Consider the following 57,448-nt stretch of genomic DNA (forward strand, 5'->3'; position numbering starts at 1 on the left):
ATATGGTACCATGGGTCATTAGTAAAGATCCTTCAGATTTTCATAAAATGGTGCAGTTTCTAATAGACTCAGAGAAAGGTGTAAATCTCCCTAAAGGTTGGGTACCTGATTCTACTTATTGGTTAATTACCGAACAGAAAATAGTGGTTGGTGCTGTAAATATACGCCATCAATTAACAGAAAAATTATTACATTGCGGCGGGCATATCGGTTATGGCATTCGCCCTTCTGAAAGACAGAAAGGATATGCTACTATTCTTTTAAAATTAGCATTAGAAAAAGCGAAAGAACTAGGCATTCAAAAAGCACTTGTGGTCTGTGACGAGAGTAATATCGGTTCTGAAAAAACGATTATTAAAAATGGCGGTATACATGATTCAAATTACATTGAAGAAGATGGAAATGTCGTAAAAAGATATTTGATTGAACTATAACGCATGATGTAACGATACATCTATACAAAATTCTTTAATTAAGGAGGAATTCATTTGTCTACATTAGTATCTCAACTAGAAAATATAATTTCTAATATCCCAAAACAATTTAGCGCTCTTTCAGATATAGAGCATAAATCTCATCCATCTAAATGGTCAAAAAAAGAAATATTGGGTCATCTATGTGATTCTGGAAGTGTAAATCATAAGCGTTTTGTTGATATTCTCATTTCAAATCAACCCATAACAATACATAGCTATAACCAAGATTTATGGGTAGAAGTCCATAATTATCAACATACATTTTCAACTGAAGAAATACTACATTTATGGATTTCACTAAACAAACGAATCGTAAACCTTTTATCTAATGTTACAGAAAAACAGTGGCTGCTCCCATGTAAAACGGAGGATCAAGACATTGTAACATTGGAGTGGCTATTTACTGATTATATTGACCATATGAACCATCATTTCAAACAAATATTCGGCGAATAAACGGTGTAAAATAATATGTATGAACAGGAAAAAGATTGCCTCGGCGTCATTTTGGATTTGAACTACACAAAACTTAAATAAAGTAGACTGTTAATACAAAAAGGTGCTTTCATAAGAAGCACCTTTTTACATTTATCATTATTTATCTATTTAGAAGTTCCCTAAAAAAATGCAATGCCTACGCCTATACACCACGTACCTCTGCCACTAATTTCTGACCATCTAAGTACATGACAAGCTTTACTGGGTTCTCACTTGCATTCTCAAATACTAAATCTAAATATGGATATGCAATCGTCGCATCTCTGCCTTTAGGTACATAACCTACTTCTTTAGAATGTGTTGATCTCTCTACCATTTTTAATCCAGCTTGATCTGCAGCATTAAACAATGTGGAAGAAGTTTGACATACTCCTCCGCCATATCCATCTACTAATTTACCATCTACAATCTCTTTCCCTAATTGATAGCCCTTGTCAGGAGTTGTATCTCCTATTAAAGCGTTAAAGGAAAATCGATCTCCTTTACCTAATACAACTCCATTGACAGTGCTTGCAGACAAACGAATATTTTCTATTCTACCACCAGTAGAACCACCTAGATTCGTTTCATATCTCCCTATTACTGGTCCATTACCATTTCCAGCTTCTGCTGTAGCAACAGGCTTTTTCTCTACAATTGGCAACTGATAAGTAGAATCCCACATCCCAACATTCGTCAACTTATCTACTAACTCTTTTTCCATTAATTCGTAAGCAGGTTTGCCTTCTACCCATGTACCATCCTTCATACGAGAAGGAACCATCTTTGTATCTACACTCTTTGCAATCTCGCTAACTACCTTAGAGACTTCCTTTTTAAATGTTTTTTCATCTTCAAAATAACCTAAACTCGCTAAATCGATCTTTTTTACTTCTTTTCCATTTCTACCATCTACTAAACTAATACTTTTATTTACCTCAGCTTTTGCTTCTACAGCTTTTTCACCCACACCACTCACTAATGCAACTTCACTAGCTTTCGTACCGCAACCACTGACTACACCTAAGCAGAGTGCTCCTACGACTAAAATTCGAACCTTACGCAACAAATTACTCTCTCCTTTATTCTCAATCTTTTTCCATTTCAAACAATTCTATGTATGTATAATAACATTACCTTTCAACATAACTTTTATGTATTACTAGCATATTTACACCATATCCTAAGTTACTCTTTTCTTCCCTAAAAGTCTACATATATTTCCTTAAACATTCTTAATCGCTTTAAAAATCCAATCCCCTTCATCACCCAGTATATACCAAAAAATACATAGTGACAATTTTTATACATTCGATATTTTATTATACCAATATTGCTTAAAAATGTAATAAAAATTGACTCTAAAAAAAAAATAAAATGTATTATCCAAAAATGCCCATCACCCACACGAATGAAAACACCACTGTTAGTAAATTGACGAATGTTTTCTCCATCTCTATACTGAAAAGAGTTAACGAAATGAAACAAGGTGATAATCATGGATTTTGAAATAAATTTTCTTTCCTTTTACGTCGTACAAGTAGACGGCCAAGGTGAACAAGCAGACAAGCGTTATAAACATTTTCAAACATTAGATACTGAAGAATACGAAGATAGTCCATTAAAAGACTTTCTAGACGGTGAATTATTAAAAATTTCGAAACGAAAAGTAGACCGTCACCCAAAAAGTGAACAAGTCCCGACAAAAATTGGCCGATTCATTGTTGAAGTTGGGCACGAATTTGATTCAAACCCGAACTACAACCTTTTTAATCGTATTCGTTTTGCAGAAACGAAAGAAACATTTAAAGATACAAATGAACCACTCGTCTATACCTATATTGATACAAGCGCTGTACGCGGCGGTGTATTTCTCGTTGTCCAAGCAAAACTTCGTAAATACTTCGACGATCCGTTCGTCTTTGTAATGAAATGTGACTTCGAGCCAAAGGTTGCTTCTATTTCTGATGAGGCAACGCTAATTCGAAATGTTGAAATGGCCATCACAACGAAAAATATGAAGTCGATTCAATACCCCTATATGCCAGAAGAAGGCATCGTGGAAGTTGGCGAACTAAAAATCCACCAAGCATCACATGCCCGCTACTTCGAAGACTTCTTAAAATTCGTAGAATACGAGCGTTCCATGCCAGAAATTATGAAAACACAAGTTATGGATATGGTATACGACCAAATCGAAGACGTCTTTGAAGAAGGTACAGAAGAACGAGAACAATTTGACCAAGCGATGGAAGTATGGGCTGCGAGTCCAAAGCGTGAAATTATGGAACATTTCACAACGGAAGAGGTTATGGAAGCTACAGCGCAAATTGTGGAGCATACCCCTGAGATAGAGTTAAAGTTAAAGGCAGACCATATTGGAATCAAGAGTTTATTATCTGACTTCGGTGAATCGGTACACATCGCTAAAGTTAATGGTCGTTACATTTTAATGATAGAAGCCGATACCTTAACTTTCGAACAAGGTTTTTCACCGATAGAATTCCTAAAACCAGACGATTTACATGAAGTAGTTGATAAGATTATGAAAAAGGGTTCAAGCCCTTATCAGGACTAGCATATCCTGGATAAAAGTGACTTATAATTAAAGTGACAAATTTAGTACCGTCTTATTATATAATTCACATTTACGATATTGTATAAAAGTCAACAACTAATCAATTAACAAACGGTTCCTCTTAGTTATTATGAGCGCTTTTAGTGAGCGCTCCTTTTATTTAAGGATTTCTTGGTAGGGAATATACAGATACCAAATCGCCTTATTTTTCGACACTTACATCGCTGACCGGTCAAAATCCCCTCTACTTTCTTCTATGTAAACTTCTTGTTTGTCATACGGACACCCTTGCAGACCATAAAAGAACTTAACTAAATTAGATCCATTTCATATAACAATACTAAATCTAATCGTAAAATTTTTAATCAGAACTTTCAAACAAACACTTACATAACCTAAAGGGAATCAAGTTAACAAAGAGGTGATTTATTTTGTATTGGCAATCAAATGGACAATACCAATATAATCCTTATCATCATCAATATAATTACCCGTATATGTTAGATAAACAACCTTTTCCTATGGATAGTCGTCAAGGTTGTGCACTTACGTTTGACACTAGGATCAGGGATATGGGTCAACACACCCTTGCAGACCATAAAAGAGCTATAGTGGACAAATTGAGGCAAAAAGGTTTCTCCGGTGTAGTGCTTACGAGATCAGAAGTTGCAGGAAACAAAGGTGGATGTAGAGTATCAATTACCCATCTTCAAAGAACAGGAGCGCAATATTGGGAAGTGGTAATGTGCTCTTGTCCTACTTCTAATCAAGCAAATATAACGCTGAAAGAAACTTTAACTGCGATTCATTCCATCGTGTTTTTTGATTAACTTACAAAGTTCCAAGCTGGGCTGAGCCACAACAGTAGCAAAGTAACGAAAAATCGTCCGGCATCATCTATAGACCCCCTTTTCCGTGAAGCAAACTAGGGGACTTTAGAGCAAAATAAGTAAACAAAATCTAACCTTCCCCTAGTGGCCAAAATAAGTTCTTTATCTTGTAACAGGATTCCCCTGTTAATAAAAAATGAGTGCATGTCATAAATACACGCACTCTTTCCTCATAATGTTTCTAGTTCCAAATCAACTTCTGGTTCTATACGCGGATAGATGCTCTTGTCCTACTAAAAAAAGCAGATTTTCTGTCATTTTTTGATTTTTAAATTATAAAAGCATTCTATATAGGTTCTACATATTATTCATAAAAGAGTAATATACTCTTTCAATCTTTGAAACCATTACATCCTGAGTTAAATGTTGCTGTGAATAATTCTGTGCCTCTTTTCCCAATTGCTCACGAAGACTCTTATTCGTTAACAGCAATTTAATAGCCTCAGAAAGTTGTTGAACGTTGCCCGGTTCACAAATGATCCCTGTTTTTCCGTTTTGAATCATTTCTGGTATTCCACCGCAATTTGTTGTAATAATAGCTTGACTAGAAAGCATAGCTTCAATAATGGAAATTGGAAAGTTATCGTTAATGGTAGGTAAAACATAGATTGAGGAAGAAGAAAGAATTTTTGGTATATCTGTTCTTCTTCCCCAAAATTTAATCCTGTCAAGACCAAGCTGTATCACTTGATTTTCAAGCCTTTCTCTCATAACACCATCTCCAACAATCCATACCTCTACATTTGATAAATCTTGTTGAATTTGTGAAAGTGCTTTTAAAAAAATGTCATGACCTTTTCTAGGAGAAAGGCGGGAAATGCAGGAAATTACTAGATTATTATTACAATCCTGTTTAGGTATAAAATCTTGCTGAAAGTGTATACCTGTATGAACAGTAATCAATTGTTCTGTCTTTGCCCCATATTCTTTTAAAGGAGTATGAAAGGAATTGCTGATTGTTATGATTTGATCAGCCGCTCTTATTCCCTGTTTTTCAATTTCACTAAAATACGCTTCTTCAATCGATCCTTTTTTTATTTTATCAAATTTCAATCGACTTTTTGTAAAATGCCCATGTGGTGTAAAAAAAAGTGGTTTCTTATATTCTAGGTTTAGTTGTCCTAATAAAAAAGCAGCGAATAAATCTTGTGCATGAAAGATATCATATTGCTCTAGGCTTTTTTCTCTTAAATAAGACTTAAAAACATTCAAAAAACTCGTGTTTTTAATAATTTTTTCATTTACTATACCATAACGTTGTAACATAAAATCTCTTGTGTATTTCGCAGCCTTCGGAACTTCTTGCTCTATATGAACTGCGGTCATTTGAGTAGGAGAGATGACATCTACATCATGACCATACTTTTCAAAGCCTGTTTTTAACGAAGTAATATAGTTTGATAATCCCCCTGTATTAGGGTATTTCAAAAATGTTACATAAAGAATTTTTAATTTTTTTGTTTTACTTAACGTGCTATCATTTTTGATTCCAAACGTTTGAAACGGTTCGATTATATGATCCTTTTGATTTTCTATTTGGTAGTATTCATCCATGATTTTTAGTAGGCTCGTATGGAAAGGATAATTACATTCACTTCGTCTCTCCTTTGCTGTATTCAGAAGCATCTCCTCCTAACTCAGCTAATGATAAAAATAGCATATATACTATAAACCTAGTTCACTTCCCCAGGTAGAAATTTTTTCAAGGTGATATGGCAATAATTCACCGCCACGGTTATCAAATATTCTTCGCAGCTGAGTATGCAACCCTTTTTCTAATGTTCTCTGCAAATACGCCATCTTATAAAGGTCAATTGGCTTTGTTTTAAAGTTTATGCCATTCTTCTGCATTTCTTTTGCATAGACTTCCACACAATGTGTACGAATTTCTTCGGCTCTGTTCTGCCAATCTTTCCTAAATCCCATTAAGATTTCAACTAGAACAACCATATCAAACCAGACAGGTGCATATTTAGTTGACTCCCAATCGATAAACTGGATATTCCACGGTGCATGTAGTGTCACATTATTACTGCAAATGTTTTGCAAATGAAGATCTCCATGCGTGATCGATGAACCATTTTGAAATAATTCCGGAAAAAAATCCGGTCCCTTATTACATAGTTTTATAAGTGATTTATAATAAGGCTTAATAATCCCGCTTATCCGATCGTCTTTCATTCCGTCATTGAGAAAATCAATCGTCTTTTCAATTTGTTTCGTCCGATCATTTCTCATGCGGCTCGATTCATAAATAGGTAACCAAGATTTCCAAACATCTTTATGTTTTTTACTATTGTCTTCAAATGTACGCGCATGAAGTTTAGCAACAGCGGGAATAATATAGTCAAAATGTTTAGGGAGAAAAGTTATCTGACCGCGTATTTGGCGTACAAACTCCATAAATATCCAGGTCTCGTCTCCATTTTTTTCAATATGATATATTTCAGGAAGAAATTCTTTCAATACAGGATAAGCTGTATCGTATATATTAATTTCTACTTCATTTTTGTAATCTGTTGAATTATATACTTTTAAAACAATCGGAACATTATTAGCTCCTGATGTAATAAATAATTTGTAAATGCTACTTCTTCTTGTAGATTTTAAACATTCTATTTTACCGTAATCAATTGCAACTCTCTTATTCATTGAATAAGAGAGTTTTTCTGTAATTCTTAACTTTTCAATTAAACGGGATAATGTTTTTACTTCGTACAATGTGTTCATTCCTTTCGTTTTCGTTTCCAGGCGTTTATCAAGTGAGAGTATGCGCTTCTAATGAACGGCATTGGGTCATCCCATGCAAACAAAGCATATTCTTTTTTACCGCGTAACCCTTTATAAAAATCTTTCCACGTCATTTCTGCCCTTTTTTTCTTAGTGCAGAATGTTAAATAATATCGCACAAGATAAATCCATTTGATACCGTCTACTTGTTTAAGTCTTGGAGTTGGATTTTGCCTCGTTAAATATAAATAATACATGTAAGCAAAATCAATATCAGCAGCTCCTGTCAGACTGTGAGTTAACCAAAAACGAGGGTTTATTTCAATAAACTTATAAACGCCATCTCGAGGATCCTTTTTAAACTCTGCCATAGCAATACCTTTAAGCTTAATCTTCTCAAAAAAAGGTAGACATATATCTACTAATTCTGGAACTTCTTTACTAACAATGTGAGCTCCTGTTCCAAATTCAGCTGGGAACTGATGATTCTTTTGTAAAGAAAATAATGCCAATAAATTCATGTTATCATCATAAAATGTGGCAACTTTATAAAAACATTGATTATCACCAGGAATGATTTCCTGAAGAATTAGCTTCCCGTGCTGTCGATACGATTTATACTCATTTCTAAGTTGATCTGGATTTTGTATAAGAATTGCCTTTTGGTTTATCTTTTTTCGAAACTCATGTCCTAAAACCGGCTTTAATATACACGGGAAATCTAGGTTCGATATCGCTTCTTCCAATTGTTTATTTGTCTTAATCTCATACGTTTTAGGACATGGAATATTATGCTTTGTTGCCAGCTCATGCATTTTTTGCTTATTTAATGTTTCTTCAATCAACGAATGTTCAGGAAATAAAAACAAATAATATTTAGACAGTTCCGTTCGATATTTTGAAATGAATATTACATAGTCATCAGCACCTGTACACAAAACAGGTTTCAAATTTAACTTTTTAGCGAAGTCAATTAGAAAAACTAGTAATAATTTTTCTTCAGATAAAGGACTTGGGCATATTCCGCATGAAGCAAGGCGTGACTTCCCTATTTTATATGGTTTCTCTACATCAAATGCATAAACACGAATTCCTTTTCTCGCTAAACTTCTAATAATCCCAATCCCATTGGCACTTAAATCCAACACGACCGCTGCATGTTCATGATTCATAGAATCCTTCCTTATCAAAACGCTCTCTGTAGATTTGTTCGATATTCGCTATCATTGTCTCTCTAGTTAAATACTTTTTAGCGAATATTCTTGCATTTTTCCCTAATTGCTCTCGTTCCTGTTTATTTACAATGACATATTTTAATGCCCGTGCCAGTTCTATTGCATCTCCTCCCTCAACAAGAATACCTGTCTTAGAATGGCGAACAAGTTCAGGTATACCTCCCGATGGCGTAGAAATGACACAAACTCCACTATGCATTGCCTCTATAATAGAAATAGGTAGGCTATCGTTTAAAGTTGGAAGTACAAAAATATCAGTTTTACTTAAAATATCTGGAACATCATTTCTTTGCCCTAAAAACTCTACCATGGAAAGATTCAAATGATTAACTTGATCCTCTAACGAATGCCTCATCTCACCGTCTCCGACAATGAGAACTTTTACATTATCTGTGTATTTCTTTCCGATTTGTGAAAGAGCATCAAGTAATATGTTATGGCCTTTTCTTGGACCTAATCTAGCTACACATGTAATGACGATTTTCTTATGTGATGATGATGTATTTTCAGTATGATACTTATGGGGATAATCAATGCCAGTTAATACAGTTGTCATATTCTGTTGTTTTGCCCCTAACTTCATTAATGGACGGCGAAATGAATCGCTGAGAATAATAATATGATCTGCATTATCAATTGCCTTTTTTTCTAAGACCATATGATAAAACTCTTCTAGCGAACCCTTTTTAAATATGCCGAACTTTATACGATTAAAAGTAAACATACCATGAGGTGTGAATATTAATCTTTTTCCATACTGTTCATTGATTCTTCCTAATATATTAGCTGTAAATATATCTTGCGCATGAAAGATATCATATTTTTTAAAGTTAATATTTTCGAGCAGCATTCTTTCGTAAATATACATATTTTTTTGATTTCTAATAATTGTGCTATTAGAACTTCCATATCGTGTATTAAAAAAACTTTTTAATTCCGGAACAACCGCTTGACGCATCTTTTCGGCTCTACTTTTAGAAAATTGATTAGGAGATACGATGTCTACGTGATGGCCTTGTTTTCTTAACCCTTCACTAAGTGCCGTAATATAATTTGATAACCCCCCAATATGAGGATAATCCCAAAATGTAGCAATTAATATTGAGAGCTTTTTCTTTTTATAAGTCTTTGACTCTCTATTTATATTACGCTCTTCCACTGTATCCTTCTTTTTTTGCATCGAGTATGCATGAACTCCATAATACTTATCTAATGTTTTAATTACATAAGAATAAGGAAACTCAAATCTCTTTTTCACTTCCAAACCCTCCTTATCACTTCGAATGCCTCGGCATATGGTACACCGACCGTCATTCCCCTTACTCTTCCTAAATATTGAACCCCTTCGTATGAACGAGGATGCGGAAAATCTCTCATTTCTACATCGTAATGTTTAAGCGCAGCAATTTTCGAATCTATTTGATCGGTAATGTTCACAAAATAATTGGGTTTGAAAGATTTATCATTCGTGTGGATATTCCACTCGCTTGAGGAAACGGTTTCAAATGTAATCAATTCGATTGGTTGTTGGTTTGATAGGGGACGTGTCGCAGTCAAAACCGCTTGAAAAGTAACGTAGTGATCTTTATTGAGGTCTCCATAATGATGGGTAAAGATTTTGCTTGGTTTATAGATATTTATTAATTGTTCAATTTCTTTCGTTAATTGGTGCAGTGGAATTAGTTCCAACTCTAAATTACTGTGCTCGAGGAATATCACCTCTTCAATACCAATCTCCTTGTTTGCACACCTGCCTAATTGCTGTATGTGATGAGCTTGCTCTTTTCTTCCTAGAGCAGTAATGATTGAAATTACTTGATGGCCTTCTTCTACTAATCTTTTTAAAGTCCCGCCAGATCCTAATAACTCATCGTCGGGATGTGCGCCAATGACTAATATACACTCTTTCATTAGTATTTTCACTCCTTGTACTACCTAATTTATGATTAGTACCACAAAAAGAAACTGTCATTAGCGGAAAACTTGTTTTTATTTATTACTAATAACCAATGGTTCAGCTATATAAATACATGTGTATTTCTCCCTATGAGATAAAGAGCACCTTTTATCACCAATGTGAATATCTTAGCAATTAGCTATACACAAACAGGTATCGGCCGTATATTTTAGAAAAGCAAGAATCAAAAACCAGAAATGGCTTTCATATTAAAGTGATAACCCCCTGACAATTCGTTTTTTATTAGTACTTCATCCATGAATTGTATACGGAAGGATGTGCTTTCTTCACACCTCTTAAAAATTCCTGATCCAGCCCAAATTTTTGAAATCCTTTTAATAACTTAGTAGGCACTTTACTATTTGAAGTAAAGGCTCTTTTATGATCAATGACTTTTAGCTGTCCTTCTTCATTTATTAAAACGTGTCTCACTTCCGTATCCCATCTAGTAAATCCTAATTTTTTCAATTCGCCCAACATTAGTATTATTTTTCCAGTTAATTCTTCTGTAAATTTTTTTTCTCTTTTCAAATGACGTGCAAGTGATATTCCCTGTACATACTCCATAACAATATAATTGTCTCCATATTCATACAGTCGTGGAATAATAGGTGATGATTGTCCAACTTTAAGAGCTTCCAACTCTTGTTTTTGCGTTTTTTCTAGAAAAAATACTTTCACACATTTATTATGGGATATTTGATATACTTCCCCATCCTTCCCATCTCCAATGAGCTTATATTTTTCTATATCTCCTCTACTTACTCTTCTTGTATTAAAGTATGATTTCATTTCATTTCTCCTTAATCTAGATTTCATATTTTTGTAATCGCTTCATCTCATATTCTATGATTCTTCACTCGCAAATGTACCCTAGATTAATATATATTTTTATAATTTAATTCAATTGAAAAATGATTAGTAGTTGATACGTGATGGAATGCCTCTGTTTTAACAAGCGGGGTACTATTAACTATTTTTATTATATTCTTATAATTAAACTAGGTAATAGTGTTTTATCAAACGTAAAATAGAAAAAAATCATTCTATTCATTCTTTCTAGTATTGGAATATTCATAGAAAGGTTTCGTCGTTTTCATTCCATTCACTTATTGACTAAATCATTTTCAGTGGTTATTTGCTACGTTCAATAAAGTGAAACTTCCATCAGTGGGGATCTTACTGCTCACGTATAGCAGGATAAACGGGGATTCGTTGATATTTATTGAAAAATGAATAAGAAAAAACCACCTTTAAAACACGCAGGGCATAGCCCAGTTTAAGGTGGGGATGAATTGCCATCACATTCGTAAAAGTATTTTCGCACCTAGGCGAATGTATGTTCTTTTTAGTATTTTGTAGTATCATAAAGGAAAGAAGGAGGTGAAAATGATGAAGAAAGAATATGCAGCCTATCAAATTGAGATCAAAAGAGGTGATAAATTATACCCTTACTTCCTAGAAATATGTCAAAACGCAAAAAATCTCTACAATACAACAAACTCTATATTCGCCAAGTGTATACAGCTACTCAATAACAAGAAGTTCTCTACACATTACAAGTACATATTGAAATCATGAATGAAAATCAACTTTATACGTACCAAAAACACGTGCACAAACAGAAAGGAAAACTTCATCTCGAAACATTCGCTTTTCTTATCGCATCTATTTTGTTTTATTTTCTTGGTTATTCATTGCTGCTAATACTTGAAGTTGCTGTTTAGCTTTCTTTAAAGCAGTATGAAAATAATTTTGCAACAGACGTAAGGTCGGATTATCAAAATGATATTGTTCTAACACATTCTCCCATGTCTTACTCTTCATGAATGTATTCCATGTCAAGCGGCAATGTCCACTTCTCTTTACCTCTTTAAATACCCATCTCTTCATTTTCTTTCTACCCTTATCAGTCAAAGAGCCACTTTTCACAAGGACTAGCTCCACATTTCTCTTATAACGTTTACGAATGTCTTTTTGTTTAACTGCTGTAAGAAAAATATTTGCCGTGTTCTTGGCATCGTCAAAGGCGCGATGTTGTTTTCCTTCCCATTCTAAAGCCAATTGTGCTACTGCAAGTTTCAAACTAGGTGGATTTACAAATAATTCTTTATATGCATGAAATACAAATCTCTGTAAATCAAATCTTCTTTCTTTCTCAAGATTAGGACATTTCACATTATATCGTGCACAATCTTCTGTTAGAAATCCATAATCCTCTTTTCCCCACGTTACAAACATGTAATCTTCTTCCAAAAACTTACGAAAGCGCTCAATTACTTTCGGGAATTTTTCTGCACCTTTTACATCTTGTTTTGTAATTCCTGTTAATTTTGTTGTATGACGAGATAGGGATGCCGTTGGTTTCACTAATGACGAAAAAACTTCGATGATGCTCATTGTACTTGCTTCAATCTTGACGGCTCCGATATCAACTATTTCCGTCGGAGCATCTGATTGATAAGGTCTAAAATTCCGCTCAATATCAAATACAATATAATATTTTGGTTCATACATACCACATACCTCTTCCTTATCACTTCTTAACAGTATATCCCTTATTTCCAATATGTATTAACAATTACTCATATTTAAGGTATTAAAAAAGAGAAGGGAGTTCCCTTCTCTTTCACTTCAATTATTTTTTTGTTACGTTAGTAGCTTGTGGTCCACGGTTACCTTGTTCAACTTCGAAAGTAACTTCTTGACCTTCTTCTAAAGTTTTGAAGCCGTCGCCTTGGATAGCTGAGAAGTGAACAAATACGTCTTCTCCACCTTCAACTTCGATGAAACCGAAACCTTTGTCAGCGTTAAACCATTTTACTTTACCGTTTTGCATGAAAAAATCCTCCTAAAATATGTACCTTAATGTACATGTCCATTTTCTACCATTTTACAAATAATCATCAGATAAAAAAACTGTAACCAAGAGAAGATTTAACATTGCTATCCCCTCTGAAGTTACAGCTTATTTAAATCTCTATGGTATTAAAAGTAAAATGGTTTAACCTCACTATACACCTTTATTAACATAAATGCAAATTTTTATTTTTAAAATTTATGTAAAGTGTACCTTAACACCCTTTACTTCATATAGCCCATGACTTGAACGAATCACAAACTTTGTTTTATTGTTTTCCTCTATTTTGTCTATTTCTTTCTAAATGAGATTCACTTATTTTTCCTATCATTATGAATCTGACCGTTTTTATTGTGATTTAACAATACACCTTCATATTTTTCTCTTGCCAAATTATTCATACCATCTTATTGTATAGGAATCTACGCTATAAAAAAGCAGTGATTGCACCAAAAACCATATATGTCTATTTGGTTTTTTCGACATCTTTGTCTAGCTCTGACCGTTTCTATGCATGGCCAGATGCTCTCATCTCACTAAAAAAAAGGGGTTTTATGTCGGGTTTTTAATTGGTATATAAAAGTTGAATTATATAAGAGGAGTTTTCAGAATGAAAAAGTATCTAAAAAAAGCAATAAAAATATCCTCCATTTTATTACTTGTTTTCATTGTAATTGGTGCTGGTGTTTTGTTTGGTACTCCGTATGGACATAAATTACGTGTAATTGCTGCGGAAAGTATTCTAACTTCACAACATCGTGATTTGGCAAAATTCACTTTTTTATCACAACAAGAACTGGAGGATATCTCGAATTCAATTAATAATCCAAAATGGAAAAATAGCCAATCCGGTGGTCTTCAAAAACTTACAAAACAACAATTAGAAGCGAAAAAACATATGCCCCTTCATGTGAAAATCGAAACCGTTCAAAAAAAGTATGCGGATCATTATTTTGAAGGCAAACTCATGACAATTAGTAATCCTTTTAATGTAAAGCTTGTAACACAGCAAGGTACACAAGGTAACGATGTTGGTGAAAAAATTTACGTGATGGCGAAGCGGAATCATGCACTTGCTGCGGTAAATGCAAGTGGGTTTTCGGATGAAACAGGACATGGTGGCGGTAAAGTTGGTCTAGGCATTGTGATTGAAAACGGACAAGTTATTCATACACCTCAAAATGATAATACACCAGCTATTATCACGGGTTTAACAAAATATGGGCAAATGATAACAGGCGACTACTCTGCACAACAATTGTTGAATAAAAATGTTGTTTCTGCAGCTGGTTTTATGCCCCAACTTATCGTAAATGGTGAAAAAATGCTTACGAATGACGGTGGCTGGGGATATGGCCCGCGAAGCATCATGGCTCAAAAAAAAGATGGCTCAATTATGTTTCTTATCGTAGATGGTAGACAACCTCACAGTATTGGCGCTTCTTTAAAAGATTGTCAGGACCTTTTATATGACAAGGGCGCTGACAACGCGATGGCTATGGATGGCGGCTCTTCTGCAACTATGTATGCCTTAGGAGATATATTAAATATCCCTTCTACTTTATCTCATAAGTCTCGCTATCTTCCAAACTGTTGGGTTGTAACTACTAATAAAGATCAAAAAGTGGATGTTACAATTGACGGTCACCCGGCAGAAACTTCGAAGCTTGCGGAAGTTACAGGAACATCTGCTGTTGCTTCTAACAAAACAAAGAGCAGCTAAGTATCTCACAGATACGTAGCTGCTCTTTTCTATTTCATTCATACTGCTATATTTTATTTTTTGAAGATACCGAATGGCTTACCAACCGGTAATACAATGTTTCCGAAATGTGTATTTAATACTGCAGCTGCTGATCCGTAGAATGAAAGCAGTGAAATAAGCAGTTCAGAAATTGCTGCTAATTTATGCATTGCATGTGGCATAACACCTAAAGTACTAAATGAAAGGCCTATAAATAAGAAATCAATAAGTACAAAAATCGTAAATAATACTTTATGTGTTTCCATTGCGCCAATTGTCATAAACAAGCTAAAAATTAAGTAACCAACAAATGCTACTCCAAGTTGTTTTGGATCCACACTTGCTGCTAATTTTCCACCAAAGACGCCAAGCTGAATTAGCCATGAAGTACCAACACCAAACCAAAATAATGCGAATCCACCAAACGCTGTTGTACCGAATGTATTATTGTGCTTTGCATCGTTAATGCAAGCAAATAATTGAGCAAAACCTCCTAAGAAGATCGCCCATGGCAATACAAATGAAATACCACTTGTTAAGCCAAGTTTTTGTGAGGACGCAACAAGTGTAACCATTGCAAGTCCAAATAAACCTAGTGCAGACGGATCTGCTGTTGTCATTTTCACATGATGTGTAGTTTGCTTTTCCATAATACCCTCCTGATTTAAACACATACTTGAATACAATACTGAAATCAGAAGGTACTGTCAATCTTTTTTAATACATTCACACAAATTACATATTTCCATATAAACGATATACATACTCCCCGACTTCTAACGGTTTAATGTTTATGTTTAGTACATCCTTTATCGGTACCCATATCGGAATGTATTCGCCTCGGTCCCTGCCATTTTGTATATATTCCTCACCCTTTCCATTACCAAACGTACCACCTACAATGATTGCTTCATAAAAATATTGTGTCCCATTGTAGCTCACCTTCTTGGCAAGTCGCGTAATTTGTATATGTATCCCAAGTTCCTCATATACTTCTCTAACTGTTGCTTCTTCTGAGGTTTCTCCTTCCTCAATACCACCGCCTGGAAACACATAGTAAACATCTTTACCTCGAATCCTTTTTATAAGAGCTAGTTTTCCTTCTTGTGTAATAATTGCTGCGCCTCGATCTCGCATTCTTATAACATCTCCTCATAATATTATTTTTTCTATTTCTACCTCTTTCAACAACTTCATTCATTGATAAAGTAAAACTTCCATTAGTGGGTCCAATCTTAAGATAATGATTTTACTGCCCTCGAATAGTTGACATAAAAAAACTAGACAACCTCGTCTAGTTTTAGGATAAGGAAGATCGTAAAAAACCAAAACGTATAGCATGCTCTATTTCATCTGTCATCGCTCGAAAAAAAACATCTCGAACTGCTAAGTTTTGCGTTAGCAAATAGGCATTCCGATAATCTTCATACGCTTCTAATTCATCTTCATACGCACGTTCTAATCCCTCTTTATAAGAAGAATATTGCGTTTGTACTACTTGATACGTTGGCTGTTGCCCCGTTAATGTTGTAAACAATTGTATAAACTGCTGTAAATGAACTTTTTCATCTTCTAATGCATGTGAAATATCTTTCTTATGTTTCGCATTTGGCGCTTCGTTTACGAGTCGGCTATAAAAATCAATTGCGGCAGCTTCGCCTTGGATCGCCTCTAAAATCGCTTGCGATACTTGTTTATTAGTGCCTTCATTTACTCGATAAAATTGATAATACGAATTAGGATTTACATAGTACATATCTATTCCCCCTCAAAACAATGCATTACTTTATTGTATGTAGGGGTAATTATTTCGTTCAGTTTCGTTTCGCTTATAAAGTGAAACTTCAATCATGGTTATATTATACGTATTAATGAACATTAGAAAAAACTCGTTATTAACGAGTTTTTTCTAATGTTTGGATTCTAAAAATAATAGAACCGACTCCATTATTAATTCACAACCAATTTCTTTATATATTTTATTCGATGTAGGATTGGCTAAATCAGTGTATAATGAAGTCATTTCATATCCATTGTCCAACATACGTTGGCTCAGTGCCGATACAGAATTCTCATCTTTTTCTAAAGGTGCAGAATTTGTGACAATAACTTGTCGCTTATGTGTTTGAAGCATGACGAACACAAGCTTTTCCTCTTTTATAGCTGTTGCCATGAATAATGGAAGCTGAGAGGATCGTAACACACCCAGTATTAAATTATTCTCTTGCTCATATGTTTCTAAAAAAGGAAGAACATCATTTGTAAACTACCCACCACTTAACGACCTTACGATCTGTTTGAAGTGGGGGCTTCAAAAGTCAAAAGACCTTCTCTTTTATTGCTAATTCATCCATAAGCCTAGCGGCTCATGTCCAAAGCCTTGAATTCGCGGCGTCCCTACCGCTAATAAAATCGATACAAACTACGCGATTAGATTTTGTTCGCGCAGAACACGAATGCCATAATATTTTAGATTACGACCCGCATTGTAATCTCTATCGATTTTCGTGCCACAATGATCGCACGTATAGATTCTTTCAGATAATTTCAACTTATCTTTTTTGTGATTACACTCACTGCATAATTTACTCGATGCAAAATACTGATCCGCAATGATGTAATGTTTGCCTTTTTTCTTAGATTTGTACTGTAACATCGTTCGAAAAATACCAAATCCATTATCATGCAGCTTTTTCCCTAAACTCAGACATTGGGCAAGGTTACTTAAGTTCAAATCTTCTACAACAATGGCGTGATAATCATTGGTTATCTGATTACTTTTCTTGTGTAGAAAATCTTTTCTTTGTTTTTTTGCTTTTGTTGTTACTTTTTGATATTCTTTCACTTGCTTTTCATAATTTTTACTATATACGATATTTCCTGTTTCATCTGTTTTTGCATTGTTCTTCTTGCGAGCTAAGGATTTATTTATTCTTTGCTGCCTTTTTTCTATGATTTTGTTATACCGACTGTACTGAGCTGTTCGTCCTTCGCTGTCTACATACAATTCGCTTTGACTGTAATCTAGTCCAATTACTTCGTCAGCATTCACTAATTCTACTTGTTTTTCATTTGGACAAAAATAATCAACAGAAAGAGAAACAACATATTTTGTTCCTTCTCGTTTAATTGTTGCTTTTTTTATGGTTCCATCAATCGGTAATTCTCGATGTAGATGAATAGAAATACCTTCTTGAAACTTTGGAATACATAAAAAATACGAACCGTTTTCTTTTGTGATTTTTATGTTTCCGTTGGTCTGATTGGTAGTATAGCTTAATTTCCCCTGTTTTTTACTATGGAATTTAGGCATACCTTTTATGTCTTTTAACGTAGGAACATACCCTATTGTTTGCATCTTTTTACGAACTGACTTTTTATATTGGATAGGTTGTTTCGCGTAGGTTTCATTATATTTTTTAATGGCTGCCTGGAATCTCATTTTTGCGTCATTATAAACAAAAGAATCATTACTTTTATCTAAGTAATCATATCTGGTTGTAATCGCTGTATAATTCGGAATTTTATAATGAATAAATCCACCTTCAAAACCCATAGATTCTAAATATTCATACAAACCAGATACATATTCGTTATACACTTTTCGTTCACACCCAAACGATTTTTCTAATTTCGTTACTTGTTCAGATGTGGGAAAAATAGCGTATCGAAATGCATAGGTAGACCATCCATCCGGTAACGACTTTTTTGTTCCTTTTATATGTACACCCTCTTTTGTGGTTGCCATATACATTCTCCTTTCTTTCGTATTTTCATATTTATTATATCGCATAGTCTCAAAAGTACATACAAAGAACATATGTAGGCGATCTCATCCCCCGCCTACTCGCTGGGCTACGCCCCTCTCGCTCCTTGAGGAAGGGGACTTCTTTTCGGAAAGTTGTTAAATTGGGTAAAGTTTGTATATATATGGAGTCGTATCACTATAATCTCTTCTCTCTTTCCTAAATATATAGTGATATATTGGCGATTTAAAAGAGAAATCCTTCTTTATCCCGCATTAACGGGCAGTAATACTCCCGCCTCAAAATACAGCACAAGCAAAGAAGTTAGGCGGGAGATAAACTGCCCGTAAAAGCCCGATTGGTTCAACTAATAATCAGTGGGGGATAAAGACCCCCCACTGATTAAAGTTTCACTTTATTTTATGAGTTTACAATCGTTCTAACAATTGCATTCACTTGTGTTTCAGCTTCGCTAAGCCGCTTTTTCACATCTTCTAACGTTTGTTTTTGGTTTGCGACATTCACTTTTCTTTCTCTAATCATCCGTTGCATTTGTTCGCGGCTCGGTCCTCCATATACGTTTCTCTTTGCAACAAAAGAATGAGGTGAAATCATTTCTTTCCACTCATCTTCTGCTAGTACAACATGCAGTTCTTTTTGTAAATACACATTAATATCAGCAAAGTTTAGTTCATGCAAATCCTTTTTCTGTTCTTCTGAAAATTTTGCTATATAACTAGCTGCTTGATGAGCACGGCGAAATGGAACATCATACTTCCGAGTTAATGAATCAGCTAATTCAGTTATCGTAATTGCATGCCTATTGGCGCGACTTTGTAAAATCCCCTTTTCAACTGTCATTGTACGTACGACCGCATTCATTACAGAAACAACTCGAATAGCTTTCTCAAACCCTTCATATAAATGAGGCTGTAAATCATCTTCTGTATCGACTATATCTCCAAACGGGGTATTATGAATCATTTGAAAAACTGTAAACGCTTCTCCCCAAATACTACTCGCGAGAGATCTAGCATGTTCAATAGATACTGGATTTCGTTTTTGCGGCATAATACTACTAATTTGCACATAAGGATCTGCAACTGTAATGCCGCTATATTCTTTCGTAGCCAATAATAAAAAGTCTTGGAGCCATCTACTTGTATTTGTCATCATTATCATAAGTGCGCTACTTGTTTCTAATAAATAATCAGTACTTGCAATTGCATCATATGAATTTTCAATTACCTTCGAAAAGCCAAGAAGATCCGCAACGCGCTTTCGGTTAATTGGAAAACTCGTTGTAGCAAGCGCCGCTGCCCCTAAAGGAGATTGATTTACAGCACGATACGCGCTCCATAAACGCTCCGTATCACGCCCCATCATATCATAGATGGCAAGTAAATAATGTCCAAACGTTGTTGGCTGTGCTGGCTGTGTATGCGTATATGCTGGCATAATCGTTTCCATATGCTCATCGGCCTGCTCTAGAATACCATCTTGCAGTAACATAAAATGTTCGATGTATCGGAGTAAATAACGTCGTAAGCTCATCCGATACATCGCCACTCCCATGTCATTTCGACTTCTCCCAATATGCATATTGCTAATACAATCACTGTCTGCTTCTTCTTGAATCAGATGCTCAACTAAAAAAAAGAGGTCTTCATGCTCTTTACTATATACAAGCTTGTCTAATGGGATCGCTTTTACTTTTTCTACTGCCATTACAATTTTTTTAGCATCTTGTTTTTTTAACAAACCTTCTCCTTCCAACATAATGACATGTGCATGATGTATACGAAACATGTCATTTAACAAATAATTTCTCTGAAAATAGAATATGTTTTGCAGTATACAATCTGCATATGTCTTACCAGGAAAGACTACTCCTTCCCGTTGCAAAAGCTTCTCTCTCCCCTCCTGCATTTCAAATAGCTCCCCTCGTCTATTGATTATTAATCATCATACCCAGCTACTTAAAATAATGTGTTTATCCAAAGAAAAAAAACCGATGCATACACATCGGTTTTACTTAATAATAGTTGCTTTATATTTGTCGCTTTGTAATATCTGAAAATGCAAATTAAGTAAATGTTTACGTAATTCAGCACTGTCGTCTTCATTTACATCATTTGCCAAAAAGACAATTTCTGTACAGTTCCCCTGTTTATCTGTAGCATATACAGCTTTAGATAATGCCCATGGTGTATAGCCGTTTTTTTGACCAGCATGTCGAAAAACTTGGCGATACTTTTTCCCTTGCATATCTGATTCTACAAGTTGTGCCCATTCTTTCTCTTCTTCTTTTGTAAGATTCCTCTTATGATTTGCTTTCTCTAATAAAATCATATAGTCATTCGCAGAAGCGGCCGGAAATCTATCTGACCATATTTTTTCATACTTTTCTCCTAAGAAAAGTGGAATTTCATTTTCCAACTGCGAGCCTTTTTTCTTTAAACGCTCATGCATTAACATCGCATATTTACGATATTCTTCTTGCGACATATTTTTCAACTTACTTTCTAGTTGCTGTTTCGGAACATGCAATTCCTTGTGTAAATATCCCGGAATATACAAAGATGCAACGATTGGAAATAATGGCTGATGTGATGGCAATCCTAGTTTATTTATATTTGCATTAATATTGTCAATACCAAGACGATCCATTAAATACTCTGTATTTGCATTTGAGCTAAATTTCATCATTCCTCTTGCAATTTCTTCTAGCGTAACAGCATTTTCCTCTATAAGACCTTTTTTCATTAAAACTTTCTGCCATCTTTCATGGGCACCGCCGTCTGTCTTTGGTATATAATAATGATTTACATCAGCCAATGATACAAGCTCATTTGGATCAATTTTTCCTTCTCCAACTTGTTTTGTAAATTCTAATGCTACAATAAGCTTCATCGTACTCGCTACAGGTAATACAACATTAGAATTTACAGAATACACCAATTTATCATTTCGTTTTACTAACAATGCGCTGTTTTTTTGCTCTTTATTTTCTTCTACAAATGACGCAACATACTGTGCATCATCATAATTTGAACTCCATACTTTTTTTGTTAAAAAATTACCCGAGATAATAAATGCGAATAAACCAATTATCCCCACACACAATCCAATTGTTCTCAAATGGAATTCCTCTCCTAAATTTTCTCTTTTAATCTATTATATAATTCATATTCAAAACAATAGAGGCAATCTGTAGATTGCCTCTATTGTAACTTGTAAACTTGCTCATTGTCTATGTCATTATCCGAATAAAATCTTCAAGAAATTTCTTATAGTGTAACTTCCAGCCGATTCTCACCCAATTTTTCATCGCCTCTGCACTTGGCTTCGGTCTAAAATCAGCAATACTTTCCCCTTTTGCAAGACCATCTACGTCAACTTGAACACGACGATATACATATTCCATCAAAGAAGGATTCGCAACAGCCATCATTGTGACAACATCATGAATCGGACTTCCTCCTATTTTAGGATTTAATTTTTTATAAGCAGCGTAATAATAATTAAAAATGGGTTCAATCAATTCATTAAAATTTGTTTTTGTCTTCTTTGCGATATATATAACAGTATTAGGCGTAATGATTGCTTCATTCGTTACATTTAGCGGGATTAACGTAACATGTTCAGCATATTGCATTACTAAATTTGAAGCAATCGCATCTCCGTGAAAATTTGCTTCTGCAACAGGAGTAACATTGCCTGGGACAAGAAACCCTCCCCCCATTATGTAATACTCTTTTACACTTTTCATCAGTTCTTTTTCTAAAATAAAAGCCGTTGCTAAACTTGTTGAGCGCCCTGCATCAACGATAATTAGCTCCCCTTTGTATCTTTTAATAATCTCAAATATTTCACAAAACGGCCTCACATTCGCTTTAACCGTTTCAGGTGGCCGAATAGGACCTAATCCTTCTTTCCCATGTATTTCTGGATAATATGTTATAAATTCTCCTGATAAAGGAATCTTTGCTCCATTAATAATTGGAATATCTTCTCTTCCAGCTATTTGTAATAAATATGCTGCATTATTTGTGGCTTGTTCTTGTGTAACGTTTCCATATCCTGTCACAATGCCAACAATATCAATATCAGGATGTAATAAACCGTAAATGATTGCCAATGAATCATCAATACCTGGATCTCCAAGAAACAGTACTTTTTTCAAGGCATTCAACTCCATCCTATCAATTGCTATTACTATATGAACAAAGAAAAGTATGCAGAAGTAAATTATGAGCATTTTTAATTTCATACATAAAACATTATAAATAAAAGGTAATCCGCCAAAGACGCTTTGGGAACAATCATTTTGTAGAGTACTACGATAAAGTGAAACTTTATTTCATGTCGAATCGCCGATATATTGCAAAGAACGGTCGAAAACGAAAAAAAGACTGGCTTCAAAAGGCATTTATGTGCCTTTCTAGACAGCCTCTAAGACCGTTGAAAAAGCTTCAGTTGCTTCATGTAATCAATAGCCTTCGTTTTATTCTTTTGTTCAGAAACATATATTGCTTCGTTTTTAACTCTAAAATAGTTATTAAAGCTTTCCACTGAGAAAACGCCTTCAGAAATCGCTTTTTTAACTGCACAGCCAGGCTCTGTTGTATGAGTGCAATTAGAAAACTTACATTTCATGGATAACTCTAATATATCTTCAAATCCATCATCTAAGTTTTCTACAGAATCTATTATTTCAAATACCTTTTTATTCAACTTCATTTTCCAACCCCCACCACTTTTTAATATTTCATAATTATCATTTTATTCTATCATATTGCATACAATTGCAAAACATCCATTTACCTTATATAAACCCATTCAATTAAAGCACGCATTAGTTGAAAAAGCTTTGTTTGTCAATCCTAATACGTTCCTTTAATATTTTATACATCATAGACTACCTTTCTAAACACTGAATATGCACTAAATAATATAAAAAGAAGAGGCACTATGCCCTCATATTTGACATAGTAGCCTCTTCTTTCTATAGTACGTTTCATAATATTCTCTTTTTATCAAATTTGTTGCAACTTACGTGAAAACAACATGCTTCCTATAATATATGCAATAAGTGCTAAACAGACCGGAAATACGACCGTGTGAATACCAAAAGGATTAGGGAGAAGCAAATGAAATCCCATATAAGAACCTACTCCAACAATAATAGAAGCAAGTGCCCCGGCAGCATTTCCTTTTTTCCAATACAATCCAAGTACAAGTGGCCAAATAAATGCTGCTTCTAAACCACCAAAGGAAAATAAATTTAACCAAATTAAAAAATCAGGCGGTTTAATCGCTGCAGCATAAACAAGTAGGCCAACAATTGCTGTAATCCAGAGTGTTCCACGTTTTACTGTTTGATCCGCAGCATTTTCGTTTATATAATTTACATAAATATCTTTAATAATGGAAGAACTCACAAGTAACAATAATGAGTTCACTGTCGACATAATAGCTGCCATTGGAGCTGCTAAGAAAATACCAGCGAGCCATGGCGGCAATACTTTCATCGCAAGCAACGGCATTACTTTATCCGGTACATCCACTCCTGGCAAAACGACACGAGCGAATACACCTGTTAAATGCATGCCAATCATAATTGTACCAACAACAACAGTACCGATAATTAAAGCTTGATGCATCGCTTTTGAATTTTTATAAGACATAGCACGCACACTAATTTGCGGCAAGCCAACTACTCCAACACCAATTAAAATCCAAAATGATGACACATACACTTTTGTTAAACTACCATCTGCTCCAAATGGCGTTAAAAGATTTGGATTAATTTGTACAAGCTCTTGCATGATATTTGAAATACCACCGCCTGCAACAATTGTACCAATTAAAATAATTGTCGTACCAACTAACATAATAAGACCGAGTATTGTATCTGAAAGCGCAACAGCACGAAAACCACCCATTAAAACATAGACAAGTACAAAAAACGTAAATAGAAATAAGGACGTTGTATATGACATACCTGTTAATGACTCAATTAATCTTCCGCCGCCAACCCACTGCGCAACAGTTGCTGAAAACAAAAAAATAATAATACATAGTGCTGATAAAATAACAACAACTTTATTATTATATCTTCCTTTCAAGTAATCAATTAACGTAATAGCTTCCATTTTCCTTGCAATAATCGCAAATTTCTTTCCAAGTACAATTAAAACAATATAACCCGTTACAACTTGAATAGACGCCAATAATACCCAACCAAGACCCATATTGTAGGCAATGCCAGGTCCACCGATAAAGCTACTTGCACTTCCGTAAGTGGCAATCATCGTCATTGCTAATAATAATCCGCCTAGTTCGCGGCCACCAAGAAAATACTCTTGCAAAAATTTGTTATGCGCAGTTGCTTGCACACGTCTCGATGCATATACACCAATTAAAAATACAACGATAAAAGATAACATCATTGGAATAATTACATACCAGTTCATTTTCATTCCTCACTCTTTTCTTCCTCATCAAACGAAACATCTTGAAATACGAAACGAACAACAAAGATAATAAGTAAAACCATTACAACAAATCCTACTATACAACTATAAAAGAACCAGGCTGGAAATCCTAATACATATGTATACTCTTTTGGATTACCGCTACCTAATCCATATGCAAATCCGTACCATAACAGAAAGTTGATAACAGCAAGTCCAATTCCAATCCAAGCTTCACGATGTGCAATACGAAAACGTGGATCATCATGATGTCGATTCATTTCTTTCCCCTCCTTCCACGGTGTATTATTATAACATTCTTTGTATAGTTTTTCCTACAAAAAAACAAAATGAACACCTTTTCCGAAAAACATTTTACTTACTTTTGGTTTATCACCAAAAGACAGGGTGACATACAAGATGTTCACTCCACTCCGAGTGGACGCTTTCCGCGGGAGTCGCCACTCTCCGTTCCGTTTTTCAATAAATCACCTCCATGTTACGGGGATGAACCTCACATCAAAAATTTTACATATTTTTAACAATTTCAACGTAAATAAAGATTGAAATTTCTGATTTTTTAAGTTACGATTGAAATTAGATGTCATTCACCTAGTTTATCTGACACCTCCTCTTTTATTTGGAATAAACGTAGTATTTTGCTGCGTTTACATTATATATTTTTAAGGGGGTTATACAATGAGTCAACTAGCTGTGAACCTTCATGAAAAAGTAGAGAATTTTTTGCAAGGAACAAAAAAGTTATATGTAAATGGAGCTTTTATCGAAAGCGCTTCAGGGAAAACATTTAAAACACCAAATCCAGCAACTGGAGATACGTTAGCGATTGTATACGAAGGTGGCCGTGAAGATATTCATAAAGCCGTCTTAGCAGCACGCCTCGCATTTGATGAAGGTCCATGGTCACGTATGAGCGGTGCTGATCGCAGCCGTCTCATGTACAAGCTTGCCGATTTAATGGAAAAACATAAAGACGAGCTTGCACAGCTTGAAACTTTAGATAATGGAAAACCGATTCAAGAAACAACAACTGCAGATATTCCTCTTGCAATTGAACATATGCGTTATTATGCTGGCTGGGCAACAAAATTAGTTGGTCAAACGATCCCTGTTTCAGGAGATTACTTCAATTATACACGCCATGAACCAGTGGGTGTCGTTGGTCAAATTATCCCTTGGAACTTCCCTCTTTTAATGGCGATGTGGAAACTAGGTGCAGCACTAGCTACTGGATGTACTGTTGTACTAAAACCAGCCGAACAAACTCCCCTTTCCGCACTCTATTTAGCTGAACTAATTGAAGAAGCTGGATTTCCAAAAGGTGTAATTAACATTGTACCTGGATACGGAGAAACAGCTGGTCAAGCTCTTGTCAGTCACCCTCTCGTCGATAAAATTGCATTCACAGGCTCAACTGATGTTGGAAAACACATTATGAAAGAAGCATCTCAATCTTTAAAACGTGTAACATTAGAACTTGGTGGTAAATCGCCAAATATTATTTTACCTGATGCTGATTTGTCTCGCGCAATCCCAGCTGCACTTTCGGGCGTTATGTTTAATCAAGGGCAAGTATGTTGCGCTGGATCTCGCCTATTTATTCCAAAGAAAATGTATGATAATGTTGTCGCAGATCTTGCTTTGTATTCCAAAAGTTTAGTACAGGGTGCTGGATTAGATCCGCAAACAACAATTGGTCCCCTTGTATCAGAAGAACAACAAAACCGAGTGATGAGCTATATCGAAAAAGGAAAAAATGAAGGCGCAGAAGTATTAGTTGGCGGAACGAAACCTTTCGAAAATGGTTATTACATTTCTCCAACAATTTTCGCAGCTGTACAAGATGAAATGACGATTGCAAAAGAAGAAATTTTCGGCCCTGTCGTTGCTGCAATGCCATTTGATGACATTGACGAAGTGATTGAACGTGCTAATAAATCAGCATATGGATTAGCAGCTGGGTTGTGGACAGAAAACATGAAAAATGCGCATTATGTCGCAAATAAATTGCGAGCTGGAACGGTATGGGTAAACTGTTATAACGTCTTTGATGCAGCATCTCCGTTTGGAGGTTATAAACAATCAGGTCTAGGACGCGAAATGGGTTCTTATGCGTTAAATAACTATACAGAAGTAAAAAGCGTTTGGATTAACTTAAACTAGAAGAAAGGTCTTGCCAATTGGCAAGACCTTCTTCATTTAATAAGATTGGTGAGCGGCTTCTACAAACCGCTCACCAATCTTTATACTTGCAATCCCCCGCTTACATTTAACACTTCTCCAGTAATATAGGAAGCAAAGTCTGACGCTAGAAAGGCAGCTGCATGTGCAATGTCATGCGGCGTTCCAATTCGCCCTGCTGGAATTGCGGCAATCATCTTTTCTTTTACTTTGTCCGGTATAGCTTTCGTCATATCGGTATCCATGAATCCCGGACAAATTGCATTACATGTAACACCAAATCCAGCTGCTTCTTTTGATGCTGTTTTTGTTAATCCAATTACACCCGCTTTCGCAGCAGCGTAGTTTGCTTGGCCAATATTTCCCTGCCAACTAATCGAAGAAATATTAATAATGCGTCCATATTCTTGTTTACGCATATGTAAAAGCGCTGGTTGCATACAATTAAATACCCCTGTTACATTTACTTGCAGCACTTGTTCCCATGCTGTTTTTTCCATTTTATGCAGCATTGCATCTCGTGTAATCCCTGCATTATTTACTAAAATATGTAACTCACCGTATGTTTGAATGGCATACTCAATTAATGATTTTGCATCTGTATGACTGCTTACATCACAAACATACGCCCTTACATCATATCCTTCCTGTAACAATTCAGATGTTGCACTATTTAGACCTTCTTGATTCATATCACTTAGTAATACTTTTGCTCCTAAAGTGCAAAATACACGTGCAATTTCTTTTCCAATTCCTTGCGCCGCACCAGTGACAACAGCTGTCTTCCCCTCTAAAAAGTTCATTCTTCTCCCCTACTTTCCAATATATTTTCTATATATTTCGTCTTTTGTATTTCATTTTCCTTTTTGTATAAAAAAGTCTATTTGTGTCACACTATAATTGCAACTTAGCAAAGCACAAGGAGATTGTGTGAAATGAAAAATAAGAATGTACAGCAAAACAAAGTATCTGACGGTATTGATGTTGCATTTTCTCGAGAACTTGCTGATCAAGATGACTTAGAAGCACAAGCGCGTGCAGATGCTGCAGATGCGCGTCAAAAAGGTCACTCAAACAAAAAATAAACCGAGAATATGTCTCGGTTTATTTTTTGTATTTTTTCACATAATGTGCAAAGGTCAGTAAAGGAAATAAACGATGATAACTATGATAACGAATATAAAACTCTCCGGGAAGTCCTACTCCAGTCGGATATTCAATATTATGAAAGGCGTTTTCTAACAAATAATTGATTCCGTTTTGAATAGATGGTGTTTCCATATCACATACAGCAATTAGCGCATCTAGAGCCCATGCAGTTTGAGAAGGTGTACTAAAAGACGTTGAAATAAATCGTTTCTCCTTACTACTTTTGCACGATTCCCCCCAGCCTCCATCACGATGTTGAATCATCTCTAACCACCGTACTGCTTTTTCTATTGCTGGATGATTATTTGGTAAACCATTTGCCCGCAGACCTGTTACAGCAGCCCATGTACCATATATGTAACAAACTCCCCATTTTCCATACCAAGAACCATTTTGTTCTTGATTACGTAAAAGCCACTGCATTGCACGGTGTAAATCATAACTGTTTATTTCATCCGGTGCATACGTTCCAAAAAATTCAAGTACCCTTCCTGTTAAATCTGCTGTAGACGGATCGAGAATCATATCTTCTGCGCTATCGAGAGGAATATGCATAAACATATGCTTATCAACATTCTTCTCAAATGCTCCCCAACCCCCATCTTTATTTTGCATTCCAAGAATCCAATGTATCCCTTCATTCCAAGCTCGTTTCACTTTCTTATCTTTCTTTGTGATAGAAGTAAGTGAACGCAGGGCTGCTATTGTATCATCACAATCTGGTACAATCGTATTCGTATCAGTAAACCCCCATCCGCCAGGAGGTAAAGAAGGTGCATGAACATGCCAATCTCCGTAAGAGGTATGCTGCTTCCTTAATAAATAACGATTTGCTCGTTCAATCATCGCATCCTCTTCTGACACATTTGCTTCTTGCAAAGCGTAACTTAAAAGAGCAGTATCCCACACGGTTGAAGGTGAGTTTTGTAAATGGGCACCATTTTTTGTATTCCATATGTACGACTGTATCCCTAATACAGCTTTCTCGATAATAGGAGAATGTATAGAATGACCGAGAGCAAGGAGGGCATAAATCATATAAAAAGTAGCGCTCGCATAAGTGTAAAGTGTTCCATTTCCTTCTATACGTTCTAACATAAAACGTTCCGCTGCTTTATACCCTTTTTGATGAAGTGTATACGGATACGAAATTAGCTTTTTTCCTTCAGATAAAATGGTTTGCCAAACTGACGAACGCTGAGAATGAAACCAATTTGATTTATTTGCACCCACTATATGATTCAAATCAGGAACGTCAATTTCTCCTACTACAAATTTCTTATTCATACAAATAATCGTAGGCACGAAATGAATGCGAGCAGTATTACTCACCTCATACATACTGAACGGGGAATGATCCGGTAGAAAGAAAAAAGGCATAGGGAAGTGAAACAATGGAGGATAATTGTATTGTCCATGCAATGCTAACATCAACTTCGTCATAAAGTGAGCATTTGTAATTCCACCTTGTTCGCGAATAAATTGTTCTGCACGGCGCATAATTCTGTCTTCTTTCTTATATTCTCTAGAAGCTAACAATGCAACATAAGCTTGAATGGTAGCAGAAAGATTCCCATTTGGCTCATCTTCATACAACTTCCACATTCCTTCATTTGCTTGCAAAGAAGTAAGCCTTGCTACAAATGGTTCGATTTCTTTTTCTTTTCTTAACAAACGTAACAAGAAAATCATCGCGCAATCCGTAAGCGGGGCTCCTTCAAAACAAAAGCGCCATGTTCCATCTCTTTGCTGCATCGTACGTAACGCTGTAACCTGGCGCTCCATTTCGTATTTTACTTTGTCATACAATTGCATAGATATCCCCCCTTCTTCACTGAATCCATATACGATATTCAAAAACATACGTAAATATGCGCAAAACAAAAAGCAAAGTAAGGTTCATTCCTTACTTTGCTTATGAACAATAACAAATCGCAACAACAATTCCTAAAAGCGCCCCGATAACGACTTGGTATGGCGTATGTCCGACAAGTTCATTCAATTTTTTATAATCCGTTTGTCTTCCATGGAAAAAATCATTTAAAATTTTTGCTTGTTTACTAACAGCAAGTCTCACTCCAGATGCATCATACATGACAATAATCGCAAAAATCGTTGCAATCGCAAATAGAGAGCTCGACATTCCTTCTTCAATTCCGATTGCCATTGCTAATGCTGTGACGGTGGAAGAATGAGAACTCGGCATTCCGCCAGATGCAAAAAACTTCGCAAAATCAAATTCTCTGTTTTTTACTAAGTTGATGATCACTTTTGTAAATTGCGCTAAAAACCATGCAATCACTGCAGACATTAATGGGTTGTTATGTAAAATTGTTTCCATAATTCGCACCTCACCGCTTATAATGGAATACCCTTACTTTCATTATAAAGAAAACGGCATACATAATACTATGCCGTTTTACGAAACTTTTGCAGATTTATTTTTTATAAATTTCGGCTGCTTATTTAACATAAATTTCGTTTTTGCTATCGAAAAGACAAATAACGCAATCCATATAAAGAAAAATGCGATCATGTGTGCATTGGTAAAATGTTCATGAAAGACGAAAATTCCTAATACAAGGCTAATTGTCGGTGCAATATATTGCAAAAATCCGACCATTGATAACGAAATAAGCTTTGTACCTTTTGCAAAATATAAAAGCGGCAGTGCAGTAACAATACCAGCCCCTGCTAGAAGTAATGTCGATGTAATCGATACTGTCCCAAATGAACTAATCCCCTTTGCACCAAGCATTCCTAAATATACAAGAGCTATCGGTGTTACAATCATCGTTGTGATTGTCATTAATAACTAGTTATACTTTTAAATATCAAATGTATATTTAATTTGCATTCTTTTGTCTTTGTATAAGGATATTTTTTTCACTAAAATTTTAAGCGTCTCATGAAGATCTTGTTCTTCCTGTAAAAGCGCGAATGCCTTTTTTACTTCTTTTTGTTCGTTAGATTGCGCTTTTACATCACTTAACTTAATTAATTGTAACTCTTTTTCTTTAATTTCACCTTCAAACTTTTTATCACGCTGTACAAAAGCTTCTTTACCTATAAGACCTTCGATATACAATTCTATCAGCTTGTCCTTTTTCATTTTTAATTGTTGTATTTCTTTCTTAACTTTCTGCATTTTCTCTTTGTGTTTCTTCTCATTTTGTGGACTAAATTGTATATTTAATTCTTTTTCCTTATCTTTTAACATTGAAAGAATGACTTCTCGTAGTTCATGATATTGAATTGGCACATGATTAACGCACGTACCATATCTCTTGTAACGAGCACATTTCATATATACCCATTCTTTCTTTTCTCCTCTACTATACCTGCCGCTATATACTGCTCTAATAGCTGAATCACAATGAGCACAATATACAATTCCGCGAAATTCGTTTTTTTTATCAACTTTTGTTCTTGTCCGCTTCTCATCTCCTAAATTATTTACATGATCCCATTGTTCTTTAGGAATTATCGCTGGATGATGATCTTCAAAAATAGTCCATTTTTCTTTAGGATTTATTATCCGTTTTTTTCTACCATCAACTTTTACATAACCATATTGATTCATAATATATTCACCTTTATAAAGCGAATTTGTTAAAATGTGTTTTATCGTTGTGCCAGACCAATTATTCCCTGCTTTAGTTCTTATACCTTTTTCATTTAAATATTTACTAATTGTTTTATATCCGATTTGCTTTTCTTGTAATTCAAAGATTTCCCTTACAATTTTGGCTTCTTCTTCGTTAATAACAAGTTTTTTATCTACCCTATCATATCCAAATGGAATTATCCCTGTATGTTCGCCTCTTCTAATTTTAGCAGTCAATGCAGCAGAAACCGATACTGACAGAGTCTTAGGCAGTTGCGAAGCGAACATTGCATACATTTCAAACTTCATATCATTTTTACCTTCATATAAGCTATCATAATTCTCTTCAATAGTAACCATTCGAATACCGTGACCAATTAGAATTTCTTTTATCGCAAGAGCATCTTTTAAGTCTCTGGCTAATCGGTGGATAGACTTAAATACCACTGTATCCAGTTCTTTTTTTCTGGCTTTTTCTAAAATAAGTTGCATAGCATGTCGTTCTAACCATGCTGTACCAGATATACCATCATCAAAATACACTGCACTATCGTCCCATTCATATCCGTTCTTTTCTAACCAATACCTACAAATATCTATTTGATTCTCTACAGAAGACACTTGCTCATCCTTATCAGTAGATACACGAACGTATACCGCATAATTCAATTTAATCACCAACTTCATGTATAGTATAATGATTAAATTATAAATTAAATTTTCCCCTTGGGCAATTTTTATTTACTCATTTAACCAATCAAATAATTTTCCACGGCATTCTTTTCTGCGTTCTAAAACAAATTTTTCTGCTACTATGCTATAAAAATATCCCTCAAATGTACTACGTATTCGTTTTGCTTTTTCGGCAAATACAGTTTCCCTAAATGCTTGAATTGCATGCTCTATTACTTCCACAATCGGTTTATCTAATTTAGATCGTTTGTATGCAGTTAATACCCGGCCATACAATTTGTATATCTTTTCCGCTGATTTAAAGAATGGAGTAACTGCATTTTTAAATTGTTGTGGCACATTTTCTGGTGTGAATGTTTCGTCTAAGTCTTCAAGTTTAATTTCTTCATAATCACTTGTGGACTGTTCTCTTACGTTTAATTCGTTTTTTAAATCTTCTAGAGGGTGTGATTCAACAAGCTCAGCTTCCACTTCCACTTTCGGCTCTGTAGCCATTGATTCTGTAGGTGTTTCATTGTCTTGCCGCTGTGACATTTCCGGTAGGACATCCGGTAGGACACTATTATTTTTTTGAATAACATATACGTTGTGACCATTACCGCCTTTTAATTTCCCCTCTGTTCTAACTGTTTTGTAGCGTATTACAATCATGTATTCTTCTAAGATTTTCAGTACACGTCTTACTGTTCGGTCACTGATTTCTAGCGCTGCTGCAATCGTTGAAACTTTTAAGAAAGATACACCTGGTATTTTACATGAATGCCTTGCTAAGAATTTCAATACTTTTATAACTGAGTCTGATAACTCATGTGTATGCTTGTACAAAAAGTAACGAATCGTTTCATTCATGTCTTCCACAGATGAGAATGACTGCAGCTTTTTGTACTGTGAATAGTTTGCTGTACTTAACATTGTGACTATCTCCTTCCTTATAAAATGTAGGCAATAAACATGTCTATTAGAAATAAAATTGTTGCTACTGAGAAGAAACCATAAAACCATATACAATCTGACTTACTTGCTAATCCAAAGTAATCATTTAATTGTTGCATTTACGCTCCTCCTTTAACTTTTAATGTTCAACTATTTAAGTTGAATTATACAACCTAAAAAGTTCAACGTCAATAGTTGAACAAAAATAGTTTCATTTATTCAAAAAATGGTGTACAATACAAAATAAGATAATCGGTATATCGGAGGAATTAATATGGAGTTTACACTTGGTAAGTCTTTAGAAGATCTAGGGATATCCAAAAATAAATTATCCGTAGAAGCTAAAGTACGATCAAATACAGTTGGGGACTTAGTTAATGGTGATGCGAGTTCTATACGTTTTGAAACTCTGGAAGCAATACTTGACACATTAAATAGAATAGCTAAAGAAAAAGGCATCGATAAAACTTATGTAATCGATGATGTAGTGAAGTACATAAAAAAGAGCTGAACATGAATCCAGCTCTTTTTTCTTTATTGAAATTCTGGTACAACATATGTTTTCACATATACACCGTATTTCATTGCAAATTGTTCTAATGTTTTCTTCCTATATTCTGTTACTGTGAAAAAATGAATAATAGGTACCTTGCCGTTGTATCTATTTTTGTAATACGTAGTAAGTTCTCCGTATTTATTCATCTTCTCGCTGTTTATATTCATCATTTGTGTGCGATCTATTTCAACAGCGTTTAATATGCCATCTTCACCTTTAAACTTAACATCAGGAATAATTGTTTTCTTTTTATCATTTATTTTATAGCGAATAGGTTCTTCTATTCTCCAATCGTCAGGACAGAATAGATAGAGCCACGCTTCATTTCTCATAAGGCTGTGAGCTAATCGACTTGTCGGTACAATTTTTTCTGTATCGTCAAAAAGCTCACGGCCCTTTTTATTTAGGTAATATACATACTCTTTTTTATAAATTGTGTAGTTCACATATTGACTCATATCTTTTAAAATACGATTTGCATTACGAATTCCACCCATATCATGAATAGACATCAAATGCCTTCTTGTAGCAAATTTTAATTTTCTAATCAAGGTCAGAATCGTCATCTGACGGTTGAATTTGATATGTGTCTGGATGTTCATACTTCTCCACCTCGTATTGTTTTAAGTGTTCCCACATAGTTTTATCAGAGATATATGGAACTTGAATTTCTGTTAATCTATCCGTTTTGAAAAGCGCACGACCAGGGATGCTTTGTATCGATTCTAAACCAGGCTCATCGATAACAACGCTAGATGCAACCTGTGTGGGTAAACGAAAGCCTAGTTTTGCATCTGCATTTTGTTTCACTTGACGTGGTAATGTGTCACCGGTTGGATATTGTGTACAGAAAATTAACCTAAATCCAAGCGCTCCTCCTATACGTGCAATATGAGAAAGCATGTACTGGCAAGCGCCTAATAATTTCTGCTCATTTTTACTCATGTTCTTGTCTGGACAAAGTTCCGCACCTTCATCAACTATTATGAAATGACGTTCCTTTATAGGAGTTTCCACAACGTTTGTAAATCTTTTCTTTTTCATGTACTGCATCTTTTCTTCCATCTTAGCTAGAATAATCTGCAATACTTCAAGTGTTTCATAGGGTGTTTCTGCTACATGTTCAACTTGTTTTAAGTTCCTATAAGGACCGAATTCTAAGCCGCCTTTTAAATCAATAATGTGTAAGTGTATATTTTTGGGTTGCGCGGTAATAAGTGACGTAACCACATTCTTGAGGAAAACTGTTTTACCCATTCGTGTAAGTCCACCAAGCGTCATATGTGGTGTTTTATCAAAATCATGATACACAAGCTTTTCTAAACTTTGACCAATAGGTACATGCCATTTACCACTTCGTATTAATTCAGTGGACCAATCCCATTTTTCTGGTATCTCTCTAGCGAATACACGAATTTTTAATTTATGATTATCGTATTGAATTCGGACTGGCTTATTTAATCCTTCACTTACCACATCCTCAACTTTTTGAATAACCTTTGAAGGCATACCAACTGGCAAATTATAAATGTATGTTATGCTACGATCATCATCAATCTGTTTTTCAAACTCCGGATAATGTAATTTATCATCTTTTTTTATTGCAATCCCACTGACCTCAAAGAACACTTGAATCTTCTTTCGATCATCATTTTTACTTTTTAACTTATCACTAACTAATGCATAGCTCAGCGAAACTGCAGGTATTAATAACAATTCAAGCATGGTGAGTTCACTCCTTATATATCCTTTAGGATATAGTTGCACTTTTCTAGAATACTTCAGGACAAGCAATCTACTTAGTGTAATGCATTGTCTCACTCTTCCACATTCTTTTCCTTCATAGAAACATAACGAGAACATAATGTAGAAGATATAAAAACGAGCCTGTGAGTGTAGTGTACAAAGTCAATTTTGGAAGCCAATGTGGAACACTCTGACCCAATTTTTCAGCTGCCTTCATCGTGATAACAGACAAGCCTGTCGCCGTCCATACAACTACCGCTTCACCAACAAGTGTCATAACTATTCCTCCTCATCCTTTTCACGAAATTTTATTCCTGACTTAGTAGCAACAATTTCATAACGCTCCATAAGATCTTGCCAATCAAGAATATCTTCTTCTTCGCCGTACAGATCTTCTTCAATCACCTGAGATAAACTAAAGTACCCTCTGTATTCTTTTTGATTAAATACTTTATGGTTTTGCATGTGATTTAAAATTGATTCAGTTTCTCCTCTTGATCTCGACTGATTATACATTTGACGTAGTTCTTTTGATGAATATAGATACGGCGTATCATTTAAATGATCATATTGCCAGCGCATTATTCATCCCCCCCCATTGTCTACAGTGAGCTAGATACGCATCAATCCGCCTTTGAATCCCAGCTTCATTATATGGACCATACGGTTCTTCTCCTAACAGCTCCACTACATCTACATAATCAGGATGCTGTATTGCATTGTTGTTTAATATGTGGCTATAAACTGCTTCTATCTCGTTTTCATCGTCTGCATCAGCATACATATTGTATAAAGTTTGTGATGGATACAATGGCATTTTAGATAGGTACTTAAATCCATTACGCATATAACCATCTCCATTCCTGATGTCCTAACTTCTTTGTAGTCTTCTTTGTGGAAGTAATATAGGTATATGACCTAGAAAGAAGGATTTTGCCTGTCCATAGAAAATTATTTATAAAGACAAACTAAAATATATAAGTGGATGTGAAGATATGAGAAGTGAATTAAAGAATATTTTAGATAAGAAAGGAATTAAGTACACCCATGTCGCAAAACAAGCTGGAATTAGTAATTCTGCAATGACAAACTTGCTTAAAGGTGGTTTGCCTACCTTACCTGTGGCATATCGTATAGCAAGAGCGTTAGAAATGAAGTTAGAGGATATTTGGATTGAAGATAATATAGAATAGACCTCACTTGGGAATACTCATACTGAGGTGAAATTTATGATTTGGTCTATTTTGTTGTTAGTAATTGTTTTTATAATCGGTTCAATAACGAAAACTCCTGAAGTTTCTACCGAAGAGATTCGCGCTAACCGAATCAAAATGGAAGCAAACCGAAAAAATTTAGAAGAGATGGATCCACGAGATTTTGAATATTTTGTTGCTGACTTCTTTCGCTCTCTTGGATACAAAGCACAAGTAACATCAGCATCTAATGACGGTGGAAAAGACATCATTTTACACAAAGGAAAAGAAATGAAATTTGTTGAGGTAAAACGCCATACAAAGGGAACAATCGGAAGAACATTCATTCAAAAACTTCACAGTGCTATCGTAGACGCCGATGCTGTTGGAGGATACTTTGTAACACTTAGTAATTTTAATAAAAACGCACGAAAATATGCTGCTAATAAAAATATAGAATTAATCGATGGAGATTCGTTAATCAGTATGATGCAAAAGTAAAAAGCCCACTCATAAGAGCGGGCTTTCGTGTCATTCACTTTGATTCTGTTGCGCTTTAATCAGCGTTTTCGTCTGCTTCTTAATCCGCTTATCTTGTCTCTTGTCACTCACAACCATCCAAGCGTGTATAATGCCTGGAATCCAGAAAAATAGGCATAAAACCAAATTAATTAGTGCTTGAATGGGTCTTCCACATAACAATACAGCAACAGGTGGTAAAAACAGAACAAGCAAGTAAATCATATAGCTATGCCTCCTTCTACATTTATGTAACTATATTGTACATGGATATATAAGGTTCGTATACCATATTTTTAAAAAATAGTCTTCTACAAAAAAAGCAAACCAGCTCTATAAAAGAGCTGGTTTTTATTAATTTATAGCTGGTAAATTCATATTTGTGAACGTGTTTTTATCATCTAGTACGAAGTTTTTGATATGTGTAGCATTCTTATAGAAAACTAAATTTAGCGAACCTGTTCCGCTATAAGAAATTTCATTATCACGTAACAATAACTCATTTGATTGATTAGCTGAACCTGAATTTAATACATAAGCGAATGAAGAGTTAGTGATATTTATCTTACATTTTTCAGCAATATATGTCGCTACCGAAGTTGATCTGTTGCAATCAGAAACGAATAAATGTTTTATTCCACTAGAATTAATGTTGATTTGACAATTATAAAGTTTCGTGTATGGATTTATATTATCAACATTCGTAATGCCAACTTCTAAAAATGTATCAGTTAATTTTCCATCAATTATATCAATTGAGTTAGGCGCTCCGAAAGTATGATTACGAATTTCACAATATACAAACGTAGGATTAATAACTTTAATTTTAGTAGGTACTTTTACATTTTGAGTTTCGAAACGTAACCGTAAATTTTCGAATGAACAGTTTTCTAATTCTAATACTTTCATTGTTAATTCGCGCATGATAACAGCTTGAGACGATTTAAATGAACAGTTTTTTAATTTATTAGCAACAACTACTGCTCCGTTTAGTGTTTCTGTGTATGTTATATGCGAATCCGACATCGTACAACCTTCAGATACTACAATTGACATAGGATTTATGAACTGATTATGTTTTAATTCTACTTTATATGCTGTCGTATTAAGATTTAAACTTCCGTTAACAAATGTATTCCCTTCAACCAAGACATAAGGAGAATAAAATGTTGAAGTCATTAATCCTATATTGTTAAGGTTGTTATAGAAGTAGTTATCTCTTATTTTAGCCATTGATATAGAATATAAATTTACAGCCCAATAATCTATATCATGAATGTGGTTACTTATTACTTCGACATCGAAACAACCAACCAATATGCCATGATACGAATCGTAGATATCATTGTTGCGAATTACACATTTCGAACCGTATGAATCTTCCATATTAATTGCGTATCTAGTTGGATCATTAAAGATAGGCTTCTTATCTAAAAATCTTGCTAAACCTTTACCATTTCCTCGTATAACATTATTCTCGACAATATTATGACTACCACCTAAAGTAATTCCTCCGCGATGGCCATCATGAATGTCACAATTTTTAATAACGTTATGAGAAGGTATATAACCGAACCAAACCGTTATAGCGTGTTGTCTTATTACTGATTCATCCAAGAATTGCATACGATATTTAGTAGCACCATTAGGAATCGTGATGTCGCTGTATATTCTTCGTTTTCTAGCAGCGCCTATAAATTCATCATTCTTATCATAAAAGAAAACATCAAAGAACTTATTATACAATCCTGTTAAACGTGCATATCCTAAACCACCAACGTACATTGACTTAACTTTCTTATCTTTATCAAATTGAATATTTAACATCTTTGTAACTACCGTTTTAGGACTAGTGACAGGTATAGGTTGTCCTGTTGAATAATCTAATGAATTAATTGTGCAACCTTCATCAAATTCTGCATAACCAATTAATGCTGAAGATAAGAACGAAACGTTATCGCCCATATAATCGTGAATATCAACTCCATCTAATTCACAGAACCTAGAACCTTCACGGAAAGCAACTCCATAACTATGCTCAACAGCAACTTCTCTATCATTCAAGAAACTACGATCAGAACGACAACCTTCAATTTCTCCGTTTTTAACGGTAGCACGCTCAGCTTTTGCAAATGATAATGTGATACCTACAAAATTATGATAATCAATTCCTGTTCTGTTATCGAACGGACTCTTTCTATCTGAATCATAAATTACTTTTAACTTAGAACTATTCAAGTCTAACGTTAAGTTGCTTAACATTTGAATTTGTCTAGGATAACAAACAGTGTATTCGCCCCTCGGTAATGTAAGACTAGAATACTCATTGTCGTGTGCATATTGTATTGCGTTGTTCAACCCCTGAATATTTAAATCTGCTTGAATAAAATTTTCATCAGTGTAAGGTTTAGTAGGAATCCCTTGTTTAATTCCCCATTTGTCCAATTCAATTAAATAATTCATAATTAGCACCGCCTTATTTTTTATAAAAATAACCAAGCCCACAAAGGAGCTTGGTTTTGTTTGTTATTTATCAAAACTTACATAGTCACCAGATACCCACTGATCACCACCAACATTGTACCAGCCATCTTTGTATCCCCATGATTGATACTGTTCGCCTTGATATACATTCTTTACGATGTCATAGTTTGTTCCTGGACCAGTGCGAACACGTAATACATCTGCAGTAATCGTAACTACTCCTACACCATCAGAAGATGAAGAAGGTTGTGAAGGTGCACTACTTCCACAATAATTAATATAAGAAGAATCGTTATAAACCCACTGATCGCCACCAAGGTTTAACCAACCATTTGATTGTCCCCATACTTTATAGGATTCGCCTTTATTTAGCTGACGAATAACTCCATACCATGTGCCTGGACCATTTCTCAGATTAACATTACTTCCTTCAATATAAGCAATACCTTCATTGTTATCCGATTCTGTAGACGGGGAATCCTCCGCATCTTGTGCACCGCTTCCGAAAGTGTCTGTACCATAACCACGATAATTGAATTGTAGGTGCGGTGAATCAACAAATCCTTGCCAATCCCCACCCCATTCAAATCCGATATTTTTCGCATAACGAATTGCGGATACCCACGGTTCTCTCCAATATCCTTCCCAGTCTTCAGATCCATCTGATTGAATCGGAACGAAGTCTAACGCTTGTCCCACTAAATGATAAGAGCGCATCGTTTGTGATGCGCCCTTGCGAACATTTTCACGTTGCTGTTCAATTGTACGGATGGTTTCATAAATTAACACTTCAATGCCATTGTCCAAGCAATATTGATACCATTTAAAAGCTGCAGCTTTTGTATGATCGCCTAATTTGTTTAAATTGTTCACATTTCGTGTATGATATTTCATTATTCAACATCTCCTTTTTGAATTTCTTCATGATCTGACCAAATACCAAGTGTGATTCCTAATGTAAAAATGTAAGGAACGGCTTCATCTAAGAAGCTCTTTGCTTCTGGTAAACCAAACTTACTAAACAAAAATCCAACCAATGAAAAAAGCGCAACCCATGTTTTCCAGTTACGTAAACGTTTTTTGATATTCCCCTTGTCCATCCTCTCTCCTACTTTCCTCCAAATTTAAAAAGCGCCATAATAGCGCCTGTGATAACTGCTCCAATGACTGTGGTACCAATCCAAAATACTAGTTTGTCTAATCTGTCTACCCGTAAATGAGCACTCTTTGCTGACTGCTGCGCTTCGACTGCAACATCTTTTACGTTACCAAGCGAATCAAGCTTTGTCTCAACCCTCGTTAGACCTACAAGAAGTTCTCGAAAATCATCATGTTTCGGTTGTTCAGCCATTGTATCCCTCCTTTCAAATAAAAAGAGAGCCTATGTTGTATAAGGCTCTCCAGTAATTTTTGTGTATTGTACTTCTGTTATTTTCTTAAATTGCACATACTTTTGAATTCGTAAAATATCTTTGTAAATTTCAAAATCCATAGTAGCACACATAAACCAATCCATTAGACTAGAGCACCCCTTTCTGCATGAGCTCAAAAGCTAGATCGGTTTGCTGTTTCTTAATGACATCCAACTCTGATATCGGCATTTCATTTCGTCCTTCTTGCGCCTTTTCGTACACAGATTCTAATTCTTCTACAGTAGGAATCACAGCATCCATTTCCCATTTTACTAATTTAAATGATTCGCCATCGTTTATGACTTTAAAGTTATGATCTACGACAGCATTAGGAAATAAATACAAAATGGAATCTCCTATATTTTTTTGAGATTCTAACAGAACTGTCATAATATCATCTCACTTTCGCAATTTGGATTTGAATGTATGGAAATGTATAATCCGCTGCCGTTTGATTCAGATGTATCCAAATTTCAATTGTATCTCCTTCTACTAGTTGTAAAATTTCAGTCGCGTAAAAATGTGAATATCGTGTACTACTGAAACTATAATCACCTAACGCTCGTAATTGAGCACCGTTTTTAAATAAACGCGGTTGAAAAGAATGTGCTTCTGTAGCAAGTTGTGATTGACCATGAACCACCAGCATATATAAACCTGCTTCATTTACTTTAAATGTGGCATCACTGTTTATAGATGCTACATTTCCTCGTGTCACTTCGTTCCGTGGAAAAGTCACACGTGTATCCGCACTGCCGTAGACTTGGTGAGCGCTATCACCAGCAAAAGAGTTTCTTGACCTAGATACGAAAACACTTCCTTGCGCAAAAGTTCTTTCATCTGTAACCATATTAGCGGCAATTGTCGCTACTGCTGCATTTACTCTTATTTGAGCCAATGGAAATTCCCATCGCCCCGTATTTTGAGTCAATGCTGGAGCAACAGGAGTCGCCGCTGGTGTACCTTGTAGAACTTCTAAACTGATTTTATTTGTGCTCCAATCAAGACGAATGACTACACGATCAATCCTGGGATTTGTTGCATTTGCGGTTGCAATCGGAATTATCTCTTCTGCGTCAGATTTAAAATAGTGCCCTTCTATCCAAGTTGCTCCACTTCGTACTTTTACTTTCATACCAGAAGAATCAGCGTATACACCAAGGTCATTGAATGTGCCTAATAATACACCGGTGTCCATCCAATGTTGCGCCATTTCCTTCCACTGAATTTCTGTTACACTCGAACCTGGTCCACTATCAAATGGAAAATACGTTTGTGTCATTCCATTATCTCCTTTCTAAATTACTTACACGTTTCATAATTTTTTTCATTTTATCAAAAATACCCCGACTAGAATTCGATATAGAATCAGGAGTTCCAATCACAGGAGAAATAGATTCCCCATTAGGCGTAATTGTGATTTTAATTTCTCTCATAATATCTTGAATTACATCCAGCTTTTCCTGTGTTTTTCGAATATACTCATTCTGATAAGATGAAATAAAAGATTGGACCGTGTTTATATTTGCCATCTCACCTGGTTGTGTAATAACTACTGAGACTTTATCACCAAGATAGTAGTCCTTATTAAAAGTTAGGCTTGGCGTGTCAATTGGCGTTATCTTTAAACTTGTTTTTTCACCTTTTTCAATAAGCGATTGATCCATAGATTGTTGAATTTCATTGGTATCAGTTGTATTTCGCTGATCAATGAAAGACTCTTTACGCCCATATTGAGAAATACTAACAGAATCGCCTCTTTCTAAAAGAATGCGATTTACCCCTTCACCGCCCCCACCACAAATGACATAATTTGTTTCAGGTGCTTTTACGTTGTATTCAAAATCTCGTAAATTACCTAAAAGAGGACTAAAAAAAACAGACCTTGTTTTGTCTGTTGGTTGATACACTTGAAATTGTAATGTTTTGTTTACTTGCACAACTCTAAAACCTAAATCTCCTCCGGATATGGCTAAACTTGCGAGTAAATCTATAAGCATATTGAACCGCGCTCTTCCTGTAACTATTTTACCTAGTCCTCGATTTACTTCTAGAGCTAACATTCTCCTTTGCGATAAAGCGCTAGGACCAATATTTACATCCACATATTGCTTCATGATTGTTTCAGCTACACCTGTCCTTACATCATGATCTTGTAAAGAAAAATTTCCGCCTGGATGCGGATAAGCAAGATTTTGTAAGTAAACATTATCGTCACTTCCGCTGAATGTTAACATATCCGTATCTTGATTCCATTTCCTACTCCGATTATCTGTTGAACCAGACAAAATTGTTTTTCCATTTCTCACAACAATAATGCCAGCTCTAGGTTTAATCAACTCTTTGGCTGCTCTACTGTCAGTCGGAATATCCAAAGCCCAGGAACCCACCGCGTTAAAACGTGGGATTATATCTAATTTCTGAAAATCATCTATCTCTGCAACTCGGTTCAAATACTCATCTCGTACATATATTTTATATTTCATATCACGGCCCCCAATAACGGTTACGATAAGACAATTGAACAGAAGACCCATTTGTAGTATTTGACATTTCTATTCGTATACTGTTTTGCCCATCTTGAAGCGCCCATAATGATGAATCGTCTGTAAGTGTACTATATAAATTTGTTCCATCATTCTTTATAACTGTTTTCACATAAGGCATCGTATTAATAATAAGAGACTCTCCTACTTCAAGTGATGTTTCAAGATGTGTTATTTCACCTGTTGTCATATTCCGCAAAACAATGTTTTCACCTGGTCCCTTAACAATCCATTCTGGCCATGTTTCCACATCTCCTAAATTGTTGATAGTCACATCAGCAAATACAGAAGATGAAGTTAATCGCAATGGAAGAAACGGGAAAAATGTTGCTGGTTGGCCAGGTGAAAATGTTTGAACATTTGTAGTTGTGTCATACCAAAAAGGATCAAATGCTTTTAACACCAAAACAAATCTTTCCCATATCCTGCCCGATTCTTTTATTTCAAGTCCGCCTTTGTATCGACAAACTATCTCACGTTGTGAACCATCTGGACTAATTGATTTTATTTTCCCATCGCCTTTTAATGGATTGAATATCCGTAATAACTCCCTCAACTTATTACGGATATCCATTTGAGTTTTCCCGTTTATTTCAACTGGAAAATCCATTTCACGCGCTTTCACTTTTATTTCTCTAAGTATACTTCCTGCTTGGAATGGCACTTCATCTTCAATATGTTCAATAGGCGGCATATATCGACCTGAAGGGCCAATTGAAATGGCTATATCAGCTTGATTAGTCAATATATGCTCCATTCCATATGCATCTATCCATACAATCACTTCATTAGCCATATAATAGCTCCTCTCGTTGGAGGACTTGCAATAATCGTTCTTCTGTTATATCGACGTTATTGCCATTCACAGTGATATTGTAAGTATTTCCTCCACCACCGGATTCTTCTCTGACAATTTTTCTAAGATCATCAAGAGCACCAACAAATTCAGGACGTTTCTCACCAACACCAATGACTTGTGGACCATAGAAAACACCACCTTTATCATACCAATCTACATCCAAGCTCGGCATAGCACTGATCCAATCAACTGGATTAGGAGACCAGTTCTTTATTTTAAAATGTGGTGTTTTGATGTCAGGAAGTTTTAAAGTCAAATTGCTAAAGAATGACTTTATTTCATCGACCAAATTTCTAACAATATTTTTGGCTGTTTCAATCGGGCTTGTTATTGCTGATTTTACATTATTAAAAATTCGCACCGCATCATCGAGAATATTTCCAAAATTTGAACGTGCTGCATTTACAAAAGTGCTTATAATATTACCGATTGTATCGACTGTGGCTCGCCAAATACTAGAACCTGTTTCGCGGAAATAACCAAACAAATTCACGATATTATTTAAAAAATCATCAAAAGTTTGTTTGGCTAGTCCACCAAAAGATTTAAATAAACCTATGCCACCTTCAATAAATGCTTTGATTCCACCAATCAATTTTCCAAGCATAATTAAGTTGAATAAATTCCAAAGGAATTCAAGTGCTCCGAAAAATAGTTGTTTTATTCCTTCCCACATCATATTCCAATCTCCAGTAAACAAACCTGTAAAAATCTGCACAATTCCAAGAATAATGTCTAGAGCCCCCTGAATTACACCCTTCACATTCTCCCATACACTTTGAATAATAAATAAAATTACAGGTGCCAAAAATCCGATAATACTAGCTATTAAAGAAAAAGCATTTTGAACCGCTTGGACAATTTGATCACCGTGTGCCTTCCAAAATTCAGATAGTTGCGCTAGCAAACCCTTAATGAATTCAAAAGCTTGAGATAGAATTGGAACCGCAATACTGAGTACCACATTAAAAATTCGAACGAAAGATTCACCTAAATTACCTTCACCACTGAACAGCCCTGTAACAAATCCTACCCAACTTGAAAAAAATCCACTTACCGCGTTTTTTATTCCTTCCACGACTGAAACGACTATTTGAATCGTTTCCGGTGATAAACCGAGCCCAGCAAGCAGACCTACACCTTTACCTTCATTACCCATAAATAATTCAAAAACGCCCTGTATCGCATCTTTTGCCATGCCCATGGCACCTTGCATCAAAGTTACCCCATCGCGAATTGCAAAGAAGAACTTCATGATTAGAAGTCCATTTTCTTGGCCAAATGCTTTGGTTATTGTGTCGGCAAAACCAACCGTATCACCCTTTATTAACTGCATGGCACCATCAAGAATAGGAAGTGCTGCTTCCATTCCTTTTTTTAGATTTTCAAATAAAGGTTTTGAAAGTTCCGCGGATAAAATCTTCAAGTTATCTTTAATTGTTGAGAGCATACCATTGAATGTGTGAGATTGTTTTTCCATTGCCCCGCCAAATTTCTTCCCTAGCTGATCGGTCAATTGTGGAAGAACATCTTTTGCGAAAAGTTGACCGTTCTCACTCATTTTCATGATTTCTTGTACACTTTTCCCTTGAGCATCCGCAACCATTTTCCATGCTGGGATTCCACGTTCCGCCAACTGGTTCATTTCTTCAGCTGATATTTTCCCCTTAGAAGCCATTTGGAAAATAGCCATTGAAATACCCTCTAGTTCTGCTTGACCGCCACCTACAGCGGAAACAGCATCCCCCACGTTTGTAAGGGTCTTGAAAAGGTTATCCCCTTCATATCCCGCCATATTCAGAAGCTTGGCCGCCTTGTCCAATCCTTCGAATTCAAAAGGAGTTTTTGCTCCCATGACTTGTAATTCTTTTAAAGTTTTGGCTGCTGCTTCCTGGCTTCCGAGTATAGTCTCCCATGCAATTTGTGACTGCTCCATCATAGCGTTGTATTCGACGCCAACTTTTCCTACAACACCAATCAAAGCCGTAACTGCTAATACTGCCGCGCCGGCTGCCTTACCCACAACCCCCATAGCTGAAGATGCGGAACCGGAGATACTATCAAAGGCTTTTTTTGTCGCTTGGCTGGCATGATCTCTAGCCGATAAAATAATTTCAACTGTATTATTTCTTGCCATAAGTACCTCCTTTCTTGTTCCGATTCGCTTGGTATTGGTTAATGGTGCTTTGAATTAATTCAAACGCTTCTGCATAAACTGCTGGTTGATCCAAATAACCACCTTCATAGGGCAAACAGTGAAATTCTTTACACATAAGATAGACTCGCAAATATTCATTAGAAAAAGAGCGATTACCCATCATTTGAGTAATCGCCCCTACTAGTTTTTTCTTTCTGTTAAATTCAGTTCATTCATTTTATTGATCTCTTTCGAAATCAAATCAAATATTTCATCATTCAGTTCTTTAACTGTTTCAATTGTGATTTCTTCTTGTTCGCTCCAAGATCTAATAGCTTGAGACAATTTGTAATATTCTACTTGCTGCACTTTTCCGATTACCCCAATCATTTCAGCCGGGATATCATCTTTATTTTGCAATTTCATTTTTTTTATTGCTTCACTATCCATATCCGCAAACATATTCGATAGTTGGCTACTGATATGATCTTTTGCGCCTTTGCTTAAAAATTGTAATTCTACCCATCCACCTTCAAAATCTACTCTTTTTGTTGGTTTATTTTTCGCAAATAAAGACATACTTAGTTCCTCCTCTTTAATAACTCGCTTTACTGTTAACTAAAGTAATTTTCATAGCAAACGTACTTGTTTGATCATATTTTGCTGAACCATCTACTTGAGCAATAAGTGATCCAGCACCATCCACATTGATTGGATAAGCTGCAAAACGGAATTTAGGAATCTCAACCGTTAATTTATAATTGTTTGCTCCCGAAATGACTCCACCGACCAATTCAATTTTAAGAGGTACTTCATTTTGCGCTCGGAACTTATTGTAATCGGTCATATTTTGTAATTCTGCGGAAAATTTCACAGGGAATGTTCGCACTCCGTTTCTTAAAATGCGAGAAACTTCCCTTGTACCATCTAACGATCCACGAGCTTCTAATTCATTACTGATACCAAATTCAATCGTTGTTACGTCTTTATTAACCGTTCCGTCCAATGTAATTGTAGCTTGATTCCACAAAAACGGATTCGTTGCTTCTAAGCTTGGTACAGTTTTTGTAATTAAAGCTAATTTTCTAGCAAGAATAGAAGCTGAACCTTGCATGATTTTGTTATCTGTCCCGAAATTCAAAGTTAGTTCATTCACAACTGCACCAGCATATTGAAATGCTTGTTCTAAATCGCGGTTTACTTCCAAAGTATAAGAAGGAAGAGCGCACACATTTGAGAAATTTGATTGTAACGGTGTAAAAACATGCTGATATACTCCTGCAGTCACTGTCGTTGTTGTCGGTGCTCCAAATGCTGAACGTAGCATATGACCTAACATGTTCGGGTACACATCAAAAGAAATATCACCAGAAATGTTATGAGCACCTTCATACGTCGCCCCTTCGTCAAAGACTCCGGTAATATTTTCAGAAATAACTTGTTCAATTTCCTCTGTTATTCCCTCTGAAGCAAAACGAATGTAGTCTGTTGCTGCAACAGGAGTTCCCCATGCTGTCTCTTTCCCTAAACCTATATGACTTAGTGAACCATACGGCATTACTCTTCACCGTCCTTTTTTTCTACATTTCGGTGTTTTTTCTCAACAAAAAGCCCGGTTGCATAAAGTGTTTCGTTAAAGTCCACTTCATCACCGGGCTTATATACACCATGCTGAGGAATAACTCTTTCTTCCTCACCAATATATTTCATTTTTTTAGTCATTAAGGATTCACTCCTCTGTAGTTGTTACTAATTGCAACTCTGCAACTAAATTAGGATTATTTTGCTCTAACAGAGCATATATCTCGCCTGCGCTGATTGTGCTATATAAACATGATCCACCTAAGTTCATATCGTTACGGAATTGCTTAATTGTTTTTACGGCTAAATTTCTCACTTCTGTTTGTGGCAATTGAATATCGCTCGTTTGAATAGGTATATAGACACGAATTGTCCAACGCCAATCCACAGAAGAGCGTCTTGTTGTTGCCTCGATTTGACTAAATCCATCAAAATATACCGTTGCTGCCGGTAATATACTCATTTCCTGTGGTTCATGATCAAACGCTTGTTGTATCCCTGGAACTTTTTCTAAAACTTCTTTTATTTTGACGGCCATTACATTTAAATCAACCATTTTGCAACTCCTCTAATGCTTCTCGAACGCCTTGTGAAAATAGACTCTCAATTGTTCCGGAATTCTCCATATCGTTCACAGTTCCCTCAAGATATTTGTAAGCTTTTATCCCCGGGTGACGCACTTTTCGAACAGGACGTTTTAATCCAGGAAACCACAACTTTTTACCCTTTCTACCCTTAATTATGTGAGGTTTCGCCCCGCCTTCAAGGATATGTCCGACAAAATATCGTGAGCCGATAATAGATTTATCTTTAGCCGTTTTTCCTCGAATACTTTTCGCAAATGAGCCTGTTCGAACCAATCCTAATGAACGAATCTTATTTCGAACTTCTTTTGGTACTTGCCGTGTAATAAGCTTCATACCAGATTTAATAGCTTTAGGTGCAATTTCTTCATTGTGATTGATAAGATTTTGTAGACCAGGACTAATATTTACTTTCGCTTGTATTTCTGGCATACCTACACCACCTTTTTATAAGGTTGCACCAATGCCTTTACTTGTGCCGGAAGAGCTTCTGGACGGAATACAAATCCCTCTTGGAATGTAGTCGAAAAACTAGCAATATCCGCTTTGAAATAAGACATAACTAAGTGCTTGCATGCTAGTTCTAAGTCATTTGGAATGGTGCTGTATCCGGCAACATATGTTACCACAACGTTAATATCTCCTTGTGGCCAAATAGAGTTTGTTCGAATTAACGTTCCATTACTTTTTTTCACTTTGTACTGATCAGAAGACAATAAAATACCATCCACAGTGACTGAATCAACAGATTTCACAGGATATTGCTGAAGATGTAAGTATTTTAATCCATTTCCATCATATTCTTCTTCAGAATACGTCTGCTCTTTGAATTTTCTTTTACAATGGTTCTCGATTGCGATAGAACAAGAGTTAATTAAATCTTCAAGCCGTGAATCATCGGTATTTTGACCCGAATTAATTTTCAAGTACGATTTTATCGCTTCAAGATTTGTTAAAGCATTGGATGAAAGAGGCATTATTCATCACTATCCTGTTTTTTCTTTTTCACCCTTGAACTTTTTGGCTGCTCTGCCTGTTTATGTTCAATTACACTTACTTTCTCCTCATATAATTCAGCAAGCCCATGTTCTTGCCACGCAATTGCAACTTCTTCATTCACTTCCACAATATCACCAGGAACATAAGAGAAATCACTTGCTGCTAAACTTGTCTTCATCTTTACTTTCGGCATAAAAGGAACCTCCTCATATAAAAATAAGAAGCGCCATAAGACGCTTCTCATCAAGTTGCTGAGTTTGCATAATATTTAATCGGTCCTTGTCCAGCATCTACTAAGAATCCATCTTGACGGCTGAATGCTACAAATCCGATTTGTCCGCTTTCAATGTATTTTTCAGAAATACGAACAATCATTAGATCCATTACGTCACGAATGAAATAGTTAGCGAAGTCTCCAAACAAGATAGATTTAGCATTTGCCGCCATGTCTGCCATGTCCGTATTAATGATATATGGTTTGCCAAGGATTTTATCCGGTTCAGACGCAACCAAACCTGGCTGCCATAAAGGTGCACCTGTAGAATCTTTTAGCTTACGGATTGCTTTCAATGTATTATCATTAAACATCCATTCTCCATTTGTTCGATATAAAGGGTTTACAGAGTGTTGAAGGTCTACTAAATCATCATACGTAATAGAAGTTGTTTGACCTGTTGCACCTGTTTTACCAAGAACTGCATCTGTAACAACTCCTCTCGGCTGGGAAGAGCCTGTACCAGTTGTGAAATGCAGATTCAAAATACGTCCAATACGTTCGGTAATTTTTTGACGAATGTATGCTTCCACATCAAAAGCGGAATCTTGAAGTAACTCAATAGGAATTAAAAATGTTTTAGATGTATATTTGTAGGCTTTTAAAATCTTTTGTGCGAAAACAGGATCAGTTGCATTTCCTGCCGCTGCGTTCTCACCAACGATTGCTCCCATATTGCTTGTATCATCATTCATTGGAATTGGTAAGTCATTCCCTGCCGCTGTACGTAACACAGTTGCACGAGATTGACGCATACCACCGAAAGGCTTCATTGCTTGAATAATTTGATTATAAAAACCTTGTGGAACAGTGAATCCACCCGCTGCACCTGTTACAGCTGATAGCGCACGAGTTTCTAATGTTTGACGGCCAGCATTTAAAATAGAACGTTGTTCTTCACTTAATTCTTGAGCTCCAAATTTCAACCAGCCGTTAAAAGCTTCACGGTATTCTTCTGTGTCAAGTGGCGCTTGTTCACGTCGTTCAGAATTGTTGGTTGCTTGTTCTCTTTTCTCAAATGCCGCTTGTTCCATTTGTGCTCGTTGTTCTTCCATACGTTTTTCACGATTGATTGTTTCCGTTAGACCGTCCATTTCTTTTGTGATACGGTCGTACTCTTGCTGCTCTTCTCCTGTAAGAGAACGCTGCTCTTCCACAGATTTATCATGAATTCCTTTTGCTTGTTCCCACAAATTCGCTCGTTTTTGTAATAACTCTACGATTTTAGCCAATTGAAACACTCCTTAGAATTTATATTTTAAAAGCTGTAATTCTCTTTCTCTTTGTTCCGCAAAAACACTAGTCATATCTTGTTGCTTGCCTTCCACAAATACCTTATACGGATCGTAACTTCTAGCTGACACTTGACTATCTGGATAAGCTGGAAAAGCAACCGGACTAATCTCCGCTAACTTTGCTTTTGTCACACTTCTTACGATGTTATCTGGATCACTTTCATCCCATTCTTCTTTAACCATTTGGAAACCAAAAGAAACGCCATCAACATCACCGCGTTTAATCGTTTCATATGTGTCATTTCCCAATGTCGTACTTGGTAAATCAAGTTCAAAACGTAACCCAATATCATCTTCAAACAGTCGAAGCGTACCATTTTTTGTTCTACCTAATACTCTTGAAGTATCATGACTCCATAGCGCTAATTGATCATCTTGTGTAAGGGATTCCGTAAAAGCACCGCGAGTAAATTGCTCTTTAAATCTGCGCCAATACCCCATAGTTACAGATTTCATTTCCCATTTCACCGCGTATCCTGTGATAGTCCGTGAACCGCCATCATTCTCGCGAATTTCTATATTACTGCCCGTTTGTTCCCTCAGTTCCGTTTTGTTCACCGTTATCACCCCCTTCATTTGGTACTGTATTTTTGTCTACAACAGACTCTTTGGTTAATCCAATCTGATCAACAGCAATCATTGCTGAATTGACAAGATATTTTTTACCTTGTCCTCCTTCTTGTGGGTTCATATTCTCAATTTCTCGCCATTCATCAGCATTGATTATGCCGTTTTGCCTTTGAATTTGGAGTGCTTCTGATCGTGTTTTGATATCACCTCGAAGCAATCCATCCACTAAAAACTCAACAAAAAAACTCCGTTTCTCAGTATCAGAAAGGAGTTTCCTGCGTATCTCTTGTTCCCAGCGCACAAGCCACGGGCGGATTGTGTGTACAACAAATTCAATTGATTGATGTTCTATATTACTGAACGTTGCTCGTTCCAAATCCGCGAGTAAATGCGGTGGAACTCTAAACATTCTCGCAATTTCTGTGATTTGAAACTTACGTGTTTCAAGAAATTGACTATCTTCAGGTGGTAACCCAATTTGTTTATACGTCAATCCTTCTTCAAGAATGGCTATTCTATGTTGTTTCTCCAACCCTTGGTGCATTTCGTTCCAACTTGTACGTAATCGTTTTTGAGCATCTTCTGATAAATTGTTAGGATGTTCTAACACGCCACCTGGTCTTGCGCCATTTCCAAAGAAACTTGCTCCATATTTCTCTGTTGCAATGGCTAATCCAATCGCTTCACGGTTCATTTTTATGACAGAATACCCTTGAATCCCATCAAATCCAAGACCAGGAACATGTAAAATCCGCCAAGCTGGCAATGTAACCATTTCATTTGTTCTTGGTCGAATAGTATGATACCAAATAGAACCATCAGCGGCTCGCTCAACCCATGTTTGACTTGGCGAAAGTGGCCATAAGGCCCTCACTCTCCCTAAATCATCCCATTCAATCTCAGCATAGGCATTTCCCCACGTAACCGCATGTCCCATAAGCGTTTCAACGAATGTGAATGACGACATTTCCGGATTTGGTTCGTCATGTAAGATTTTATACAACGGATGATTAGGTGCTCGTTCTTTACCAGTATCTTTTCTTCGTTTGTACGTAATAAGTGGCAAAGAAGCTACTGTTTCAGAGATTATTCTTACACATGCAAAGACTGCAGTGTTATTAAGTGCCGTCAATTCATTCACTTTTACCCCAGAAAGAGATGGATTTCCACCAGTTAACCAATCAACAAACCACTGACTCGGATTAGATAACCCACTTGTCGCTGAACGTTTTTCGAAAAACTTACTAATGAACGGAATTTTAATAATAATCACCTCACTTTCTATAAGAATGTGATTCCTCTTTCCTCATAAACACTCTTCTTACTAAATTGAAGTACCATCGCCCTTGCATGTGAGTTGATTGCTGCCGCTGCTGGATCGATTCTCTCGATTGATTTTGATTTATCCAAGCGAATATTATCACTCGGATCTGCTCGAGTCACAGCATTACCCATTGCCCAAGTTAAAACCGGACTATCATCATGCTCCAACTCTTTTTTATATACTCGTTCACGGAAATCTTTTGTAGGCTCCGCAAGTGTTTTAAGAGTTTGCCCAATTTCAACAACCGTGTAACCCTCATTTTCCATATCAATCATGAACTGAGTTGCATTCCAAGGGTCTACACAAATTTCTTTTATAATTAGATCATAGGTGGCTTCTTTTTCTTGAATATAAGACTTTATGAAAGAATAATCGACTACAGCACCAGGTGTGGAAGTAATCCAGCCTTGCTTTTCCCATAATTGATAATGTGCTTTATCAGTTTTTGCCTTTTCTGCAATGGTATCTTCCGGCATAAAGCTGTGATTTTTATTTAAATATTTACTTTCTTTTTGCGTCTCAAAATTAACACTTGTTAAATCAATTTTTGCGGAAAGGTCAACACCTATAATGACTTCTTGACCGCGGAATTCTTCCCAATCGATTACACGGCCACAAGCTGCCCACTTCGCCATATCCATATAACCGTTGTCTTTTTTGTCCACCCAGATGTTCATGTTTTTTGTTAAGAATGAACGCATTTTTTCTGGTTGTTCCAGGGCAACTTTTAATTCAGATCGGATTGACTCAATACCTTCAGGATATGTGGCCACAATCGGATTCGCTTTAATCCAAACGCTCTCATCTTTGATATCATCATCTTTATCCAGTTCACAAATAAGAACAAAATAATCATCATTTTCAGTGTTGATATTAGGGTCAAGGATTTTACTTACATACTGATATTCTTTGTAGCATGGTCGCGACAAATCAAACCCTGCTGTTGTAATAACAACCATCAGCGGGCTTTTTCTTGCCACCATACCAGAAATAAGAACATCGTAAATCTCACTTGTTTCGTGAGCATGGTACTCATCCACAATTCCAACTGATGGGTTTTTACCATCACCAAGCTTTCTTGCTTCTTTGGAAAGTGGTTGAATAATTGAGTTTGTTTTATACCGCTTGATTTTACCGTATGCATCGGTATACGTACCTTGCAATATCTCAGCATTTTGAATTTGTTCGTGAATTGCATCATATACCTCTGCAGATTGATCTCGTGACCACCCTGCAATGTATACACGATGTTTTTCATCTGTTAAGAACGTTTCATACGTTGCGATCAGTGCAAGGAATTGAGATTTTGCATTTTTACGTGCAAGCTGTATATAAACTTTACGAAAACGACGAGCATTATTACTTTTCTTATAAAATCCAAATATATTAGCGGCCATAAACAACTGAAAATCAGTTAGAATAATTGGTTGTCCTGGTAAAATACCTTCCAAATGTATGAATTGTTTGGCCCATTCGTTAAAGTCTTCAACTACATCAGCATCAAAATAGTAAGGGGATTCTTCCTTTTCAAGCGCAAAAATGTCATCGATAAAACGCTGTGCTGCCCATTTGTGCTTTTTACAAGCAACGATTTTACCTTCTACAATATCGTGTGCATAATTCCAAACGCGATCAAATACCGACTGACTCATACCCTATCCCCAAACCTCTTTTGTCCCTCGGTCTGCTGCTTTTTCTCTGGTTCGGGAATAATTAACTTCAATCGAGATGTAATCGTCAAGCCTAAGTCACTAGCTGCCGATCTACACTCATTGAAAAGTAAATTTTTACTTCTTTGCATTTGAGAATATAATTTAAAATCGTCAGATGGTTTAGTCTTTCTTAATAGCTTTATTAAATTGACATACTGATCACGAGAATCAATATATCTTGCTAAGCTATCAACATCTAAATTACTAAATATTTTTAACCGCACCAATTCATTAGAAAGCCTCTCAAACTCTTTCTTTTGAGAGGCCGTCAAATATTTCGGAGCAACAATATTATCCGTAAAACCTTTTACGGCTTCTTCCTGCTCCTGGCGTTTTTGGATTTCGTCTTTGGTTAAATGATTCGATCTCCCTTTCCCTTGAATGACGGATAACGGCTGCCTGTTTCTTCCTGACATGATTACACCTCGCCTTCAAAAAAAATTTCAAAAACGGATTTTTTTGCGCGCAAGACTGGGGGGCGGTCTATAGGGTAGAACCCCTAGAAATCCGAATACCCCTACCCCTCGTTAACAACTATTCCTTATTCGCACAAATACCGGCTTATTTAACAACACTTGATGGTTCAGCCTTACCTTACTTACATTGCATGACCTTACTATGTAATGATTGAAGTATGCTCGTCCTTTGGTTCGATTAGTAAACTTTAAATAGATATTGATACATGATTTAATACCAGCTATAATGTCTTCACATATCTTAGCTACAACCTTAGCAATATTCTTCATAGTATCGATAACCATATCTAAGTTACTTACTGTACTCATCTCCCAAATCCTCCATCTTCTTGTACTGTCTTACGACTGTGACAGCTCACACATAATGGCTGCCAGTTCTTCTTATCCCAGAACAGTTGGTAGTTACCTTTGTGTGGTATGATATGGTCCACTATTGTAGCTATATCACCACACCTTACACAGATAGGATTGTGTGATAAGAAGTATGCTCTTGCTTTCCTCCACCTTGCACCATACCCACGTTGCGCTGCACTACCTCTATCCTTTTCATACTGCTGCTTTACTAAATGCTTGTGGTCATCACAGTACCGTTCTTTCGTTAAGTTAGAACAACGATGATGTGAGCAAGGTCTTAGTGGTTTGCTTGGCATTTATACCTCACTCCTTCCAAGATAAAAAGATTCCCTCACGCCACCTATGAACTCACACAAAGTATCAGCTCAATAAGAAGCATAAGCTTGGAGTGCTTTTAACTCCTTCCCCCTCAACAATCTCCTACGCAAACAAAGTGCATGGTGACCTATTAGAAGTGTCACTGTACGGAAACCGCGGGTACATCTTTGATAAGGGATAGATGCTTCTCCCAGGGCTTGCCCTAAGAAAAGCTTAATATCAATCTCGTTTTGAAAAATCCCCGAAAATGTCCCCAAAATTATCCCCCATTTTGTCCCCTTTTTTGTCGGAAATAAAAAAAACTCTGCCATACAGCAGAGCCAAAGAGAAAAAGATGAGCACCCTCATCATATCCAATCTATATAAACAGCACAAAAGGCTGAAATTCCATTTTACCTAATACATTTTCAAATAATCTCTAAAGCAGTTGCAATTAATCTAATCGCACTACCTTTTTTTTCATAAAAATCATCACGTTTTATCATCAATTCATTGTACACATATGAGTCTTTTACTTTCTTATCGCCCAGGTACTTCATTTTGATAATTTCACGCTGATCTTCATCTAACGAATTTAGCAACGCCCGTTCAATCTGCCGAAATTTGATTTCATGAATTTGATCATCTTTCATTTTTGGAAAAAGAACAGCGTATCCTGCTTCATTCCGTTCTTGTCTATTCTTCATCCGAACTTGCAGTGCTTTGTAGTTTTTAAGCTCCTTAACTACTAACCTGCGCATCTCTCTCTCATCG

General features: G+C 35.9%; 67 protein-coding genes and 2 pseudogenes (2 of these 69 cut by a window edge). 11 read left to right on the forward strand and 58 right to left on the reverse strand.

All coding sequences use genetic code 11. The features are described 5' to 3' along the window. Nucleotides 1-434: the 3' portion of a GNAT family N-acetyltransferase gene (locus BR72_RS05660; protein ID WP_035430786.1), read on the forward strand. It extends 85 nt beyond the left edge of the window; the window shows 434 of its 519 coding nt (coding positions 86-519); the start codon falls outside the window, past its left edge; the stop codon is at nucleotides 432-434. 54 nt (nucleotides 435-488) lie between these two features. Then, nucleotides 489-932 (forward strand): DinB family protein, encoded by a 444-nt coding sequence (locus tag BR72_RS05665; protein WP_035430787.1) that lies wholly within the window; start codon nucleotides 489-491, stop codon nucleotides 930-932. 184 nt (nucleotides 933-1,116) lie between these two features. On the opposite strand, the gene BR72_RS05670 is transcribed toward BR72_RS05665, so the two are convergent. Next, a complete protein-coding gene (locus tag BR72_RS05670) occupies nucleotides 1,117-2,022 on the reverse strand; it encodes a VanW family protein (RefSeq protein WP_035430789.1) in 906 nt (301 codons plus the stop codon). Nucleotides 2,023-2,451: 429 nt separating this feature from the next. Between BR72_RS05670 and BR72_RS05680 the strand changes: the two genes are divergently transcribed. Then, a complete protein-coding gene (locus tag BR72_RS05680) occupies nucleotides 2,452-3,531 on the forward strand; it encodes a DUF3900 domain-containing protein (protein WP_035430793.1) in 1,080 nt (359 codons plus the stop codon). A gap of 431 nt (nucleotides 3,532-3,962) precedes the next feature. Beyond that, a complete protein-coding gene (locus tag BR72_RS05685) occupies nucleotides 3,963-4,361 on the forward strand; it encodes a hypothetical protein (protein WP_035430794.1) in 399 nt (132 codons plus the stop codon). 357 nt (nucleotides 4,362-4,718) lie between these two features. On the opposite strand, the gene BR72_RS05690 is transcribed toward BR72_RS05685, so the two are convergent. The 6 genes from BR72_RS05690 to BR72_RS05715 all read right to left on the reverse strand — a co-directional run bounded on the left by BR72_RS05690 (nucleotide 4,719) and on the right by BR72_RS05715 (nucleotide 11,135). Further along, nucleotides 4,719-6,047 carry a glycosyltransferase family 4 protein gene (locus BR72_RS05690; protein ID WP_035430796.1) on the reverse strand — a complete coding sequence of 443 codons (1,329 nt, stop codon included), beginning with the start codon at nucleotides 6,045-6,047 and terminating at the stop codon, nucleotides 4,719-4,721. Between the two features lie 39 nt (nucleotides 6,048-6,086). Then, on the reverse strand, nucleotides 6,087-7,142 hold the full coding sequence (locus BR72_RS05695) for a phosphotransferase (protein ID WP_035430798.1): 1,056 nt from the start codon (nucleotides 7,140-7,142) through the stop codon (nucleotides 6,087-6,089). Between the two features lie 5 nt (nucleotides 7,143-7,147). Further along, complete coding sequence (locus tag BR72_RS05700) at nucleotides 7,148-8,323, reverse strand: carboxylate--amine ligase (RefSeq protein ID WP_035430799.1); 1,176 nt, start codon at nucleotides 8,321-8,323, stop codon at nucleotides 7,148-7,150. Beyond that, a complete protein-coding gene (locus BR72_RS05705) occupies nucleotides 8,313-9,644 on the reverse strand; it encodes a glycosyltransferase family 4 protein (protein WP_035430801.1) in 1,332 nt (443 codons plus the stop codon). The genes BR72_RS05700 and BR72_RS05705 overlap by 11 nt, the downstream gene beginning before the upstream one ends. Further along, nucleotides 9,641-10,297, reverse strand: coding sequence for a PIG-L deacetylase family protein (locus BR72_RS05710; protein ID WP_035430802.1), 657 nt, complete (start codon nucleotides 10,295-10,297; stop codon nucleotides 9,641-9,643). Before BR72_RS05710 ends, BR72_RS05705 begins: the two co-directional genes overlap by 4 nt. Nucleotides 10,298-10,586: 289 nt before the next feature. Continuing rightward, nucleotides 10,587-11,135: a protein kinase family protein gene (locus BR72_RS05715; protein ID WP_035430803.1), complete on the reverse strand. Its 549-nt coding sequence runs from the start codon at nucleotides 11,133-11,135 to the stop codon at nucleotides 10,587-10,589. A gap of 260 nt (nucleotides 11,136-11,395) precedes the next feature. Here BR72_RS05715 and BR72_RS27585 point away from each other — a divergent pair, with 260 nt between their 5' ends. Beyond that, nucleotides 11,396-11,497, forward strand: coding sequence for a DUF1361 domain-containing protein (locus BR72_RS27585; RefSeq protein ID WP_396021708.1), 102 nt, complete (start codon nucleotides 11,396-11,398; stop codon nucleotides 11,495-11,497). Nucleotides 11,498-12,011: 514 nt separating this feature from the next. Here the strand turns inward: BR72_RS27585 and BR72_RS05725 are convergent. After that, entirely contained in the window at nucleotides 12,012-12,860 is an 849-nt protein-coding gene (locus BR72_RS05725; RefSeq protein ID WP_035430807.1) for an exonuclease, read from the reverse strand. Between the two features lie 121 nt (nucleotides 12,861-12,981). Continuing rightward, nucleotides 12,982-13,182: a cold-shock protein CspD gene (cspD, locus tag BR72_RS05730; protein ID WP_035430809.1), complete on the reverse strand. Its 201-nt coding sequence runs from the start codon at nucleotides 13,180-13,182 to the stop codon at nucleotides 12,982-12,984. A 631-nt stretch (nucleotides 13,183-13,813) separates the two neighbouring features. On the opposite strand from cspD, the gene BR72_RS05735 reads away from it, so the two are divergent. Then, a complete protein-coding gene (locus tag BR72_RS05735; protein WP_035430810.1) occupies nucleotides 13,814-14,926 on the forward strand; it encodes a phosphodiester glycosidase family protein in 1,113 nt (370 codons plus the stop codon). Nucleotides 14,927-14,979: 53 nt separating this feature from the next. Here the strand turns inward: BR72_RS05735 and BR72_RS05740 are convergent, their stop codons facing one another. The 11 genes and pseudogenes from BR72_RS05740 to BR72_RS05790 form a co-directional block, all read right to left on the reverse strand. Then, nucleotides 14,980-15,597 (reverse strand): acetate uptake transporter, encoded by a 618-nt coding sequence (locus BR72_RS05740; RefSeq protein ID WP_035430812.1) that lies wholly within the window; start codon nucleotides 15,595-15,597, stop codon nucleotides 14,980-14,982. An 85-nt stretch (nucleotides 15,598-15,682) separates the two neighbouring features. Beyond that, a complete protein-coding gene (locus BR72_RS05745; RefSeq protein WP_035430814.1) occupies nucleotides 15,683-16,084 on the reverse strand; it encodes an NUDIX hydrolase in 402 nt (133 codons plus the stop codon). 163 nt (nucleotides 16,085-16,247) lie between these two features. Beyond that, the gene (locus tag BR72_RS05750) at nucleotides 16,248-16,703 is read right to left on the reverse strand and encodes a ferritin family protein (RefSeq protein ID WP_035430816.1); all 456 of its coding nucleotides are present in this window, start codon (nucleotides 16,701-16,703) and stop codon (nucleotides 16,248-16,250) included. Nucleotides 16,704-16,856: 153 nt separating this feature from the next. Then, nucleotides 16,857-17,018, reverse strand: a pseudogene (locus BR72_RS27590) (GNAT family N-acetyltransferase); the annotation flags it as partial. A gap of 351 nt (nucleotides 17,019-17,369) precedes the next feature. Beyond that, nucleotides 17,370-18,695, reverse strand: a complete 1,326-nt coding sequence (locus BR72_RS24885) for an RNA-guided endonuclease InsQ/TnpB family protein (protein ID WP_051957229.1) — start codon at nucleotides 18,693-18,695, stop codon at nucleotides 17,370-17,372. 418 nt (nucleotides 18,696-19,113) lie between these two features. Further along, the gene (gene argH, locus BR72_RS05765; protein ID WP_035430817.1) at nucleotides 19,114-20,622 is read right to left on the reverse strand and encodes an argininosuccinate lyase; all 1,509 of its coding nucleotides are present in this window, start codon (nucleotides 20,620-20,622) and stop codon (nucleotides 19,114-19,116) included. A 102-nt stretch (nucleotides 20,623-20,724) separates the two neighbouring features. After that, nucleotides 20,725-21,834, reverse strand: a complete 1,110-nt coding sequence (locus BR72_RS05770) for a serine hydrolase (RefSeq protein WP_035430819.1) — start codon at nucleotides 21,832-21,834, stop codon at nucleotides 20,725-20,727. 112 nt (nucleotides 21,835-21,946) lie between these two features. After that, nucleotides 21,947-22,894, reverse strand: coding sequence for a nucleoside hydrolase (locus BR72_RS05775; RefSeq protein ID WP_035430821.1), 948 nt, complete (start codon nucleotides 22,892-22,894; stop codon nucleotides 21,947-21,949). Between the two features lie 254 nt (nucleotides 22,895-23,148). Continuing rightward, a complete protein-coding gene (locus BR72_RS05780) occupies nucleotides 23,149-23,436 on the reverse strand; it encodes a ribosome small subunit-dependent GTPase A (protein ID WP_035430823.1) in 288 nt (95 codons plus the stop codon). Nucleotides 23,437-23,732: 296 nt separating this feature from the next. Further along, entirely contained in the window at nucleotides 23,733-25,172 is a 1,440-nt protein-coding gene (panF, locus tag BR72_RS05785; protein WP_035431046.1) for a sodium/pantothenate symporter, read from the reverse strand. A 2-nt stretch (nucleotides 25,173-25,174) separates the two neighbouring features. After that, entirely contained in the window at nucleotides 25,175-25,453 is a 279-nt protein-coding gene (locus BR72_RS05790) for a YhdT family protein (protein WP_035430825.1), read from the reverse strand. Nucleotides 25,454-25,871: 418 nt separating this feature from the next. Between BR72_RS05790 and BR72_RS05795 the strand changes: the two genes are divergently transcribed. Then, complete coding sequence (locus BR72_RS05795; RefSeq protein WP_035430826.1) at nucleotides 25,872-27,356, forward strand: aldehyde dehydrogenase family protein; 1,485 nt, start codon at nucleotides 25,872-25,874, stop codon at nucleotides 27,354-27,356. A gap of 80 nt (nucleotides 27,357-27,436) precedes the next feature. On the opposite strand, the gene fabG is transcribed toward BR72_RS05795, so the two are convergent. Further along, a complete protein-coding gene (gene fabG / locus BR72_RS05800) occupies nucleotides 27,437-28,177 on the reverse strand; it encodes a 3-oxoacyl-ACP reductase FabG (protein WP_035430827.1) in 741 nt (246 codons plus the stop codon). A gap of 132 nt (nucleotides 28,178-28,309) precedes the next feature. Here fabG and BR72_RS05805 point away from each other — a divergent pair, with 132 nt between their 5' ends. Continuing rightward, complete coding sequence (locus BR72_RS05805) at nucleotides 28,310-28,459, forward strand: YfhD family protein (protein WP_035430828.1); 150 nt, start codon at nucleotides 28,310-28,312, stop codon at nucleotides 28,457-28,459. Between the two features lie 19 nt (nucleotides 28,460-28,478). Here BR72_RS05805 and shc read toward each other — a convergent pair whose 3' ends face one another. The 6 genes and pseudogenes from shc to BR72_RS26265 form a co-directional block, all read right to left on the reverse strand. Continuing rightward, nucleotides 28,479-30,338, reverse strand: a complete 1,860-nt coding sequence (shc, locus tag BR72_RS05810; RefSeq protein WP_035430829.1) for a squalene--hopene cyclase — start codon at nucleotides 30,336-30,338, stop codon at nucleotides 28,479-28,481. Between the two features lie 100 nt (nucleotides 30,339-30,438). After that, entirely contained in the window at nucleotides 30,439-30,864 is a 426-nt protein-coding gene (locus BR72_RS05815; RefSeq protein WP_035430830.1) for a divergent PAP2 family protein, read from the reverse strand. A gap of 78 nt (nucleotides 30,865-30,942) precedes the next feature. Next, nucleotides 30,943-31,332: pseudogene (locus BR72_RS05820) on the reverse strand (EamA family transporter RarD); the annotation flags it as partial. Nucleotides 31,333-31,350: 18 nt separating this feature from the next. Continuing rightward, nucleotides 31,351-32,799, reverse strand: coding sequence for a recombinase family protein (locus tag BR72_RS05825; protein ID WP_231559674.1), 1,449 nt, complete (start codon nucleotides 32,797-32,799; stop codon nucleotides 31,351-31,353). Nucleotides 32,800-32,871: 72 nt separating this feature from the next. Beyond that, nucleotides 32,872-33,735 (reverse strand): helix-turn-helix domain-containing protein, encoded by an 864-nt coding sequence (locus BR72_RS05830; protein ID WP_035430833.1) that lies wholly within the window; start codon nucleotides 33,733-33,735, stop codon nucleotides 32,872-32,874. Nucleotides 33,736-33,752: 17 nt separating this feature from the next. Continuing rightward, nucleotides 33,753-33,875: a DUF3961 domain-containing protein gene (locus BR72_RS26265; protein ID WP_156107901.1), complete on the reverse strand. Its 123-nt coding sequence runs from the start codon at nucleotides 33,873-33,875 to the stop codon at nucleotides 33,753-33,755. 155 nt (nucleotides 33,876-34,030) lie between these two features. Between BR72_RS26265 and BR72_RS05835 the strand changes: the two genes are divergently transcribed. Beyond that, a complete protein-coding gene (locus tag BR72_RS05835; protein WP_035430834.1) occupies nucleotides 34,031-34,267 on the forward strand; it encodes a helix-turn-helix domain-containing protein in 237 nt (78 codons plus the stop codon). A 23-nt stretch (nucleotides 34,268-34,290) separates the two neighbouring features. On the opposite strand, the gene BR72_RS05840 is transcribed toward BR72_RS05835, so the two are convergent. The 5 genes from BR72_RS05840 to BR72_RS05860 form a co-directional block, all read right to left on the reverse strand. Continuing rightward, nucleotides 34,291-34,914 (reverse strand): replication-relaxation family protein, encoded by a 624-nt coding sequence (locus BR72_RS05840; RefSeq protein WP_035430835.1) that lies wholly within the window; start codon nucleotides 34,912-34,914, stop codon nucleotides 34,291-34,293. Then, nucleotides 34,856-36,037, reverse strand: a complete 1,182-nt coding sequence (locus BR72_RS05845; protein WP_035430836.1) for an FtsK/SpoIIIE domain-containing protein — start codon at nucleotides 36,035-36,037, stop codon at nucleotides 34,856-34,858. The genes BR72_RS05840 and BR72_RS05845 overlap by 59 nt, the downstream gene beginning before the upstream one ends. A gap of 115 nt (nucleotides 36,038-36,152) precedes the next feature. After that, the gene (locus tag BR72_RS05850) at nucleotides 36,153-36,335 is read right to left on the reverse strand and encodes a hypothetical protein (protein ID WP_035430837.1); all 183 of its coding nucleotides are present in this window, start codon (nucleotides 36,333-36,335) and stop codon (nucleotides 36,153-36,155) included. 2 nt (nucleotides 36,336-36,337) lie between these two features. Further along, nucleotides 36,338-36,640, reverse strand: coding sequence for a hypothetical protein (locus tag BR72_RS05855; protein WP_035430838.1), 303 nt, complete (start codon nucleotides 36,638-36,640; stop codon nucleotides 36,338-36,340). Continuing rightward, entirely contained in the window at nucleotides 36,624-36,905 is a 282-nt protein-coding gene (locus BR72_RS05860; protein WP_035430839.1) for a hypothetical protein, read from the reverse strand. The genes BR72_RS05855 and BR72_RS05860 overlap by 17 nt, the downstream gene beginning before the upstream one ends. Before the next feature lie 148 nt (nucleotides 36,906-37,053). Between BR72_RS05860 and BR72_RS05865 the strand changes: the two genes are divergently transcribed. Next, nucleotides 37,054-37,251, forward strand: coding sequence for a helix-turn-helix transcriptional regulator (locus BR72_RS05865; RefSeq protein ID WP_035430840.1), 198 nt, complete (start codon nucleotides 37,054-37,056; stop codon nucleotides 37,249-37,251). Between the two features lie 36 nt (nucleotides 37,252-37,287). Beyond that, nucleotides 37,288-37,752, forward strand: coding sequence for a restriction endonuclease (locus BR72_RS05870; RefSeq protein WP_035430842.1), 465 nt, complete (start codon nucleotides 37,288-37,290; stop codon nucleotides 37,750-37,752). 30 nt (nucleotides 37,753-37,782) lie between these two features. On the opposite strand, the gene BR72_RS05875 is transcribed toward BR72_RS05870, so the two are convergent. The 26 genes from BR72_RS05875 to BR72_RS06000 all read right to left on the reverse strand — a co-directional run. Further along, nucleotides 37,783-37,995 carry a YqaE/Pmp3 family membrane protein gene (locus tag BR72_RS05875; RefSeq protein ID WP_051957230.1) on the reverse strand — a complete coding sequence of 71 codons (213 nt, stop codon included), beginning with the start codon at nucleotides 37,993-37,995 and terminating at the stop codon, nucleotides 37,783-37,785. A gap of 129 nt (nucleotides 37,996-38,124) precedes the next feature. Next, nucleotides 38,125-40,233, reverse strand: coding sequence for a NosD domain-containing protein (locus BR72_RS05880; protein WP_035430843.1), 2,109 nt, complete (start codon nucleotides 40,231-40,233; stop codon nucleotides 38,125-38,127). A gap of 63 nt (nucleotides 40,234-40,296) precedes the next feature. Continuing rightward, entirely contained in the window at nucleotides 40,297-41,148 is an 852-nt protein-coding gene (locus BR72_RS05885; protein ID WP_035430845.1) for a M15 family metallopeptidase, read from the reverse strand. Then, nucleotides 41,148-41,354 (reverse strand): hypothetical protein, encoded by a 207-nt coding sequence (locus BR72_RS05890; RefSeq protein ID WP_035430846.1) that lies wholly within the window; start codon nucleotides 41,352-41,354, stop codon nucleotides 41,148-41,150. Before BR72_RS05890 ends, BR72_RS05885 begins: the two co-directional genes overlap by 1 nt. Before the next feature lie 8 nt (nucleotides 41,355-41,362). Continuing rightward, nucleotides 41,363-41,605, reverse strand: a complete 243-nt coding sequence (locus BR72_RS05895) for a hemolysin XhlA family protein (RefSeq protein ID WP_035430848.1) — start codon at nucleotides 41,603-41,605, stop codon at nucleotides 41,363-41,365. A gap of 30 nt (nucleotides 41,606-41,635) precedes the next feature. Next, complete coding sequence (locus tag BR72_RS25335; protein WP_081904794.1) at nucleotides 41,636-41,770, reverse strand: XkdX family protein; 135 nt, start codon at nucleotides 41,768-41,770, stop codon at nucleotides 41,636-41,638. A gap of 4 nt (nucleotides 41,771-41,774) precedes the next feature. Further along, nucleotides 41,775-42,056, reverse strand: coding sequence for an XkdW family protein (locus BR72_RS05900; RefSeq protein WP_081904795.1), 282 nt, complete (start codon nucleotides 42,054-42,056; stop codon nucleotides 41,775-41,777). Nucleotides 42,057-42,060: 4 nt separating this feature from the next. Next, nucleotides 42,061-42,948 carry a hypothetical protein gene (locus tag BR72_RS05905; RefSeq protein ID WP_035430852.1) on the reverse strand — a complete coding sequence of 296 codons (888 nt, stop codon included), beginning with the start codon at nucleotides 42,946-42,948 and terminating at the stop codon, nucleotides 42,061-42,063. A gap of 4 nt (nucleotides 42,949-42,952) precedes the next feature. Then, a complete protein-coding gene (locus BR72_RS05910) occupies nucleotides 42,953-44,152 on the reverse strand; it encodes a siphovirus ReqiPepy6 Gp37-like family protein (protein ID WP_035430854.1) in 1,200 nt (399 codons plus the stop codon). A 1-nt stretch (nucleotide 44,153) separates the two neighbouring features. Further along, the gene (locus tag BR72_RS05915) at nucleotides 44,154-45,008 is read right to left on the reverse strand and encodes a phage distal tail protein (RefSeq protein ID WP_035430856.1); all 855 of its coding nucleotides are present in this window, start codon (nucleotides 45,006-45,008) and stop codon (nucleotides 44,154-44,156) included. Next, complete coding sequence (locus BR72_RS05920; protein ID WP_035430858.1) at nucleotides 45,001-47,208, reverse strand: tape measure protein; 2,208 nt, start codon at nucleotides 47,206-47,208, stop codon at nucleotides 45,001-45,003. The genes BR72_RS05915 and BR72_RS05920 overlap by 8 nt, the downstream gene beginning before the upstream one ends. Next, on the reverse strand, nucleotides 47,195-47,392 hold the full coding sequence (locus BR72_RS05925; protein ID WP_035430859.1) for a hypothetical protein: 198 nt from the start codon (nucleotides 47,390-47,392) through the stop codon (nucleotides 47,195-47,197). Before BR72_RS05925 ends, BR72_RS05920 begins: the two co-directional genes overlap by 14 nt. Before the next feature lie 17 nt (nucleotides 47,393-47,409). Next, the gene (locus BR72_RS05930; RefSeq protein ID WP_035430861.1) at nucleotides 47,410-47,787 is read right to left on the reverse strand and encodes a hypothetical protein; all 378 of its coding nucleotides are present in this window, start codon (nucleotides 47,785-47,787) and stop codon (nucleotides 47,410-47,412) included. A gap of 16 nt (nucleotides 47,788-47,803) precedes the next feature. Further along, complete coding sequence (locus tag BR72_RS05935) at nucleotides 47,804-48,766, reverse strand: phage tail tube protein (RefSeq protein ID WP_035430862.1); 963 nt, start codon at nucleotides 48,764-48,766, stop codon at nucleotides 47,804-47,806. Then, nucleotides 48,766-48,930, reverse strand: coding sequence for a hypothetical protein (locus BR72_RS26270; protein WP_156107902.1), 165 nt, complete (start codon nucleotides 48,928-48,930; stop codon nucleotides 48,766-48,768). The genes BR72_RS05935 and BR72_RS26270 overlap by 1 nt, the downstream gene beginning before the upstream one ends. A gap of 7 nt (nucleotides 48,931-48,937) precedes the next feature. Then, a complete protein-coding gene (locus tag BR72_RS05940) occupies nucleotides 48,938-49,345 on the reverse strand; it encodes a hypothetical protein (RefSeq protein WP_035430864.1) in 408 nt (135 codons plus the stop codon). Next, nucleotides 49,338-49,805: a hypothetical protein gene (locus BR72_RS05945; RefSeq protein ID WP_035430866.1), complete on the reverse strand. Its 468-nt coding sequence runs from the start codon at nucleotides 49,803-49,805 to the stop codon at nucleotides 49,338-49,340. The genes BR72_RS05940 and BR72_RS05945 overlap by 8 nt, the downstream gene beginning before the upstream one ends. A 2-nt stretch (nucleotides 49,806-49,807) precedes the next feature. Then, nucleotides 49,808-50,350, reverse strand: coding sequence for a head-tail connector protein (locus tag BR72_RS24890; RefSeq protein WP_051957231.1), 543 nt, complete (start codon nucleotides 50,348-50,350; stop codon nucleotides 49,808-49,810). Then, the gene (locus BR72_RS05955) at nucleotides 50,350-50,565 is read right to left on the reverse strand and encodes a hypothetical protein (RefSeq protein WP_035430867.1); all 216 of its coding nucleotides are present in this window, start codon (nucleotides 50,563-50,565) and stop codon (nucleotides 50,350-50,352) included. Before BR72_RS05955 ends, BR72_RS24890 begins: the two co-directional genes overlap by 1 nt. A gap of 50 nt (nucleotides 50,566-50,615) precedes the next feature. Next, nucleotides 50,616-51,878 carry a phage major capsid protein gene (locus BR72_RS05960; protein WP_035430869.1) on the reverse strand — a complete coding sequence of 421 codons (1,263 nt, stop codon included), beginning with the start codon at nucleotides 51,876-51,878 and terminating at the stop codon, nucleotides 50,616-50,618. A 12-nt stretch (nucleotides 51,879-51,890) separates the two neighbouring features. After that, nucleotides 51,891-52,499 (reverse strand): HK97 family phage prohead protease, encoded by a 609-nt coding sequence (locus BR72_RS05965; protein WP_035430871.1) that lies wholly within the window; start codon nucleotides 52,497-52,499, stop codon nucleotides 51,891-51,893. Then, complete coding sequence (locus BR72_RS05970; protein WP_197059920.1) at nucleotides 52,462-53,784, reverse strand: phage portal protein; 1,323 nt, start codon at nucleotides 53,782-53,784, stop codon at nucleotides 52,462-52,464. Before BR72_RS05970 ends, BR72_RS05965 begins: the two co-directional genes overlap by 38 nt. A gap of 8 nt (nucleotides 53,785-53,792) precedes the next feature. After that, a complete protein-coding gene (locus BR72_RS05975; protein WP_035430873.1) occupies nucleotides 53,793-55,487 on the reverse strand; it encodes a terminase large subunit in 1,695 nt (564 codons plus the stop codon). Continuing rightward, nucleotides 55,484-55,963, reverse strand: a complete 480-nt coding sequence (locus BR72_RS05980) for a phage terminase small subunit P27 family (RefSeq protein ID WP_035430875.1) — start codon at nucleotides 55,961-55,963, stop codon at nucleotides 55,484-55,486. The genes BR72_RS05975 and BR72_RS05980 overlap by 4 nt, the downstream gene beginning before the upstream one ends. Before the next feature lie 365 nt (nucleotides 55,964-56,328). Then, a complete protein-coding gene (locus BR72_RS05990; RefSeq protein ID WP_035430878.1) occupies nucleotides 56,329-56,673 on the reverse strand; it encodes an HNH endonuclease in 345 nt (114 codons plus the stop codon). 429 nt (nucleotides 56,674-57,102) lie between these two features. Beyond that, a protein-coding gene (locus tag BR72_RS06000) for an ArpU family phage packaging/lysis transcriptional regulator (RefSeq protein WP_035430882.1) crosses the window boundary here: on the reverse strand, nucleotides 57,103-57,448 show its 3' portion. 29 nt of this gene lie beyond the right edge of the window; the window shows 346 of its 375 coding nt (coding positions 30-375); its start codon lies off the right edge, out of view; the stop codon is at nucleotides 57,103-57,105.

The sequence above is a fragment of the Bacillus sp. UNC322MFChir4.1 genome (assembly GCF_000746135.1).
GTDB lineage: Bacteria > Bacillota > Bacilli > Bacillales > Bacillaceae_G > Bacillus_A.

What these genes read in the sequence shown, in the direction of transcription:
- BR72_RS05680 (WP_035430793.1), top strand. Translation starts at nt 2,452, where the DNA reads ATGGATTTTGAAATAAATTTTCTTTCCTTTTACGTCGTACAAGTAGAC.
- BR72_RS05690 (WP_035430796.1), bottom strand. Translation starts at nt 6,047, where the DNA reads ATGCTTCTGAATACAGCAAAGGAGAGACGAAGTGAATGTAATTATCCT.
- BR72_RS05700 (WP_035430799.1), bottom strand. Translation starts at nt 8,323, where the DNA reads ATGAATCATGAACATGCAGCGGTCGTGTTGGATTTAAGTGCCAATGGG.
- BR72_RS05710 (WP_035430802.1), bottom strand. Translation starts at nt 10,297, where the DNA reads ATGAAAGAGTGTATATTAGTCATTGGCGCACATCCCGACGATGAGTTA.
- BR72_RS05715 (WP_035430803.1), bottom strand. Translation starts at nt 11,135, where the DNA reads ATGAAATCATACTTTAATACAAGAAGAGTAAGTAGAGGAGATATAGAA.
- BR72_RS05725 (WP_035430807.1), bottom strand. Translation starts at nt 12,860, where the DNA reads ATGTATGAACCAAAATATTATATTGTATTTGATATTGAGCGGAATTTT.
- cspD (WP_035430809.1), bottom strand. Translation starts at nt 13,182, where the DNA reads ATGCAAAACGGTAAAGTAAAATGGTTTAACGCTGACAAAGGTTTCGGT.
- BR72_RS05735 (WP_035430810.1), top strand. Translation starts at nt 13,814, where the DNA reads ATGAAAAAGTATCTAAAAAAAGCAATAAAAATATCCTCCATTTTATTA.
- BR72_RS05740 (WP_035430812.1), bottom strand. Translation starts at nt 15,597, where the DNA reads ATGGAAAAGCAAACTACACATCATGTGAAAATGACAACAGCAGATCCG.
- BR72_RS05745 (WP_035430814.1), bottom strand. Translation starts at nt 16,084, where the DNA reads ATGCGAGATCGAGGCGCAGCAATTATTACACAAGAAGGAAAACTAGCT.
- BR72_RS05750 (WP_035430816.1), bottom strand. Translation starts at nt 16,703, where the DNA reads ATGTACTATGTAAATCCTAATTCGTATTATCAATTTTATCGAGTAAAT.
- BR72_RS24885 (WP_051957229.1), bottom strand. Translation starts at nt 18,695, where the DNA reads ATGGCAACCACAAAAGAGGGTGTACATATAAAAGGAACAAAAAAGTCG.
- argH (WP_035430817.1), bottom strand. Translation starts at nt 20,622, where the DNA reads ATGCAGGAGGGGAGAGAGAAGCTTTTGCAACGGGAAGGAGTAGTCTTT.
- BR72_RS05775 (WP_035430821.1), bottom strand. Translation starts at nt 22,894, where the DNA reads ATGGAGTTGAATGCCTTGAAAAAAGTACTGTTTCTTGGAGATCCAGGT.
- BR72_RS05780 (WP_035430823.1), bottom strand. Translation starts at nt 23,436, where the DNA reads ATGAAGTTGAATAAAAAGGTATTTGAAATAATAGATTCTGTAGAAAAC.
- panF (WP_035431046.1), bottom strand. Translation starts at nt 25,172, where the DNA reads ATGAACTGGTATGTAATTATTCCAATGATGTTATCTTTTATCGTTGTA.
- BR72_RS05790 (WP_035430825.1), bottom strand. Translation starts at nt 25,453, where the DNA reads ATGAATCGACATCATGATGATCCACGTTTTCGTATTGCACATCGTGAA.
- BR72_RS05795 (WP_035430826.1), top strand. Translation starts at nt 25,872, where the DNA reads ATGAGTCAACTAGCTGTGAACCTTCATGAAAAAGTAGAGAATTTTTTG.
- fabG (WP_035430827.1), bottom strand. Translation starts at nt 28,177, where the DNA reads ATGAACTTTTTAGAGGGGAAGACAGCTGTTGTCACTGGTGCGGCGCAA.
- BR72_RS05805 (WP_035430828.1), top strand. Translation starts at nt 28,310, where the DNA reads ATGAAAAATAAGAATGTACAGCAAAACAAAGTATCTGACGGTATTGAT.
- shc (WP_035430829.1), bottom strand. Translation starts at nt 30,338, where the DNA reads ATGCAATTGTATGACAAAGTAAAATACGAAATGGAGCGCCAGGTTACA.
- BR72_RS05815 (WP_035430830.1), bottom strand. Translation starts at nt 30,864, where the DNA reads ATGGAAACAATTTTACATAACAACCCATTAATGTCTGCAGTGATTGCA.
- BR72_RS05830 (WP_035430833.1), bottom strand. Translation starts at nt 33,735, where the DNA reads ATGTTAAGTACAGCAAACTATTCACAGTACAAAAAGCTGCAGTCATTC.
- BR72_RS26265 (WP_156107901.1), bottom strand. Translation starts at nt 33,875, where the DNA reads ATGCAACAATTAAATGATTACTTTGGATTAGCAAGTAAGTCAGATTGT.
- BR72_RS05835 (WP_035430834.1), top strand. Translation starts at nt 34,031, where the DNA reads ATGGAGTTTACACTTGGTAAGTCTTTAGAAGATCTAGGGATATCCAAA.
- BR72_RS05840 (WP_035430835.1), bottom strand. Translation starts at nt 34,914, where the DNA reads ATGAACATCCAGACACATATCAAATTCAACCGTCAGATGACGATTCTG.
- BR72_RS05845 (WP_035430836.1), bottom strand. Translation starts at nt 36,037, where the DNA reads ATGCTTGAATTGTTATTAATACCTGCAGTTTCGCTGAGCTATGCATTA.
- BR72_RS05850 (WP_035430837.1), bottom strand. Translation starts at nt 36,335, where the DNA reads ATGACACTTGTTGGTGAAGCGGTAGTTGTATGGACGGCGACAGGCTTG.
- BR72_RS05855 (WP_035430838.1), bottom strand. Translation starts at nt 36,640, where the DNA reads ATGCGCTGGCAATATGATCATTTAAATGATACGCCGTATCTATATTCA.
- BR72_RS05860 (WP_035430839.1), bottom strand. Translation starts at nt 36,905, where the DNA reads ATGCGTAATGGATTTAAGTACCTATCTAAAATGCCATTGTATCCATCA.
- BR72_RS05865 (WP_035430840.1), top strand. Translation starts at nt 37,054, where the DNA reads ATGAGAAGTGAATTAAAGAATATTTTAGATAAGAAAGGAATTAAGTAC.
- BR72_RS05870 (WP_035430842.1), top strand. Translation starts at nt 37,288, where the DNA reads ATGATTTGGTCTATTTTGTTGTTAGTAATTGTTTTTATAATCGGTTCA.
- BR72_RS05875 (WP_051957230.1), bottom strand. Translation starts at nt 37,995, where the DNA reads ATGATTTACTTGCTTGTTCTGTTTTTACCACCTGTTGCTGTATTGTTA.
- BR72_RS05880 (WP_035430843.1), bottom strand. Translation starts at nt 40,233, where the DNA reads ATGAATTATTTAATTGAATTGGACAAATGGGGAATTAAACAAGGGATT.
- BR72_RS05885 (WP_035430845.1), bottom strand. Translation starts at nt 41,148, where the DNA reads ATGAAATATCATACACGAAATGTGAACAATTTAAACAAATTAGGCGAT.
- BR72_RS05890 (WP_035430846.1), bottom strand. Translation starts at nt 41,354, where the DNA reads ATGGACAAGGGGAATATCAAAAAACGTTTACGTAACTGGAAAACATGG.
- BR72_RS05895 (WP_035430848.1), bottom strand. Translation starts at nt 41,605, where the DNA reads ATGGCTGAACAACCGAAACATGATGATTTTCGAGAACTTCTTGTAGGT.
- BR72_RS25335 (WP_081904794.1), bottom strand. Translation starts at nt 41,770, where the DNA reads ATGGATTGGTTTATGTGTGCTACTATGGATTTTGAAATTTACAAAGAT.
- BR72_RS05900 (WP_081904795.1), bottom strand. Translation starts at nt 42,056, where the DNA reads ATGACAGTTCTGTTAGAATCTCAAAAAAATATAGGAGATTCCATTTTG.
- BR72_RS05905 (WP_035430852.1), bottom strand. Translation starts at nt 42,948, where the DNA reads ATGACACAAACGTATTTTCCATTTGATAGTGGACCAGGTTCGAGTGTA.
- BR72_RS05910 (WP_035430854.1), bottom strand. Translation starts at nt 44,152, where the DNA reads ATGAAATATAAAATATATGTACGAGATGAGTATTTGAACCGAGTTGCA.
- BR72_RS05915 (WP_035430856.1), bottom strand. Translation starts at nt 45,008, where the DNA reads ATGGCTAATGAAGTGATTGTATGGATAGATGCATATGGAATGGAGCAT.
- BR72_RS05920 (WP_035430858.1), bottom strand. Translation starts at nt 47,208, where the DNA reads ATGGCAAGAAATAATACAGTTGAAATTATTTTATCGGCTAGAGATCAT.
- BR72_RS05925 (WP_035430859.1), bottom strand. Translation starts at nt 47,392, where the DNA reads ATGATGGGTAATCGCTCTTTTTCTAATGAATATTTGCGAGTCTATCTT.
- BR72_RS05930 (WP_035430861.1), bottom strand. Translation starts at nt 47,787, where the DNA reads ATGTCTTTATTTGCGAAAAATAAACCAACAAAAAGAGTAGATTTTGAA.
- BR72_RS05935 (WP_035430862.1), bottom strand. Translation starts at nt 48,766, where the DNA reads ATGCCGTATGGTTCACTAAGTCATATAGGTTTAGGGAAAGAGACAGCA.
- BR72_RS26270 (WP_156107902.1), bottom strand. Translation starts at nt 48,930, where the DNA reads ATGACTAAAAAAATGAAATATATTGGTGAGGAAGAAAGAGTTATTCCT.
- BR72_RS05940 (WP_035430864.1), bottom strand. Translation starts at nt 49,345, where the DNA reads ATGGTTGATTTAAATGTAATGGCCGTCAAAATAAAAGAAGTTTTAGAA.
- BR72_RS05945 (WP_035430866.1), bottom strand. Translation starts at nt 49,805, where the DNA reads ATGCCAGAAATACAAGCGAAAGTAAATATTAGTCCTGGTCTACAAAAT.
- BR72_RS24890 (WP_051957231.1), bottom strand. Translation starts at nt 50,350, where the DNA reads ATGCCTCTTTCATCCAATGCTTTAACAAATCTTGAAGCGATAAAATCG.
- BR72_RS05955 (WP_035430867.1), bottom strand. Translation starts at nt 50,565, where the DNA reads ATGCCGAAAGTAAAGATGAAGACAAGTTTAGCAGCAAGTGATTTCTCT.
- BR72_RS05975 (WP_035430873.1), bottom strand. Translation starts at nt 55,487, where the DNA reads ATGAGTCAGTCGGTATTTGATCGCGTTTGGAATTATGCACACGATATT.
- BR72_RS05980 (WP_035430875.1), bottom strand. Translation starts at nt 55,963, where the DNA reads ATGTCAGGAAGAAACAGGCAGCCGTTATCCGTCATTCAAGGGAAAGGG.
- BR72_RS05990 (WP_035430878.1), bottom strand. Translation starts at nt 56,673, where the DNA reads ATGCCAAGCAAACCACTAAGACCTTGCTCACATCATCGTTGTTCTAAC.